The sequence below is a fragment of the Mycolicibacterium obuense genome (assembly GCF_055397605.1).
In genome coordinates this window covers 1759987-1817019 of sequence record NZ_AP043663.1, presented here as the reverse complement: position 1 = coordinate 1817019, position 57033 = coordinate 1759987, and the positions used below count along the sequence as shown (strand labels likewise).

Annotated in this window: 50 protein-coding genes and 1 tRNA gene (2 of these 51 cut by a window edge); 26 read left to right on the top strand and 25 right to left on the bottom strand. The window is 67.4% G+C overall.

All coding sequences use genetic code 11. From position 1 onward, the window contains the following. Window positions 1-29, bottom strand: the 5' end (the start) of a protein-coding gene (locus tag ACZ50N_RS08625) for an SDR family oxidoreductase (RefSeq protein ID WP_048425254.1). 835 nt of this gene lie to the left of the window's left edge; the window shows 29 of its 864 coding nt (coding positions 1-29); the start codon lies at window positions 27-29; the stop codon falls past the left edge of the window. Between the two features lie 41 nt (window positions 30-70). After that, window positions 71-706, bottom strand: coding sequence for a TetR/AcrR family transcriptional regulator (locus ACZ50N_RS08620; protein WP_110797969.1), 636 nt, complete (start codon window positions 704-706; stop codon window positions 71-73). Between the two features lie 127 nt (window positions 707-833). Between ACZ50N_RS08620 and ACZ50N_RS08615 the strand changes: the two genes are divergently transcribed. Continuing rightward, window positions 834-2315, top strand: a complete 1482-nt coding sequence (locus ACZ50N_RS08615) for a cytochrome P450 (RefSeq protein ID WP_464475167.1) — start codon at window positions 834-836, stop codon at window positions 2313-2315. Between the two features lie 9 nt (window positions 2316-2324). On the opposite strand, the gene ACZ50N_RS08610 is transcribed toward ACZ50N_RS08615, so the two are convergent. Continuing rightward, window positions 2325-2813 (bottom strand): 2-isopropylmalate synthase, encoded by a 489-nt coding sequence (locus ACZ50N_RS08610; RefSeq protein WP_464475166.1) that lies wholly within the window; start codon window positions 2811-2813, stop codon window positions 2325-2327. A gap of 442 nt (window positions 2814-3255) precedes the next feature. Between ACZ50N_RS08610 and ACZ50N_RS08605 the strand changes: the two genes are divergently transcribed. Further along, window positions 3256-4035, top strand: coding sequence for a sulfite exporter TauE/SafE family protein (locus ACZ50N_RS08605; RefSeq protein WP_464475165.1), 780 nt, complete (start codon window positions 3256-3258; stop codon window positions 4033-4035). A gap of 11 nt (window positions 4036-4046) precedes the next feature. Here the strand turns inward: ACZ50N_RS08605 and ACZ50N_RS08600 are convergent, their stop codons facing one another. Both ACZ50N_RS08600 and poxB read right to left on the bottom strand, forming a co-directional pair. Continuing rightward, the gene (locus ACZ50N_RS08600; protein WP_464475164.1) at window positions 4047-5099 is read right to left on the bottom strand and encodes a phosphotransferase family protein; all 1053 of its coding nucleotides are present in this window, start codon (window positions 5097-5099) and stop codon (window positions 4047-4049) included. Window positions 5100-5108: 9 nt separating this feature from the next. Beyond that, window positions 5109-6845, bottom strand: a complete 1737-nt coding sequence (gene poxB / locus ACZ50N_RS08595) for a ubiquinone-dependent pyruvate dehydrogenase (protein ID WP_464475163.1) — start codon at window positions 6843-6845, stop codon at window positions 5109-5111. Window positions 6846-6942: 97 nt separating this feature from the next. Between poxB and ACZ50N_RS08590 the strand changes: the two genes are divergently transcribed. The 4 genes from ACZ50N_RS08590 to ACZ50N_RS08575 all read left to right on the top strand — a co-directional run bounded on the left by ACZ50N_RS08590 (window position 6943) and on the right by ACZ50N_RS08575 (window position 12624). Next, a complete protein-coding gene (locus ACZ50N_RS08590) occupies window positions 6943-8487 on the top strand; it encodes a molybdopterin-dependent oxidoreductase (protein ID WP_464475162.1) in 1545 nt (514 codons plus the stop codon). Window positions 8488-8521: 34 nt separating this feature from the next. Beyond that, entirely contained in the window at window positions 8522-10054 is a 1533-nt protein-coding gene (locus ACZ50N_RS08585; RefSeq protein ID WP_464475161.1) for an ATP-dependent DNA ligase, read from the top strand. 126 nt (window positions 10055-10180) lie between these two features. Beyond that, on the top strand, window positions 10181-12487 hold the full coding sequence (locus ACZ50N_RS08580; protein WP_464475160.1) for a carbon starvation CstA family protein: 2307 nt from the start codon (window positions 10181-10183) through the stop codon (window positions 12485-12487). Then, window positions 12487-12624 (top strand): CstA-like transporter-associated (seleno)protein, encoded by a 138-nt coding sequence (locus ACZ50N_RS08575; RefSeq protein ID WP_413783410.1) that lies wholly within the window; start codon window positions 12487-12489, stop codon window positions 12622-12624. Before ACZ50N_RS08580 ends, ACZ50N_RS08575 begins: the two co-directional genes overlap by 1 nt. Window positions 12625-12628: 4 nt before the next feature. Here the strand turns inward: ACZ50N_RS08575 and ACZ50N_RS08570 are convergent, their stop codons facing one another. Further along, the gene (locus ACZ50N_RS08570) at window positions 12629-13675 is read right to left on the bottom strand and encodes a TIGR03857 family LLM class F420-dependent oxidoreductase (protein WP_464468483.1); all 1047 of its coding nucleotides are present in this window, start codon (window positions 13673-13675) and stop codon (window positions 12629-12631) included. A gap of 65 nt (window positions 13676-13740) precedes the next feature. On the opposite strand from ACZ50N_RS08570, the gene ACZ50N_RS08565 reads away from it, so the two are divergent. Beyond that, complete coding sequence (locus ACZ50N_RS08565; RefSeq protein ID WP_464475159.1) at window positions 13741-15393, top strand: medium-chain acyl-CoA ligase Mig; 1653 nt, start codon at window positions 13741-13743, stop codon at window positions 15391-15393. Between the two features lie 75 nt (window positions 15394-15468). Here the strand turns inward: ACZ50N_RS08565 and ACZ50N_RS08560 are convergent, their stop codons facing one another. From ACZ50N_RS08560 to ACZ50N_RS08550, 3 genes are all read right to left on the bottom strand, one after another. Continuing rightward, complete coding sequence (locus tag ACZ50N_RS08560; RefSeq protein ID WP_464475158.1) at window positions 15469-17760, bottom strand: hypothetical protein; 2292 nt, start codon at window positions 17758-17760, stop codon at window positions 15469-15471. A 210-nt stretch (window positions 17761-17970) separates the two neighbouring features. Next, on the bottom strand, window positions 17971-19086 hold the full coding sequence (locus tag ACZ50N_RS08555) for a sulfotransferase family protein (RefSeq protein WP_464475157.1): 1116 nt from the start codon (window positions 19084-19086) through the stop codon (window positions 17971-17973). Further along, complete coding sequence (locus ACZ50N_RS08550) at window positions 19086-20111, bottom strand: 3-oxoacyl-ACP synthase III family protein (RefSeq protein WP_464475156.1); 1026 nt, start codon at window positions 20109-20111, stop codon at window positions 19086-19088. The genes ACZ50N_RS08555 and ACZ50N_RS08550 overlap by 1 nt, the downstream gene beginning before the upstream one ends. Before the next feature lie 377 nt (window positions 20112-20488). On the opposite strand from ACZ50N_RS08550, the gene ACZ50N_RS08545 reads away from it, so the two are divergent. After that, the gene (locus ACZ50N_RS08545) at window positions 20489-20863 is read left to right on the top strand and encodes an NYN domain-containing protein (RefSeq protein WP_046363887.1); all 375 of its coding nucleotides are present in this window, start codon (window positions 20489-20491) and stop codon (window positions 20861-20863) included. 8 nt (window positions 20864-20871) lie between these two features. On the opposite strand, the gene ACZ50N_RS08540 is transcribed toward ACZ50N_RS08545, so the two are convergent. The 4 genes from ACZ50N_RS08540 to fabG are packed head-to-tail and all read right to left on the bottom strand — an operon-like array spanning window position 20872 to window position 24687. Beyond that, window positions 20872-21540, bottom strand: a complete 669-nt coding sequence (locus ACZ50N_RS08540) for a GntR family transcriptional regulator (protein WP_464475155.1) — start codon at window positions 21538-21540, stop codon at window positions 20872-20874. Between the two features lie 2 nt (window positions 21541-21542). Beyond that, a complete protein-coding gene (locus ACZ50N_RS08535) occupies window positions 21543-22736 on the bottom strand; it encodes an acyl-CoA dehydrogenase family protein (RefSeq protein ID WP_046363886.1) in 1194 nt (397 codons plus the stop codon). Further along, window positions 22733-23950 (bottom strand): acetyl-CoA C-acetyltransferase, encoded by a 1218-nt coding sequence (locus ACZ50N_RS08530; protein WP_464475154.1) that lies wholly within the window; start codon window positions 23948-23950, stop codon window positions 22733-22735. Before ACZ50N_RS08530 ends, ACZ50N_RS08535 begins: the two co-directional genes overlap by 4 nt. Then, a complete protein-coding gene (fabG, locus tag ACZ50N_RS08525; protein WP_464475153.1) occupies window positions 23947-24687 on the bottom strand; it encodes a 3-oxoacyl-ACP reductase FabG in 741 nt (246 codons plus the stop codon). The genes ACZ50N_RS08530 and fabG overlap by 4 nt, the downstream gene beginning before the upstream one ends. 81 nt (window positions 24688-24768) lie before the next feature. On the opposite strand from fabG, the gene ACZ50N_RS08520 reads away from it, so the two are divergent. Continuing rightward, entirely contained in the window at window positions 24769-25938 is a 1170-nt protein-coding gene (locus tag ACZ50N_RS08520; protein ID WP_464475152.1) for an acyl-CoA dehydrogenase family protein, read from the top strand. On the opposite strand, the gene ACZ50N_RS08515 is transcribed toward ACZ50N_RS08520, so the two are convergent. Then, on the bottom strand, window positions 25939-26391 hold the full coding sequence (locus ACZ50N_RS08515) for a MaoC family dehydratase (RefSeq protein WP_046363883.1): 453 nt from the start codon (window positions 26389-26391) through the stop codon (window positions 25939-25941). It abuts the gene before it with no gap. A gap of 904 nt (window positions 26392-27295) precedes the next feature. Between ACZ50N_RS08515 and ACZ50N_RS08510 the strand changes: the two genes are divergently transcribed. From ACZ50N_RS08510 to ACZ50N_RS08500, 3 genes are all read left to right on the top strand, one after another. Beyond that, window positions 27296-28054, top strand: a complete 759-nt coding sequence (locus ACZ50N_RS08510) for a hypothetical protein (RefSeq protein WP_046363882.1) — start codon at window positions 27296-27298, stop codon at window positions 28052-28054. Beyond that, complete coding sequence (locus ACZ50N_RS08505; RefSeq protein WP_464475151.1) at window positions 28051-30216, top strand: Rv1355c family protein; 2166 nt, start codon at window positions 28051-28053, stop codon at window positions 30214-30216. Before ACZ50N_RS08510 ends, ACZ50N_RS08505 begins: the two co-directional genes overlap by 4 nt. A 69-nt stretch (window positions 30217-30285) precedes the next feature. After that, a complete protein-coding gene (locus ACZ50N_RS08500; RefSeq protein ID WP_413783412.1) occupies window positions 30286-32067 on the top strand; it encodes a putative bifunctional diguanylate cyclase/phosphodiesterase in 1782 nt (593 codons plus the stop codon). Between the two features lie 6 nt (window positions 32068-32073). On the opposite strand, the gene ACZ50N_RS08495 is transcribed toward ACZ50N_RS08500, so the two are convergent. Continuing rightward, a complete protein-coding gene (locus ACZ50N_RS08495) occupies window positions 32074-32832 on the bottom strand; it encodes a hypothetical protein (protein ID WP_464475150.1) in 759 nt (252 codons plus the stop codon). A gap of 201 nt (window positions 32833-33033) precedes the next feature. Between ACZ50N_RS08495 and ACZ50N_RS08490 the strand changes: the two genes are divergently transcribed. Both ACZ50N_RS08490 and ACZ50N_RS08485 read left to right on the top strand, forming a co-directional pair. Beyond that, complete coding sequence (locus tag ACZ50N_RS08490; protein WP_464475149.1) at window positions 33034-34266, top strand: acyl-CoA dehydrogenase family protein; 1233 nt, start codon at window positions 33034-33036, stop codon at window positions 34264-34266. An 11-nt stretch (window positions 34267-34277) separates the two neighbouring features. Then, window positions 34278-35411 (top strand): acyl-CoA dehydrogenase family protein, encoded by a 1134-nt coding sequence (locus tag ACZ50N_RS08485; RefSeq protein ID WP_048425234.1) that lies wholly within the window; start codon window positions 34278-34280, stop codon window positions 35409-35411. Here the strand turns inward: ACZ50N_RS08485 and ACZ50N_RS08480 are convergent. Beyond that, window positions 35408-36289, bottom strand: a complete 882-nt coding sequence (locus ACZ50N_RS08480) for a universal stress protein (RefSeq protein ID WP_048425233.1) — start codon at window positions 36287-36289, stop codon at window positions 35408-35410. The genes ACZ50N_RS08485 and ACZ50N_RS08480 overlap by 4 nt on opposite strands. 129 nt (window positions 36290-36418) lie before the next feature. Continuing rightward, complete coding sequence (locus ACZ50N_RS08475) at window positions 36419-37183, bottom strand: endonuclease/exonuclease/phosphatase family protein (protein WP_048425232.1); 765 nt, start codon at window positions 37181-37183, stop codon at window positions 36419-36421. Window positions 37184-37229: 46 nt separating this feature from the next. On the opposite strand from ACZ50N_RS08475, the gene ACZ50N_RS08470 reads away from it, so the two are divergent. Beyond that, window positions 37230-37814 carry a hypothetical protein gene (locus tag ACZ50N_RS08470; RefSeq protein ID WP_073683916.1) on the top strand — a complete coding sequence of 195 codons (585 nt, stop codon included), beginning with the start codon at window positions 37230-37232 and terminating at the stop codon, window positions 37812-37814. 52 nt (window positions 37815-37866) lie between these two features. Next, window positions 37867-38658 (top strand): PE-PPE domain-containing protein, encoded by a 792-nt coding sequence (locus ACZ50N_RS08465; protein ID WP_464475148.1) that lies wholly within the window; start codon window positions 37867-37869, stop codon window positions 38656-38658. A 1-nt stretch (window position 38659) separates the two neighbouring features. On the opposite strand, the gene ACZ50N_RS08460 is transcribed toward ACZ50N_RS08465, so the two are convergent. Further along, the gene (locus ACZ50N_RS08460) at window positions 38660-39268 is read right to left on the bottom strand and encodes a TetR/AcrR family transcriptional regulator (RefSeq protein ID WP_464475147.1); all 609 of its coding nucleotides are present in this window, start codon (window positions 39266-39268) and stop codon (window positions 38660-38662) included. A 110-nt stretch (window positions 39269-39378) separates the two neighbouring features. Between ACZ50N_RS08460 and ACZ50N_RS08455 the strand changes: the two genes are divergently transcribed. Beyond that, the gene (locus ACZ50N_RS08455; RefSeq protein WP_464475146.1) at window positions 39379-40479 is read left to right on the top strand and encodes a DmpA family aminopeptidase; all 1101 of its coding nucleotides are present in this window, start codon (window positions 39379-39381) and stop codon (window positions 40477-40479) included. A 65-nt stretch (window positions 40480-40544) separates the two neighbouring features. After that, window positions 40545-41882 carry an APC family permease gene (locus ACZ50N_RS08450; protein ID WP_464475611.1) on the top strand — a complete coding sequence of 446 codons (1338 nt, stop codon included), beginning with the start codon at window positions 40545-40547 and terminating at the stop codon, window positions 41880-41882. Here the strand turns inward: ACZ50N_RS08450 and ACZ50N_RS08445 are convergent. Then, a complete protein-coding gene (locus ACZ50N_RS08445; protein ID WP_464468494.1) occupies window positions 41871-43469 on the bottom strand; it encodes a PucR family transcriptional regulator in 1599 nt (532 codons plus the stop codon). The genes ACZ50N_RS08450 and ACZ50N_RS08445 overlap by 12 nt on opposite strands. Before the next feature lie 81 nt (window positions 43470-43550). Between ACZ50N_RS08445 and ACZ50N_RS08440 the strand changes: the two genes are divergently transcribed. Continuing rightward, entirely contained in the window at window positions 43551-45041 is a 1491-nt protein-coding gene (locus tag ACZ50N_RS08440) for a CoA-acylating methylmalonate-semialdehyde dehydrogenase (RefSeq protein WP_464475145.1), read from the top strand. Between the two features lie 13 nt (window positions 45042-45054). Next, the gene (locus ACZ50N_RS08435; RefSeq protein ID WP_464475144.1) at window positions 45055-46434 is read left to right on the top strand and encodes an aspartate aminotransferase family protein; all 1380 of its coding nucleotides are present in this window, start codon (window positions 45055-45057) and stop codon (window positions 46432-46434) included. A 9-nt stretch (window positions 46435-46443) separates the two neighbouring features. Here ACZ50N_RS08435 and ACZ50N_RS08430 read toward each other — a convergent pair whose 3' ends face one another. Beyond that, entirely contained in the window at window positions 46444-47277 is an 834-nt protein-coding gene (locus tag ACZ50N_RS08430; RefSeq protein ID WP_046366693.1) for a helix-turn-helix transcriptional regulator, read from the bottom strand. A gap of 87 nt (window positions 47278-47364) precedes the next feature. Between ACZ50N_RS08430 and ACZ50N_RS08425 the strand changes: the two genes are divergently transcribed. Then, window positions 47365-48288, top strand: a complete 924-nt coding sequence (locus tag ACZ50N_RS08425) for an SDR family oxidoreductase (protein ID WP_464475143.1) — start codon at window positions 47365-47367, stop codon at window positions 48286-48288. A gap of 5 nt (window positions 48289-48293) precedes the next feature. Here ACZ50N_RS08425 and ACZ50N_RS08420 read toward each other — a convergent pair whose 3' ends face one another. Then, a complete protein-coding gene (locus ACZ50N_RS08420; protein WP_464475142.1) occupies window positions 48294-50195 on the bottom strand; it encodes a hypothetical protein in 1902 nt (633 codons plus the stop codon). A gap of 82 nt (window positions 50196-50277) precedes the next feature. Between ACZ50N_RS08420 and ACZ50N_RS08415 the strand changes: the two genes are divergently transcribed. The 3 genes from ACZ50N_RS08415 (at window position 50278) to ACZ50N_RS08405 (ending at window position 53016) form a co-directional block, all read left to right on the top strand. Further along, a complete protein-coding gene (locus tag ACZ50N_RS08415) occupies window positions 50278-51720 on the top strand; it encodes an HNH endonuclease signature motif containing protein (RefSeq protein WP_464475141.1) in 1443 nt (480 codons plus the stop codon). Between the two features lie 282 nt (window positions 51721-52002). After that, on the top strand, window positions 52003-52296 hold the full coding sequence (locus ACZ50N_RS08410; protein ID WP_236728548.1) for a hypothetical protein: 294 nt from the start codon (window positions 52003-52005) through the stop codon (window positions 52294-52296). A gap of 75 nt (window positions 52297-52371) precedes the next feature. After that, on the top strand, window positions 52372-53016 hold the full coding sequence (locus tag ACZ50N_RS08405; protein WP_073683906.1) for a hypothetical protein: 645 nt from the start codon (window positions 52372-52374) through the stop codon (window positions 53014-53016). A gap of 32 nt (window positions 53017-53048) precedes the next feature. On the opposite strand, the gene ACZ50N_RS08400 is transcribed toward ACZ50N_RS08405, so the two are convergent. The 4 genes from ACZ50N_RS08400 to pgm all read right to left on the bottom strand — a co-directional run bounded on the left by ACZ50N_RS08400 (window position 53049) and on the right by pgm (window position 56574). Beyond that, the gene (locus ACZ50N_RS08400; protein WP_046366324.1) at window positions 53049-53306 is read right to left on the bottom strand and encodes a DUF3297 family protein; all 258 of its coding nucleotides are present in this window, start codon (window positions 53304-53306) and stop codon (window positions 53049-53051) included. 239 nt (window positions 53307-53545) lie between these two features. Then, window positions 53546-53618: transfer RNA gene (locus ACZ50N_RS08395), tRNA-Ala, on the bottom strand. A 56-nt stretch (window positions 53619-53674) separates the two neighbouring features. After that, on the bottom strand, window positions 53675-54943 hold the full coding sequence (locus ACZ50N_RS08390; RefSeq protein ID WP_464475140.1) for an MFS transporter: 1269 nt from the start codon (window positions 54941-54943) through the stop codon (window positions 53675-53677). Beyond that, on the bottom strand, window positions 54940-56574 hold the full coding sequence (gene pgm, locus ACZ50N_RS08385; RefSeq protein ID WP_464475139.1) for a phosphoglucomutase (alpha-D-glucose-1,6-bisphosphate-dependent): 1635 nt from the start codon (window positions 56572-56574) through the stop codon (window positions 54940-54942). Before pgm ends, ACZ50N_RS08390 begins: the two co-directional genes overlap by 4 nt. 59 nt (window positions 56575-56633) lie before the next feature. Here pgm and crcB (ACZ50N_RS08380) point away from each other — a divergent pair, with 59 nt between their 5' ends. Together crcB (ACZ50N_RS08380) and crcB (ACZ50N_RS08375) are read left to right on the top strand one after the other, a co-directional pair. Then, window positions 56634-57029: a fluoride efflux transporter CrcB gene (crcB, locus tag ACZ50N_RS08380; RefSeq protein ID WP_464475138.1), complete on the top strand. Its 396-nt coding sequence runs from the start codon at window positions 56634-56636 to the stop codon at window positions 57027-57029. Continuing rightward, window positions 57026-57033, top strand: the start of a protein-coding gene (gene crcB / locus ACZ50N_RS08375; RefSeq protein ID WP_464475137.1) for a fluoride efflux transporter CrcB. Its footprint extends 358 nt past the window's final position; only the first 8 of its 366 coding nucleotides appear in the window; it begins with the start codon at window positions 57026-57028; its stop codon lies beyond the right edge, outside the window. The genes crcB (ACZ50N_RS08380) and crcB (ACZ50N_RS08375) overlap by 4 nt, the downstream gene beginning before the upstream one ends.

The window sequence follows — 57033 nt, the reverse complement described above, 5'->3', positions numbered from 1 at the left end:
TTCGCCGCGAACCCGTCGCCGAGACCCATGGCACGGACACTACCGGCCGCTCAACGGGTAGCTGCGCGCCTCACCGCTCCGGCAGCCCCGCGCCGCCCCACAACCCGGCAATCCACAGCCGTTCGGCGATCGCGACAGCGCGATTCGCGTCCGTACCGCGCCCGACGAATGCGCTGTCCTGAGCCAGCGTCATCGACGTCACCGCGGTGAGCGTGCGCACGAGAGCGGAAAGATCATCGGACACCGGTTGCGCGCCGGAGTCCTGCTCGACCAAACCGACGATCTTGTTGACGACGATGTCCTGCATGTCGTCCATGATCGCCCGGATCTGCGCATCGGTGCTGCGGGCGGCGTTGCACGCGCCCATGATCGGATCGTTGGATGCGAACACGGCGGCGGCGTAGCCGACCATCCGCCTGGCAAAAGCCGGCACCGATTCTCCCGGCTCCCGCGGAGCGAAGTCGTGGGTGAGCTGGTCGAGTTCGGCCATCGCCTCGGCCACGATGACCGCGAGGACGGCGTATTTGGAATCGAAGTAGAAGTAGAAGCCCGAGCGGGCGACGCCGGCGCGCTCACTGATCGTGCTGACCGACAGGTCGGCAAAGGATCGTTCCTGGAGCAGCTCGCGCACGGCGGAGATGATGGCCTCCCGCTGGCGGTCACCGCGTGTCCGGCGGGGATCGCTGCTGACGGGATCGGCGGTCATGGCAATAAACATTGGCATTGCAATGCGTAGGACACAAACTCCACGAAACTTGACAGCCGTCAAGAACGTCGGCCAGGATGAGCGTCAGTGACATCGCCCACAGTCGCCTTCACTCAGGAGTGTCAAGATGCCGACGATCAGCGCTAAGGATTACTGGGTCGACCAGGCCAAACGACGTCTGAAGCCGACCCCCGTGACCATCCCCGGAATGGGCGCGGTCGAGAAGCGCCTGAAGAACACGGAATGGGACCGGTTCGTGTTCGCCCAACCGCCGGCAGGCAGCGACCTGAAGCCCATCACCGGTGACTCCGGGCTGCCGATCCTGGGGCACTTGATCGAGACGTTCCGCGGCGGCCCGGATTACATCCTCGAGCAGTACCGCAAACACGGCCCCATCTTCTACTCGCAATCGCCTGCCCTGTCCGCGGTGATGGCGCTGGGCCCTGACGCCACCCAGGCCGTGTTCACCAACCGCAACAAGGACTTCTCCCAGCGCGCCTGGGACCCGATCATCGGGCCGTTCTTCGACGGCGGGCTGATGCTGCTCGATTTCGACGAGCACCTGTTCCACCGCCGCATCATGCAGGAGGCGTTCACCCGCACCCGGCTCTCCGGATACGTCCCTCACGTCGACTCGGTGGCCACCCGCGTGCTGGCGAACGACTGGGTGTCAGACGATCCGCGCTTCCTGTTCTATCCCGCGATCAAGGAACTGACGCTCGACATCGCCTCCGAGGTGTTCATGGGTCATCCCGCGGGCACGGACCGGGAACTGGTCACGACGATCAATCAGGCGTTCACCACCACCACACGGGCGGGCAATGCCATCGTGCGCAAGCCCGTGCCGCCGCTGTCCTGGTGGCGCGGCATCAAGGCGCGGGACACGCTGGAGCGGTACTTCAAGAGCCGGATCGCCGAGAAGCGCCGCTCGGAGAGCACCGACATGTTCAGCGTGCTGTGCCATTCGCGGGACGAAGACGGCGGCACCTTCACCGACGATCAGATCGTCAGCCACATGATCTTCCTGATGATGGCGGCCCACGACACGTCCACCTCGACGATGACCACGATGGCCTACCACCTGGCCGCCAATCCCGAATGGCAGGACCGGTTGCGCGAGGAGTCTCAGCGCATCGGCGACGGGCCGCTCGACATCGAGTCGCTGGAGAAGCTCGAGACCTACGACCTGGTGGTCAACGAATCGCTGCGGATGATGACGCCGCTGCCGTTCAACTTCCGCCAGACCGTCCGTGACACGGAACTGCTCGGCTTCTTCATCCCCGCCGACACCGCAGTGGTGACCTGGCCGTCGATCAACCATCGACTGCCTGAGCTGTGGACCGATCCGGAGAAGTTCGATCCCGAGCGATTCTCCGAGCCGCGCAACGAGCACAAGCGGCATCGTTACGCATTCGCACCGTTCGGCGGTGGCGCACACAAGTGCATCGGCATGGTGTTCGGGCAGCTGGAGATCAAGACCGTGATGCACCGCCTCCTCACCCGGTACCGCCTCGAGCTCCCGAAGGCCGGCTACACCCCCCGTTACGACTACGGCGGCATGCCCGTGCCGCTCGACGGCATGCCCATCGTCCTGCGCCCGCTGCGTTGACCCGAGCCGTCAGGCCAGGAGGCGGTTGGCGCACGCGACCACCGCACGCAGCGCCGACTGCACCGGGTCGGACGCCAGGCCGAGGGACCACTCCACCCGAGTGCCGTTGGCGCCCTGGATGAATGTCGCGATGTCCGCTCCCGACGTGCGCTGGTGGAATGCTGTCATCTCCACCGCGATGCCCCACTCGTAGAGCATCGCGGTGAGGGCGGCGACGGGACCGCAGGCCGAGACCTCCGCGGTCCGGATGCGATCCCCGAGCGCCAGAGTGGCCCGGTAGGTCTGTGCCTGCGGCCCCCACCGGGTCGACGGGCGGTCCGTCTGGGCGCACGCCCACTGGCCGAGTCGCAGCGGGCCGGTGGTCGGCGCGAACTCGGCGACGAATTCGTCGTACGTGCTGCTGTCTGCGCTCGCGCGCAACGGCGCCGGGACGCGACCGGTCACCCGGGCCGCGAAGGACGAGTGCGACGGTGTCGCGGTGGCGATAGAAGAGTTCATGGTGTGCCGGCCTTGGGCTCGAGGAGAGCGACCGACGAAAGAGCAACGACCCACAGCGGGGGGTCGGTCTGGATCAGACCCCGCTGCGGGTTGCTACTACGAGTCGCCCTGGCACGTCGGCGATAGTAGTCTCCAGGACTGCGGGACAGCAAGCAATTTCGCGCCGCGGTTTGCCGTGTCGGATGCCGCCGCAACGCCGGCGAAATGCGCACCGCGAAATTACAGACCGGCTATCCCCGATGCGGCTGATGTTTGCCGGTCGAATCGAAAAACCTCTGTCACAACGTATTAACACGTTTTCGACGTTGCAATCGCCGACACCGCTCCCGCCAACAGTAAACACACCGTTGCGCGACAGCTAAGTCGATTACCCGCGAAATTATCACGATGCCATTTGCTCACAGCGACGGCGCGATCGCCGGAGCGTCGCGGTTCGGGCACAATGGGCCCAGTGTCAGGCCCCATGTCGTGGTCGCAGATGTTCCTCCTCGTTGCGGCCGGAGTCCTCGGCGGGCTCACCGGGAGCATCGCCGGTTTGGCCTCGGTGGCCACATATCCGGCCCTTCTGGTCACGGGTCTGCCGCCGGTGGCTGCGAACGTCACCAACACGGTCGCCTTGGTGTTCAACGGCGTCGGGTCCATCTTGGGATCACGGCCCGAACTGTCCGGGCAGCGCCAACGGGTGGTGCGGCTGTTGCCTGTCGCGGTCCTGGGTGGCGTGGTGGGTGCGGTGCTGCTGCTGTCCACGCCGGCAGAGGGATTCGAGAAGGTGGTGCCGCTGCTGCTCGGTGTCGCCTCGCTGGCGATCCTGGCCCCCGTGCCACCTCCCCCGCAGCCGGGCGACGGAACGCGGCGCCTAGCCTCCCGCAGAATCGTCGAGGCTGTTGCCGTCGCCGGAATCTGCGTCTACGGAGGCTATTTCGGCGCAGCGGCGGGAGTCCTGCTCCTCGCGTTCCTGTTGCGTTCCAGCGCAGAGAGTTTGGCGCACGCCAATGCCACCAAGAACGTCGTCCTCGGTGCGGCCAACCTCAGCGCCGCGGTGATCTTCGCCTGCGTCGCACCCGTGCACTGGCCGGCGGTCGCCGCATTGGGACTCGGCTGCCTCGTCGGCTCCCGGCTGGGCCCGGTCGTCGTCCGTCATGCACCCCAGGGACCGATGCGAGCGATCATCGGCGCGGCCGGCCTCGCCCTCGCGGTGAAGCTCGGCATCGACGCGTACTGACCCCCGACTCGTCACAAAAACACGTTGTCGCCCTGCGTGACTCGGGTCCCCAGTCGGATCAGGTTCTCCGCGGAGGTGTGCAGACGCTCCCCGGCTTCGGCACTGGCCCGGCCGGCCAGATACCGCGACCACGTGCCCTCGATGACGATGCCCAGCTTGAAACACGCCATCGCGACATACCAGTCGAGGTTGTCGGTGGACCGGCCCCCGGCCTCGCGATAGGCGATCAGCAGTTCTTCGCGACTCGCCAGTCCGCCGAGGTCGGCCAGCGCCGCACCGGCCTGGATCGGGTTCGGCCCGTCCGGCCAGCACACCAGCAGCCATCCCAGATCGAGCAGCGGGTCACCGATGGTGCACATCTCCCAGTCGATGAACGCGGCCAATTCGGGCACGTCGCGGCGCAGCAACACGTTGTTGAGGTGGCAGTCGCCGTGCATCACACCGGGTTCCGCTTCCGGCGGGAGGTTGGCCGCCAGCCACTCGGCGAGCCCGGTCACCGAGGGAAAGGACTCCGGCGCATAGTTGTCGTGCCGATAGCTTTCGAGCAGCCGCATGAACTGCGGAACCTGCCGGGCGACAAAAGAACCCGGACGCTTGAGCTCGCCCAGCGCGCTCCCCTGCCACGGCACCTGCCCGAGCTGGGCCAGACTCGCGACATAGGACAGGCCGACGTCGTGACGCATGCGCGCATCGCGCACGTAGGCGTCGTCGACGTCGGTGCCGGGATTGAAGCCGTCGATGCATTCCATCAGGTAGAACACCACCCCGAGAACATCGAGATCGTCGCAGCCTGCGATCAATTCGGGGTGCGGGACCTTTGATCCGGCCAGTGTGCGAAGCACCGCGATCTCGCGCCGCATGGTGTCGTCACTTGTCGGCCGCGGATGCTCGGGCGGGCGGCGCAGCACCATCGGCCGTCCGTCGACGCTCAGCGCCACGACGATGTTCTGGGAACCGCCGGTCAGTGGCGCGACGTCGTCGACGGTGGACCCGAGCCCGATCGTACGAATCCAGGTCTGCAGCGCATCGATGTCGGACGCAGACAGTGTCACCTCGACTGGCATGGTGTCAGGTCAATCCAGGATGCGGCGCGCGACGTTGGTGGTGACGAGATCGAGCAATTCGTCGGACCGGCCGGCGAGAATGGTCCGGATCGCGTACAGCGAGAAGCCCTTCGCCTGTTCGGCGGTGATCGCAGGCGGGATCGACAGTTCCTGGCGTGCAGTGACCACGTCGACGACAGCAGGACCGTCCACCGCGAATGCGTCGGTGAGGGCCTGCTCCAGCTGCGCCGGGTGCTCGACGCGACGGCCCAGGATTCCCATGGATTCGGCGACCGCTGCGAAGTTCGGATTCGCCAGTTCGGTGCCGTAGTTGACGATGCCCGCGGCCTTCATCTCGAGTTCGACGAAGTTCAGCGACGAGTTGTTGAACACCACGAGCTTGACCGGCAACCGGTTCTGCACCAGCGTGATCAGATCGCCGAACAACATGGTCAGTCCTCCGTCGCCGGCCAAGGCCACCACCTGGCGACCGGGCTGCGCGGTCTGCGCGCCGATCGCCAACGGCAGCGCGCACGCCATCGTGCCGTGGTTGAACGATCCGATCAGCCGGCGGCTGCCGTTCATCTGCAGGTAGCGTGCGGCCCACACCACCGGCGATCCGACGTCCACGGTGAACACCGCGTCGGAGGCGGCAATCCGATTCACCTCGGCAGCAAGGTATTCCGGTAGGATCGGGGTGCGATCGCGGTCGTTGCCCGCCAGTTTGTCCAGCGTCGCGCGCGTCTTGCGATAGTGCCGCAGCGAGCGCTCCAGGTGCGCGGTGTCGCTCTTCGGCCGCAGCAGCGGCATCAGCGCGGACACCGTGTCCTTGACCGTGCCCACCAGGGGTAGGTCGACAGGAGTGCGGCGCCCGAGGTTCCGGCCGCGGATGTCGACCTGGATCACCCGAGCGTGGTCGGGATAGAACTGCTGGTAGGGAAAGTCGGTGCCCAGCATCAGCAGGGTGTCGCATTCCTTGATGGCCTTGTATCCCGACGCGAAGCCGAGCAGCCCCGTCATCCCCACGTCGAACGGGTTGTCGTACTCGATGAACTCCTTGCCGCGCAGCGCGTGGACGACAGGCGCTTTCAGCAGATCGGCCAGTGCCACCAGTTCGGCGTGCGCGCCCTCGACGCCGGCGCCCCCCAGGATCGTGACCGCCTGCGCCGCGTTGAGGAGCTCGGCCGCCTGGCGCAGTGATGCGTCGTCGGGCCGCACCACCGACGTCGTCGCGCGCACAGGCCGGGACTGCCACGCCGTCGGGTCGGCCTTCTGCAGGAAGATCTCCCCGGGCACGACGACGACCGCGACACCCGATTCCTCGACCGCAGTCCGCATCGCCATGTACAGGATGCGGGGCAGCATGTCGGGTGTGCTGACCAACTCGCAGTAGACACTGCAGTCCCCGAACAGCTCCTGCGGGTGCGTCTCCTGGAAGTACTCCGAGCCGATCTCCGTCCTCGGGATGTGCGCGGCGATCGCCAAAACCGGCACACGGCTGCGCTGGGCGTCGAAGAGACCGTTGATGAGGTGGAGGTTTCCGGGTCCGCAGCTGCCCGCGCACACCGCCAACCCGCCGGTGATCGCTGCGTCGGCGGCTGCGGCGAACGCCGCGGTCTCCTCGTGTCGTACGTGCTCCCAAGTGATTTCGCCGGACCGGCGTAGCGCGTCGGTGAATCCGTTCAGGCTGTCCCCGGGCAGGCCATAGACCCGCCGGACGCCGCTGGCGTGCAGAGCTTCGATGACGTGATCGGCGATGGTGGCCACACCAGGAACCCTAGTGCGACGTGCGGCCCCCGGCATCGGTGTCGACGACACCATTCGGTAAGGGTTGCTGACGCACGCCGCCGGTAGGTTGGGCGCCATGACCACTCAAGGCGACAAGGCTGCCCGCGGCGTCGCTGCCGCTGCGGTGGCGGTCGGGGTGGCGCAGCTCGTCGGCGCCGCGTTCGGCCCGCAGGCCGACGTCCGCACCGCCGTCGGCTCGTCGGTCATCGAGCGGACCCCCGGCCCGCTCAAGGAGTGGGCAATCCAGACGTTCGGCACCGCGGACAAGCTCTTCCTGACAGTCGCGGTGCTGGTCGTCGTCGCGGCACTGGCGATCATCGCGGGCATCGTGGAGACGCCGCGACGGCCGTGGGGCAGCGCGATGATCGTCGCGGCGGGCGCGCTCGGGTGTGCGGCGGTGCTGTCGCGACCGGGCGCCGGCGTCGTCGACGTCGTGCCCACGCTGGTGGGTGCCGCCTGCGGTGTCGCGGTGCTGCGGTTCCTGACCTCCCGCCGGTTCACCGGTGATGGTGATGGAGACGGTCCCGACGCCCAGGACGACACCCAGGACAGAACCGACCGCGGGAGGCGGCGCTCGCTGATCACGCTGGGGCTGCTCGTCGCGGGCGCGGCCAGCGGTGTGGCGGGCGTGGTGATCACCCGTCTGACGTCGTCGGTGTCCGGCGACCGCAACGCGTTCGCACTCCCCCGCATCACCAAGTCCGCGGCCCCGATCCCCGCCGACGTGCAGCCCCCCGAGGTGGCGCTGCCGTCGTTCGTCACCGCGAACGACGAGTTCTACCGGATCGACACCGCATTGACGGTGCCGCAGGTGAGCCGTGAGGCGTGGAAACTGCGAATCCACGGCATGGTCGACCGCGAGGTCACCGTCGACTTCGCCGATCTGGAACGCTTCGAGGTGGTCGAACGGGTGGTGACGCTGACCTGCGTGTCGAATCCCGTGGGCGGGGAACTGATCTCGAACGCGGTGTGGACCGGCTATCGCGTGGCCGACCTGCTCGCCGAGGCCGGTGTGCGCCCCGACGCCGACATGGTGTTGTCGACGTCGGTGGACGGGTGGACGGCTGGCACCCCGGTCGAGGCGCTGACTGCCGACGATGCACTGCTGGCGGTCGGCATGAACGGTCAGCCGCTGCCGATCGAGCACGGCTATCCGGCGCGCCTCGTCGTTCCGGGCCTCTACGGGTATGTGTCTGCGACGAAATGGGTGACCGACCTCGAACTCACCCGGTTCGACCGGGCTGAGGCGTACTGGACCAAATTGGGCTGGGCGGCGCGCGGACCGATCAAGACCGAGTCGCGCATCGACATCCCGAGGGCTGGCCAGGACGTCACGGCAGGGCCCAACCGGTTCGGCGGGGTGGCGTGGGCGCAGAAACGCGGTGTGCGCGCCGTGGAGGTCAAGATGGACGACGGCGAGTGGCAGCAGGCCACGCTCGGTGCCGCGTATTCCAACGACACCTGGCGGTTGTGGAGCTTCGACTGGCAGGCCACACCGGGCTTCCACACCATCACCGTGCGCGCCACCGACAACAGCGGCTACACCCAAACGCCGGACCGTGCCGACCCGGTGCCCGACGGCGCCACAGGATGGCATTCCATCACGTTCAACGTGAGGTGAGCCCGCTGTCGGACCCCCGTGTCAGGGTGTGTGCGTGCTCTTGACAGATGTCGCGCAGGCCTCCGCGGATGTCGCGGCCTCGTCGTCGCGGTTGGCCAAACGCGCGCGGATCAGCGAGCTGCTGAGCCGGGCCGATGACTCCGAGACGGTCTCCGTGGTGGTGTCGTGGTTGTCCGGTGAGCTCACCCAGCGGCAGATCGGTGTCGGATGGGCTGCGCTGCGCGCCCTACCCGGACCCGCCGCGGCGCCGGCGCTCACGGTCGGCGAGGTGGAGGCGACCTTCACAGAGATCGGGGTGACGGCGGGCAAGGGGTCACAGGCGCGTCGCGCGGAACTGCTCAACGGATTGTTCGCCGCGGCCACCGACGTCGAGCAGGCCTTTCTGCGCCGGCTGCTCGGCGGGGAACTGCGCCAGGGCGCGCTGATCGGGGTGATGGCAGACGCGGTCGCCGCCGCCTCCGGGGTGCCGGCTACAGCCGTCCGGCGGGCCGCGATGCTCAGCGGCGATCTGCCGTCGGTGGCGGCTGCGGCGCTCTCGGATGGTCAGGCGGCGCTCGAGCAGTTCACGCTGCGGGTCGGCACGCCGGTCGGCCCGATGCTGGCGCAGACCGCGACCGACGTGGCGGACGCGCTCTCGCGCCTCGGCGGCACCGCGGTCTTCGAGGCCAAGCTCGACGGCGCCCGCGTGCAGATCCACCGGAACGGTGATGAGGTGTCGATCTACACCCGCAGCCTCGACGACGTGACATCGCGGCTGCCCGAGGTGGTCGACGCGGTGCTGGCGCTGCCGGTGACCGACCTCATCGCCGACGCGGAGGCCATCGCGCTCAGACCCGACGGGCGCCCGCACCGATTTCAGGTCACCGCCTCGCGGTTCGGGCGTCGGGGCACCACCGGCCCGAGCGAGCAGCAGCTGTCGGTGTTCTACTTCGATCTGCTGCGCGCCGACGGAACCGATCTTCTGGACCGTCCGGCACACGAGCGCATCGCGGTCATGGGTGCCCTCGTGCCACCCGAACAGCGGGTCGATCGGCTGGTCACCTCCGATCCCGGCGAGGCACAACACTTCCTGGACACCACGCTGGCGGCAGGTCACGAGGGCGTGATGGCGAAGTCCGTCGAGGCCGCCTACGAAGCCGGACGCCGCGGTGCCGGCTGGCTGAAGATCAAACCGGTGCACACCCTCGATCTGGTGGTGCTGGCGGTCGAATGGGGATCCGGCCGGCGCACCGGCAAGCTGTCGAACATCCACCTCGGTGCCCGCGACGAGACGACGGGCGAGCTGAAGATGCTCGGCAAGACGTTCAAGGGGATGACCGACGAGATGCTGGCCTGGCAGACCGAGAGATTCCTGTCGCTGGCCGACGGATCGACGGACGGATACGTGGTCAGGCTGCGCCCGGAGCAGGTCGTCGAGATCGCGTTCGACGGAATCCAGACCTCGACCCGCTACCCCGCCGGGATGGCCCTGCGGTTCGCACGAGTCCTGCGCTACCGCGACGACAAGACAGCCGACGAGGCCGACACCGTCGCCGCCGTGCGGGCGTTCCACGAACGCGCCGACTGACCCGGAAGTCGACGTCGACGTCGACGAGAGTTAAACCGGGGTTCGGCCGCGAGCCGGGATCGTCCGGTGCGACCATCGACAGGTCCAGCATTGCGCCGCGCCGACGAGGGAGGGATTGGCAGGCTTATGGCCACACCGACCGCCGCACCATGGGACCGCATCGAAGAATCCGACGGGGACATCACCTACGTCCGCACCGACAAGGATCTACCCCCGGTCGCGATCATCGATCGCTCACCGATCACCACCAAGCACAAGATCATCTTCGCGGTGGTGGCAGTGCTCGGTGCGCTGGCGTGGGCGATGATCGCCTTCTTCCGTGGCGAAACGGTGAACGCGGTCTGGTTCGTCGTCGCGGCGGTCTGCACCTACGTCATCGGCTACCGGTTCTATGCGCGCCTGATCGAGATGAAGCTGGTACAGCCGCGCGACGAGATCGCTTCGCCTGCTGAGGTTTTCGAAAACGGCACCGACTACCTGCCCACCGACCGGCGGGTGCTCTACGGTCATCACTTCGCCGCGATCGCGGGGGCGGGCCCGCTCGTCGGGCCCGTGCTGGCCACGCAGATGGGTTATCTGCCCGGCGCGATCTGGATCATCATCGGCGCCGTCGTCGCCGGCTGCGTGCAGGACTACCTGGTGCTCTCGATATCGGTGCGCCGCCGCGGCCGGTCCCTGGGCCAGATGGCCCGCGATGAACTCGGCGTGGTCGGCGGCATCGCCGCGATCGTGGGCGTGCTGGTGATCATGGTGATTCTGCTGGCCGTGCTGGCACTCGTGGTGGTGGGCGCACTGGCCGAGAGCCCGTGGGGCGTGTTCTCGATCGCCATGACGATCCCGATCGCGATATTCATGGGTCTGTATCTGCGCTTCCTGCGCCCCGGCCGGGTCTCTGAGGTGTCGCTGATCGGCGTGGCGCTGCTGCTGTTGGCTGTCGTATCGGGCGGCTGGGTGGCCGAAACGTCCTGGGGCGTCGAGTGGTTCACGCTGTCGAAGGTGGCCCTGTCGTGGTGCATCATCATCTACGGGTTGGCCGCGTCGGTTCTGCCGGTCTGGCTGCTGCTCGCGCCTCGCGACTACCTGTCGACGTTCATGAAGGTCGGCACCATCGCGCTGCTGGCCGTCGGCATCCTGCTCGCCCGGCCGGTGATGGAGGCCCCGGCGATCTCGTCGTTCGCCGCCAGCGGCTCGGGCCCGGTGTTCGCCGGCTCGCTGTTCCCGTTCCTGTTCATCACGATCGCCTGCGGCGCACTGTCGGGTTTCCATTCGCTGATCTCCTCGGGCACCACGCCCAAGCTGTTGGAGAAGGAAAGCCAGATGCGGCTGATCGGCTACGGCGGCATGTTGACCGAGTCGTTCGTCGCGATCATGGCGCTGATCACCGCCGCGATCCTCAACCAGCACCTGTACTTCGCGATGAACGCCCCGTCGGCATCCACGGGCACCACCGCGCAGAGCGCCGCCGACTACGTCAATGGGCTCGGCCTCTCTGGCGCCCCGATCAGCGCCCAGGAGATCTCCGATGCGGCGCGCAGCGTCGGCGAGGAGACGATCGTGTCCCGCACCGGCGGCGCACCGACGCTGGCGTTCGGGATGTCCGAGGTGCTGCACCAGGTCTTCGGTGGAACGGGGCTCAAAGCGTTCTGGTACCACTTCGCGATCATGTTCGAGGCCCTGTTCATCCTGACCACCGTTGATGCCGGCACCCGGGTGGCGCGCTTCATGCTCTCCGACGGACTGGGCAATCTCGGTGGGCCACTGAAGAAGTTCCGCAACCCGAGTTGGCGGGTGGGCGCCTGGCTGTGCAGCGTGATCGTCGTCGCCGCCTGGGGCAGCATCCTGCTGATGGGCGTCACCGATCCCCTCGGTGGCATCAACACGCTGTTCCCACTGTTCGGCATCGCCAACCAGCTGCTGGCCGCGATCGCGCTGACGGTCGTGACCGTGGTCGTCATCAAGCGCGGATTGCTGAAATGGGCCTGGATTCCCGGTGTTCCGCTGCTGTGGGACCTCATCGTGACCATGACGGCGTCCTGGCAGAAGATCTTCTCCGGCGATCCGAAGGTGGGCTACTGGACCCAGCACTTCTCGTATCGCAACGCCAAAGAGGCCGGCGAGACGTCGTTCGGTGCCGCCAAGAACGCCGACCAGTTGGACGCCGTCATCCGCAACACCTTCATCCAGGGCACGCTGTCGATCATCTTCGCGGCGTTGGTGATCATCGTGTTCGTCGCCGGGGCGGTCGTCGCGCTGCGCGCGATCCGCGGACACGGTGCGCCGCTGACCGAGGACGAGCCGGTACCGTCGCGGATGTTCGCACCCTCGGGCATGTTCCCCACCGCCGCCGAGAAGGAGGTGCAGAAGCAATGGGACGCCTTACCGAAGGAACACGCCGGGCACTCCACCAGATCAGCTGGTACTGGCAGTCATTGATGGGTGACAACCACTACGAACGCTATGTGGAGCACCGTGCCCGGCAGCACGCCGGCGAAGCGGTGATGTCGGAACGCGAGTACTGGCGGCACCGGCACGCCGCGGCCGACGCCAACCCCGGCGCGCGCTGCTGCTGAACCGTCAGGACTCCGCGGTGCGATAGGCCGCGACGATCGGCGCCAATTCATCGGGTGTCGCCCCGTGCATGATCACCGCGTCGGCACCGTGGTCGAACTCTGCCCGCACCCGGGCCGCACACTGTGGCGCCGAACCCGTCGCCGCCGCCTCGAGCCATTCGTCGGGAATGAGCGTGGCGATGTGCTCGATCTGCCCCGCGGTCGCTTTGTGGTCGATTCCGCCGGCCACCGACTGCACCACGGCATCATCCCGAAAGCGTTGCAGCACGGCCGGATCCCATCCGTTGGTGCGGACCAGCAGATCGCCGTAACCCTGAAGGTAGGTGGCCAGCCGAGCCACCGTCTTCTTCAGCCGCAGCTCCTCGGGGAGATGGTCGCCGACGGTGGCCAGACACGACCAGACCCGCACCGCGTCGGGGTCCCGCCCGGCCTGCTCGGCAGCGCCTTTGACGATCCGGACCGCTCGCTGCAGTGTCTCCGGGGTGAAGTAGGTGTGCAGGATGACGTCGTCGAACTGGCGGCCGCCCAATGCCAGCGTCTGCGGGCCGAACGCGACGATCGCCAGCCGGATGTCCTCGTCGAAGTCACCGTCGAGGTAGAGCACCGGGTACTGACCGATGGGCCCGTCGTGCCCGACGATGGCCCCGCCGCGCCACAGCGTGCGCATCACCTGCGCGAAATCCTCCATCTGGGCCGTGGTCACCGCCGGTACCCCGAAACCCTGGTAGATGGCGGCGATTCCGCGGCCGATGCCGAGGGTGAACCTGCCTCCCGAGAGTCGGTGCATCGTCGTCGCCCACGAACCGGTGATCAACGGATGGCGGGTGTTGTGGTTGGTTGCCGCCGTCGCGATCTGCATGCGTTCGGTCACCGCCAGCGCAGCGCCCGTCAACGACGCGGCCTCCTTGACGTTCCACCGCTCGGAGATGAACGCGGTGCCGAACCCGAGCGCCTCCCCCTGCCGGGCTTCGTCGAGCAGGCCGGCCGGGCCATCGCCGCCGGCACCGGCCAACAGGTAGTAGCCCAGCTCGTCGAGCACGCGCTCACTCATGGCAAGACCATACAACTTTCCGACATGTGTTCACTCGGTTGACAGCGCGGTCTAGAGTCCACACCATGTCAGAGCCGACGCACTTCACCGTCCCCGGCGCCATCGACGCGATCGCCGCGGCGATCGGCGACCGCGAGTTCATCGTGGCCGGCGATCGGCGGTTCACCTACGCGCAGATCGTCGAACGATCGAATCGACTGGCGCGCTACCTCCACGATCAGGGCCTGGGGTGCCACACCGAGAGATCAGCGCTGCCCGGCCACGACGTCGGTCAGGATCTGCTGGGCATCTACGCGCACAACGGGGCTGAATACGTCGAGGGCATGCTGGGCGCCTGGCGCGCCCGGGTCGCGCCGTTCAACGTCAACTACCGCTACGTCAAGAGTGAGCTGCAGTATCTGCTGGCCGACGCGGGCGCCACGGCGATGCTCTATCACGCCGCGTTCGCGCCGCGCCTGGCCGAGGTTCTCCCCGACCTGCCGTCGGTGCGGGTGCTGATTCAGATCGCCGATGACTCCGGTCACGAATTGCTGCCCGGCGCTGTGGATTACGAGTCAATCGTGGCCGACGGGCCGGCCGATCCGCCACCGGTCGAACCCTCACCCGACGACCTCTACGTGCTCTACACCGGCGGCACCACCGGCATGCCCAAAGGTGTGCTGTGGCGATCGCACGACATCTTCATGGCATCGTTCGGCGGGCGCAGCCTCTACACCGGCGAGGTGGCCACCAGCTACGCCGATCTGGCCTCGCGATGCGCCGAGTCGCCCGGCACGAAGCTGCTCGTGTTGCCGCCCTTGATGCACGGCGCCGCCCAATGGGCCGTCATGACCTCGATGACGATGGGCCAGACCGTGGTGTTCTCGGCGGTCACCGACCACCTCGACGTCGACGACGTGGTGCGCACGATCGAACGCGAGAAGGTGCTGACCGTGACCGTGGTCGGCGACGCAATGGCACGCCCGCTGGCCGACGCGTTCGAACGCACGGACGCCGATCTCTCCTCGTTGGCCGTCGTGGCCAGCGGTGGCGCCCGGCTGACTCCGACCGCCAAGCAGCGACTGATCGACACCAAGCCGAACCTGATGGTGGTCGACAGCGTGGGCTCGTCGGAGACCGGAGCGCAGATGACTCACATGTCGGCACCGGGTGCGGTGTCGACGGGCACCTTCACGGCCGGCCCCGACACGTACGTCGTCGCAGAGGATCTCGGCACGATCCTGCAGCCGGGCCACGACGGCATCGGGTGGCTCGCGCAGCGCGGCTACGTCCCCCTCGGCTACAAGGGCGACGCGACGAAGACGGCAGCCACCTTCCCGGTCATCGATGGCATCCGCTACTCCGTTCCGGGTGACCGTGCCCGTCACCTCGCCGACGGCGTGATCGAACTGCTGGGCCGGGATTCGGTGACCATCAACTCCGGCGGGGAGAAGATCTTCGCCGAGGAGGTGGAGACCGCCGTCGCGTCGCACCCTGCCGTCGCCGACGTCGTGGTCGCGAGCAGACCCAGCGACCGGTGGGGGCAGGAAGTGGTCGCCGTCGTCGCGCTCGCAGACGGTGTCGAGGCCACAGCCCAGGAGCTGATCGACCATGCGAGCACCGTGCTCGCCCGCTACAAGCTGCCCAAGGCCGTGGTGTTCCGGCCGGTCATCGAGCGGAGCCCGGCCGGCAAGGCTGACTACCGCTGGGCCCGCGAGCAGGCAACCGCCGAAAGCTGAACTGACGCAACGGTTCCCACACAAAGCAGCGGTGCGCCGCCTGAAGTCAGGCGACGCACCGCTGTTGTGACGAGATCAGGCGACCTGGCAGGCCGACGCGTCGAGCACGCACAGATCCTGGTTGGCGCCGAGCAGGCCGCCGGACTGCGCACCTGCGAAGCTCAGCAGGTTGCTCTGCGCGCTGTCCTTGCCGTAGGGCGTGTAGAAGTCGTAGTCCGCCAACCCCTTCGACGCGTTGTAGATGTTGGGCAGCGGGATCGTCCCGAACAGGGTGCGCAGTTCGTAGCGCGTCTTGTCGCCGTTCGGATCCGGCATCGAGTAGTACCCCTCGCCGAACGGGGAGTTGCCCATGTACTTCATGTTGAAGATCGAGCCGACCGGCGGCACCTCGCCCTTGTTCGTGCCGACCCCGTTGACCGAGCTGTTCACGTCGGTCACCAGGATCGCCTTCGAGTAGCCGCGGGAGATGTCCCACTGCGTGCTCACATCGGCGTCGACGCTACCGATCTTGACTCCCTTGGAGTCGTACACGTCGAACTGCTGGTAGCCCTGGACGATGACCTCGCGCGGCGGCAGGCCGTTGACCCCGGTGTAGGTGATGTCCGACGTGGGCTTGAAGGTGTAGTCACCAACCGTGTACGAGCTGCGGGTCGGCTCCTCCGAGGCGTTGAAGCTCAGCGGCAGCTCGTCGACGACCTGGCCCTTGCGAGTCTGCGAGATCAGCAGCGTCTTGGTGATGTCCTTGCCCGGCTGAGGCTTTGAGTAGTACAGCGCGTAGGAGAACTCGTCTTTCCAGTAGATGATGTTGTACACGGTCCCGACCGGCGGGATGTCGCCGGCGTTGACGCCGGAAGCCCCGTCCGTGGAGGTGACGATGATCGCCTCACTGGTGGTGCCCCAGAAGTCCGACGTCACGGTCGCGACGCCGTCGAACGTGCCGACCAGCTTATTCGTGCCTTCTTCGTAGACGCCGAACTTCTGCGTGCCCTGGATCGCGTTGAACAGCGGTTCGTAACCGACGAACCCGGTGAAGTTCAACGTGTCATTTGTGACCGGCTTGATGTAGTACCCGTCCTGGGTGTGGATCGGCCGGTTGATTCCCTCGTAGTCGGTGAGGAAATCGGCTCCGCTGTAATTGATCCGGAACGGATCGGGGTTCATCCGGAACGACCCGAAGCGGGTGATGTACTTATAGGTCACCACGTCCTTGCCGTCTTGGGCGAGCGCCGAGTACTGCGTGCCGCCGCGGCCGTTGGTGACGACAGCGAAGATCGAACCGACCGGCGGGATGTCGCCGTTCTTGACACCGATGTTCGTGCCGTCGGCCTTGTTCGTGACGTCGAGGACGACGATCTGCAGCGACCGGTTGCCCGAACCGATGTCGTTGTTGATCGCGACCAGACCGTGAATGGTCCCGACCGTGTTCCCGTCAGCGTCCACGAGGTCGAAGTCCTGCTTGCCCTGCAGAACGCCAGGGAACGCCGGCACCATCGTGTACTTGCCGTAGAACGACGTGATCGTGGGCTCCCCCACCGGGACGACCTTGAGGCCGTTCCACACCATCGTCGGATCGTCCTGCTGCGCCTGCGACTCGAGTTCGCGGCGCGACACCGCAGCGGCCAACCAGGCGAACGGCGAATTGGCGTTGGGCGCGGCGGGCGCATTGCCGGTGAACGCGTCGAGGAACTTCTTGAAGAGTGTCACGAGCGGGCCCTGCGAGACCGTCGTCGTGGACGCCTCTTCGGTGTCCGTCACAACAGCGTTCGATGCGACAGTGGCGGTCTTGGCCGTCGAGACGTTGATCAGCGTCTTGGGGGTCGTCGCCGCCTCGGGGGCGTCCACGGTGATGGCCGACAACAGACCCTTCAGGCCCTTGGTTTCCTTGGTGGTCTTCGTCGGCGCGACGTCGTCGGGTGCAGTGACCGTGGAGCTCTCGGTGTCGTCACCGGACGACGCACCGGCATCGGCCGGCTTCCAGGACCAACGCTTCTTGGGCGGCGTCTTGACGGAGTCGTCGTCACCGGGGGCCTCGGCTGCGTCGTCCGAGGGCACGGTCGGGGTGTCGGACGAGTCGGTCTCGGTGCCGGGCTTGGGCTTCGGTCCCTTGAACAGATCGGCCCAGACGTTCTTGCGGTCCTTCTTGCCGAATCCCTTGCCGGCGTCGCTGTCGTCGGTGTCCTTGGTGTCCTTGGTGTCCTTGGCGTCCTTGGACTCTTTCGACTCCTTGGACGTCTCTTTGGTGGTGTCCTTGCTCGTCTCGCTACCGGCGGCCCCGCCGCCCGCCGTCGCGCCGGACGTGTCGGAGGCGGATCCGCCCGATGTCGATCCCGTGGAATCCGCGTAGGCGACCCCCTGGCCTCCCGCCACAACCGCAGCACCCACACCAAGGGCGACCGCCAGGCCCCCGATTCGACCGACGTAACAACCAGCGTTCATTACTCTCCCCAGGGACTACCAGCGACTTGTGACCGAAACTATACAATCGCGGACCGCTTCCACAGCCCGTTTCCAGCGTTAGCCAGAAAACTTTCTCTATTTTGCTGAACGACGGGTGACCGCCGCCTGATCCTCCGCCGCTCAGCCGACCTTCCGAGGCAGGTCGAAGGTGTCGTACACGTAGGACAGGTCGTTCTGGATGCGCTCGGCACTCAGCCCGAACCGGTCCGGTGCATGCTGATGTTTGCTCTTGTACGAGCGTTGCTTTTCCGCCTGCGCGCGCACCTCGGCCAGGAATGACGCCGTGGGTTCGATCTCGGCGAACTCACAGATGCGCTCGATCGTCGGCTCCAGGTTCTGGATCAGATCGGGATAGCGCACCACACAGAGGTTCTTCTCGGGGATCTCGCCGGAGGTGTAGGCGTCGTGGAAGACCTTCAGCATGGCGCACGACGCCTGGTAGAGGTTCTCCACCCAACGCTGCTGGTCTTCGGGCGCGGTCCGGTTGAATGCGTCGTAACCGTTCTCCAGCACACTCGCGATGAGTGACATCCCGGAGGGGATGACCTCGACCGGGTCACGGACGATGTAGATGAGCTTGGCGTCCGGATAACGCTCGAGAAGCTCGTCGAGGCGAAACGTCAGCATGCTCGTCTTGGCGAGGATTCGCTGATCATTCTTGTAGTAGAGGTTCCTTCGCCAGAGCTCCTCGTAGTAACGGAAGAAGCGCTCCCTCTCCTGAGGTGCCGCGCCGTCGATCCCGAAGCTGCGCCGGGACAGATCACTGCCCCAGGTGTCCTGCCACGCCAGGAAATAGGCCCAGGCGAACGGGCCGTCGAGGGTGTGGAAAAACCATGCCGGATCGTCGGTCTCGATGCCGCGGAGGCTGGTGTCGTGCACATCTGACGGGTGATACCGCGCCGGCGAGAGCCGGTCCAGCTTGGGCACGATCCGACCCAGCAGCTTGCGCGCGGTGATCGCGGGAAACAGCATCTCCCACAGCTCGAACGCCGACAGGCCACCGTTGCTCAGCAGGAAGCGGTGCAGGAAGGTGGTGCCGCTGCGCGGATTGCCGATGATGAAGATCGGCCGGTCGAGCGGCTCGTCCTTGTAGCGGGGAAACACCAGGCGGTCCAAGCCCATGGTGGCCGCGGAGATCCCGCCTCGCACCTGGAGGATGAAAAAGGTCCCGAGTGGCCGCAGCCACAACCCGAACGTCTTGTTGATGACTCGGTAGACGCGCAGGTACCGGTCCATCAGCCCTCCCACACGGCCGCAGCACCCACAATGGTGAATCCTGCTGCGGCGCTTGCCATCACGATCTTGTCGCCCGGCTCGACGGTGCCGTGCTCGAGGCGGTACTCCAGAGCAAGGGCCCACGCCGTGCTCGCGGTGTTGCCGAACAACGAATGAGTGTGCACACAGGCCTGCGGCCGCGCGCCGAGCTCGGTGAACACACGTTCGAGCACCGCCTCGCTCGGCTGATGCAACGCGTAGTGGTCGATCTCCTCCGAGGACCAGCCGAGCTCACCGAGCATCTCGCGAATCGCGGGCGGCACGTGGACCGACAAGGCGAAGAGTTCCTTCGACTTCGAGGTGAAGTGGCCGTCGATCGGGGTCTTGCACAAGTCGTAGTGCTCACACAGGGTCTTGTGGAAGATGCCTTCCAGCCGTGCACTTCCACCGGGCAGAGGTTCCCGTGACACCACCATTGCCGCAGCGGCATTGCCGAGCGTCAACCCGGCTGCGAACACTGCGACGTCCTGCAACGACCCCATGTCGTAGGCGATGCGGTCACGAGTCAGCTCACCCGCGCAGACGAGCGCCGTCTTCATCTCCGGGTGCAATGCGAAATATCCGGCGACGGTGTGCATCGCTTCGATCAGACCGGCACATGCGCAGGTGACGTCGACGGCGTGCAGAGGTCGGGCACCGAGCAGGCCCGCGACCTCGGCAGCCGTCGCGGGCTCGAAGTTGCCGCGCGCGATGCCTCCGTACACCACGAGATCGAGATCGGTGGCCGAGACGCCGGTGCCTTCCAGACATGCCTGTGCGGCCTGTGTTGCAAACTCCGCCGGCATCAGGGTGGTGCTCTGATCCAGGTAGCGCGTCTTGGTGTTGCAGCGATCGAAGACGTAACGAATGGTTTGCTCGACTCCGATCCACTCCTCCGCGGGACCTGAGAATTCCTTGCGAACCAGGGCAAGGACCTCGTCATTGTCCATGGCCGTGTCCGGCAGCACAGTGGCAGGCCGCGAGAAGTAAAGAGTTGGAAGCGTCATGAGCCGATCTCCCTGTTCAGTGGTGGCGCGATCGTAGCGTGAGCAGGTCTTAACCTATGAGCCCTGGGGCGGCTCCGCAATTGCAGCACACGAAACATAGCGCCTCGCTCCTGCGCTTTGGAAGCTACCCCGCCAGTCGACACCTGTCTGGGTATTGGGCAAGTCTGTGAATTTGGCACGACCTTCTACCAGGCCGCTCCTAGCTCGTCCCCCGACGCGGCCCTAGATATTGACAGTCTCGTAAGATTTCTTTCTGCGCGGAGGTTAGCTGATGATCTGCTGTGGGCGGGGCGAATCGTCATCGGAGTTTTCCTGCCCATCATCTTCCCAACATCGGCCAGCAACATCGATGAGCGTGTATCGATAGCCTGATCCCCGTGCGCTGGATCGTCGACGGCATGAACGTGATAGGCGCTCGGCCAGACGGCTGGTGGCGCGACCGGCACGCAGCGATGGTGACACTGGTGCACACGCTCGAGACCTGGGCGAGCGCTGAGGGTGTCGACGTGACCGTGGTGTTCGAGCAGCCCCCGTGTCCGCCGATCGAGTCGACGGTGGTCACTGTCGCCCATGCGCCTGCTGCCGCACCCAACTCCGCCGACGACGAGATCGTCGCCGTGATCCGAGCCGATGAGCATCCCGACGACCTCGTCGTCGTCACCTCCGATCGGGCCTTGATCGAGCGCGCCCGCTCCGCCGGGGCCACCGTGGTGTCCCCCGGACGGCTGCGTGCACAGCTGGACGTCCGGTGATCGGCGCGTCAGCCGAGCACGCCGAGGCGGGTCAGGTGCTCGATCAGGGGTGACGCCCCGGCGGTGAGGTGCTCGGCCATCGCGGCGCGGGCCTGCGCCTGATCGTGGGCGGCCAGCGCCGCCAGCACCCGCCGGTGGTGCTGGTTCGAGTTCTCCGGCCACCCCTCGACCGCGGGAAACACGGCCTCGGGTGCATACCGGGTGATCTGCGACATCAGCTGCGCCAGTTTCGGAGAGTTCGCGGCGACGTTGATCGCCCGGTGGAAGTCGTGATTCAGGCGGACCGCGCGTTGGCCGTCGCCTGCGGCATACGCAGCCTCCAGATCGGCCTGCACCGCAGCCAGGTCAGCCAGCGCGGCATCGGTGATCACGGCGGCCGCGCGAGCCGCCAGTTCCCCGCCGATGAAAGCCTGTACCTCGGCGACATCGGTGATGTCGCGGCCGGTGACCGGTCGGATGACGAAACCGCGACGCGGCTGCTGGTCGAGCAGACCTTCGGCCTTCAGCTCGAACAGCGCCTCACGCACCGGGGTCACGCTGATGCCGAGCTCGGCGGCCAGTTGATCGAGACGGACATAGCTTCCCGCGGCGTACGTCCCGTCGAAGATCCTGCGTCGCACCACCGCCGCCACGTCATCGGCGAGTTGCGGCCTGCTCGCGAAATCAGGTGCGCTCACCATCACACCCGATAGTCCGCGAGCAGCCGCTTGCTGATGATGTTCTTCTGGATCTCGCTGGTGCCCTCGCCGATCAGCAGGAACGGCGCATCGCGCATCAGCCGTTCGATCTCGTATTCGGTGGAATACCCGTAGCCGCCGTGGATCCGGAAGCTCTGCTGGGTGACCTCGGCGCACATCTCGCTGGTGAAGTACTTCGCCATGCCGGCCGCGACATCGTTGCGGTCACCGGAATCCTTGAGGCGCGCCGCGTTGACCATCATCAGATGGGCCGCCTCGACCTTGGTGGCCATCTCGGCCAGCGCAAAGGCAATCGCCTGATGCTCGGCGATCGGCTTTCCGAACGTGCTGCGCTGCTGCGCGTAACGCACCGCGAGCTCGAACGCGCGGATGCCGACGCCGCAGGCCCGGGCGGAGACGTTGACTCGCCCGATCTCGACGCCGTCCATCATCTGGAAGAACCCCTGACCGGGTGCCTCACCGAGGATGTCGGTCGCCTGGGCGCGATAGCCGTCGAAGATCAGTTCGGTGGTGTCGATGCCCTTGTAGCCGAGCTTGTCGAGCTTGCCGGGAATGGTGAGGCCCGGCACGACTTCGCCGAACCCCGCGGGCTTCTCGATCAAGAAGGCGGTCAGGTTGCGATGTGGGCGCTCCGCCCCCTCGTCCGTACGCACCAGCGCTGCGACCAGCGTCGAGCTGCCTCCGTTGGTCAGCCACATCTTCTGGCCGTCGATCGTGTAGGTGCCGTCGCCGTTGTCGACAGCCCTGGTCCGGATCGCCGCCACATCGGAACCCAGTTCGGGCTCTGACATCGAGAACGCACCGCGGGTGTCACCGGTGGCCATGCGCGGCAGCAGGTTCCGCTTCTGCGACTCGGTGCCGTGCTGGCGGATCATGTAGGCGACGATGAAGTGGGTGTTGATCACCCCGGATACGCTCATCCACCCCCGAGCAAGCTCTTCGACGCACAGCGCGTAGGTCAGCAGTGACTCGCCGAGGCCGCCGTACTCCTCGGGGATCATCAACCCGAACAGCCCCATGTCCCGCATGCCGTCGACGATGGCCTGTGGATAGGTGTCGGAATGCTCGAGTTCCTGGGCTGCCGGGATCACCTCTTTGTCCACGAATCTCCGCACCGTGGCGACGATCTCGGTCTGGAACTCGGTGAGCCCCAGCGTCTGCGCCAGTCTGGTCATCGCGTTGCCCTTTCGAAGACGGCCGCCAGGCCTTGCCCACCGCCGATACACATGGTGACCAGCCCGTACCGGCCGCCGCGCCGCGTCAGCTCGCGAGCCAGCGTCGCCAGCATGCGACCCCCGGTGGCCCCGACCGGGTGTCCGAGGGAAATCCCCGATCCGTGGACATTGGTGCGATCGAAATCGCCTGCCGTGAAACCCCATTCGCGTGTGCATGCCAGCGCCTGCGCGGCGAATGCCTCGTTCAGTTCGATGAGGTCGATGTCGGCCAGTGTCAGGCCAGCCTTAGCGAGCGCGATACCGGTCGCCGGCACCGGGCCGATACCCATCACCTCCGGACCGACACCTGCGACCGCCCACGACACCAACGTGACCAGCGGGGTGAGGCCCAGTTCGTCGGCTCTTTCCGCGGTGGTGACCAGACACATCGAGGCCGCGTCGTTCTGTCCGCTCGAGTTGCCCGCTGTCACAGTTGCTTCCGGATCGGAGGCGGCCAGGATCGGCCGGAGCGTCGCCAATTTCTCCAGCGACGTGTCGGCCCGCGGGTGCTCGTCTGTGTCGATGACGTCCTCGCCGCTCCTGGTGTGAACGGCCACCGGAATGATCGTCTCGGCGAGCAGACCGTCGCTCTGGGCATTGACGGCGCGCTGGTGTGAACGCACTGCAAGCTGGTCCTGCTCGTGGCGCCCGATTCCGTACTGGCGCCGGAGATTCTCGGCGGTCTCGAGCATCCCGCCGGGCACGGGATGATGCTTGCCGCCCGCTGTCGTCCTGCCCCGCGCGAGCGCGTCGTGCACTGCGATGCCGCCCCGAGCCCCGCCCCACCGCATGTCGGTGGAGTGGAACACCGCGTTGCTCATCGACTCTGCCCCGCCGGCGACCACGACGTCGCTGTCACCCGCGGCGACCTGACGGCATGCCTGGATCACGGCTTGCAGACCGCTGCCGCAGCGCCGGTCGACCTGCATACCGGGCACGGTCACCGGTAGGCCGGCGTCGAGGGCGATGACGCGACCGATGGCGGGCGCCTCCATGGACGGGTAGCAATGCCCCACGATGACGTCCTCGACCGTCTCGGGGCGGATGCCGGTGCGGGTGAGCAGGCCCTGCAGTGCCGCGACCCCGAGGTCGACGGCTGTCAGCGACGCGAACATGCCGCCGTAACGCCCGATCGGCGTCCGGACCGGTTCGCAGATGACGGCCGCACGGGTCATAGGTGCCGCCCGCCGGTGACCTCGAGGACGGTCCCGGTCATGTACGAGGACAGGTCGCTGGCCAAGAAGAGCGCCACGTTCGCCACCTCGTCCGGCTCGCCGGCGCGGCCCATCGGAACCTCGGCCACTTTCGAGTCCCAGATGTGTTGCGGCATGGCCTCTGTCATCGCCGACCGGATCAGACCGGGTTGGATGGCGTTCACCCGCACGCCGAGGTACGCGAGTTCTTTGGACGCAGCCTTCGTCATCCCGACGATGCCGGCCTTGGCGGCCGAGTAGTTGGTCTGCCCGATCATGCCGACCTTGCCGGAGATCGACGACATGTTCACGATCGCGCCGCGCTTGTTCTCCCGCATCACCGCCGAGGCAGCCCGAAGGCCGTTCCACGTGCCTTTCAGGTGTACCGCGATAACCTGGTCGAACTGCTCCTCGGTCATCTTGCGCATCGTGGCGTCACGGGTGATGCCCGCGTTGTTGACCATCACGTCCAGACCACCGAACTGCTCGACGGCTGTCGCCACCAGAGCCTCGACCTGCTCGGCACTGGTCACGTCGCAGCGCACGGCCCGGGCCACATCGGCGCCGCCGAGTGTGTCGCCCGCCGACTGCGTGGCCTCGAGATTGACGTCCCCTAGCACCACCCGGGCTCCCTCGTCGACGAACCGTTGAGCGATGGCCAGACCCAGCCCCTGCGCCCCGCCCGTGACCACAGCGATCCGTCCGGTCAGTAATCCCATGCCTCATCCTCACGTCGTCGGGGTTCGGACCGATATCGTATTTCATATACGATTTCGGCTACACAAACCCTGAGGAGAGCGATGAGCAGCGCCGACGTGAGTGACGAGGACTTCCGCGAGATCCTCGCGCAGACCCGCCACTTCGTCAGGACCGTCGTCGTGCCCCGAGAGCAGGACATCCTGACCGACGATCGGGTCCCGGACGACCTGCGCGAGCAGGTGAAGAAGATGGGCCTGTTCGGGTACGCGATCCCCCAGGACTGGGGCGGCCTCGGCCTGAACCTGGCACAAGACGTCGAACTGGCCATGGAACTCGGGTACACGTCGCTGGCCGTGCGATCCATGTTCGGAACCAACAACGGCATCGCGGGACAGGTGCTCGTCGGCTACGGCACCGACGAGCAGAAGTCCACCTGGTTGGCGCCCATTGCCTCCGGCGACGTCGTCGCGTCGTTCGCGTTGACCGAACCAGGCGCCGGTTCCAACCCGGCGGGCTTGCGCACCAAGGCAACTCGCGACGGCGACGGATGGATCATCAACGGAGCCAAGCAATACATCACGAATGCGCCGACCGCGGATCTGTTCATCACGTTCGCGCGCACCCGCCCCGCCGACGCACAGGGCGCCGGCATAGCAGTGTTCCTGGTCCCCGCCGACAGCTCAGGGGTCACGGTCGGGGCGAAGGACAAGAAGATGGGCCAGGAGGGCGCCTGGACCGCCGACGTGACCTTCTCCGACGTGCGGGTCGGCGACAGTGCGCTCGTCGGGGGCAGCGAGGACATCGGGTATCGCGCGGCGCTGTCGTCCCTGGCCCGCGGCAGGGTGCACATCGCGGCACTCGCGGTCGGCACCGCGCAGCGCGCGCTCGACGAATCGGTCGCCTACGCCGCGACGGCGACACAGGGCGGCACACCGATCGGTGAATTCCAGCTCGTGCAGGCGATGCTCGCCGATCAGTACGCCGGGGTGATGGCCGGCCGGGCCATGGTGCGTGACGCCGCCCAACAGTGGCTGTCCGGAGAAGATCGCAGGCTGGCGCCGTCGGCGGTGAAGTTGTTCTGCACCGAGATGGTGGGCCGGGTCGCCGATCTCGCCGTCCAGATCCACGGCGGCGCCGGATACATGCGCGACGTACCAGTGGAGAGGATCTACCGCGACGTGCGGTTGCTCCGGCTCTACGAAGGCACCAGCGAGATCCAGCGCCTGATCATCGGCGGCGGACTGGTCAAGGCTGCCGCCGGCAGCCGCTGATCAGCCGACGAAGCGCACGATCGACTCGGCGATCGCCGCAGGCTTCTCGGAACCCTCGATCTCGACGGTGACCGCGAGCGTGGCCTGCACCGCGTTGTCGAGCCGAGTGACCGTCGAGATCAGCGCGCGCGCCCGCAGCCGCGCACCTACGCGGACCGGCGTGATGAACCGGACTTTGTTGTAGCCGTAGTTGATTGCCATCGCCACGTTGTCGACGGTGTAGAGGCGGTGTGTGAAGTAAGGCAACAGCGACAGGGTGAGCAGCCCATGCGCGATCGTCCCGCCGAAGGGACCACCGGCCGCCCGCTCGGGATCGACGTGGATCCACTGGTGGTCGTCGGTGGCATCGGCGAACAGATTCACACGGTCCTGAGTGATCTCCAGCCACTCCGTGGGTCCGAGCTGCGACCCCTCCGCTGCGACGAACTCGCCGAGATCCTTGAACTTCTTCACTGCGTCTCCTTCGACCCATGGCCGCCGATTCCAGCCTCACGGTGCCACCACAGTGTCACACCCGAGGTCACACCCGATGTCACACCCGAGGTCACACCAACGCAATAGCCAAGGCCACAGCCGACACCGAACCGGACGCCTATGAGACCGGCTCCGATTGACGCTCGGAATAGTGTCATGACGTGCCGAAAGTGGGCACAGAAACATCGAATGAAATCAGCATTTCTTTATTTCGCTATCCGGATTGTTGTTGTGAAATCCGTGAATACTCGCTGTACGCTCACTGGATTTCTGTCGCACATGTCAATAAAATTGCGGCGACTAGAGTCGGTTGCCGCAATTTACGGATTTGGCAAACGTCCCTCGGGGCGGGAATCTCCGCCGGCGCGGCACGTCGCGATATCCCCGTCTGCGTTGTCCGGACCCGGACGCAGGTTTTGCGCAACGCTCGGGCTCTGAACATGCGCACGATGGCGACCCGCGTTGCCGCGCTGGGCGGCGGGCCTGGGAAACAGGCTCGTTACTGGACGGTAACCGCGCTGACGGCGGCGTCAGCGCGAAGTTCCCCGGCATCGTTCTGCCCCTGGTCCCGCAGAAAGAGCAAACGAGGTGCTCGCGGGGACCGAAGTCCGTTGCGATCGGAACCAGTCGCCACGATTGTTCGCCGTGGCAACGTCGCGACCCCCTGACCTGGGCCGATCCGGGTTAGGGCGATTGCCACCAACCGACTCGGCGCGATCGTTACCCAATCGTGACCTTTCCGCAAATGGGATTACACGGGTGAGTTCTTCCGGCTAGCTGGAATTTCGCTGTGTGTGCGCGAGATACTCGACAATGAACGTGTTTTTTCGCGTTCTGCGCGGTACCCGCCCCCACCATTGCGCCGCCCGACGAATGGATCGAAATGACCCGACCGGACTTTGCCTTTGCTGATGTCGATGGCGACCGACTGGATGCCAGTCCGCGCTACTGGGACCCCGCCACGGAGTGCACCGTGGTCTATGCACGGCCTTCGACGGAACCCGAGTTGTGGTCCGACTTCATCGCAGGGGCAGCGCACAGCTATCAACAACACGGCATCGGTGCGGCCATCGACACGGACGCCCTACACCGTGGGGACGACACCGCCCTATTCGCCGCGTGCGTCAATCAGCAGGGTCGAGTTGTCGGTGGACTGCGTGCAAAGGGACCCTATGGGGCGATAGCCGAATGCCACGCGATCGAGGAATGGGACGGGCAGGACGGGGAGGATCTGGTGCGGAAAATGGTTGCTGATCGTCTACCCTTCGGCGTGGCCGAAATGAAGACCGCATGGGTCGCCGACGACCCCGAGTTGAGCCGCCGACTGACCACGGCCATCGCCCGCACACCTCTGCATGCGATGGATCTGCTGGGCATCCAGTTCGTCGTCGCGACGGCCGCGTCCTACGTGCTCAAGCGGTGGCTGACGTCGGGCGGGGTGCTGGCCGCCAAGATCCCGCCGACTCCCTACCCCGACATTCGCTACCAGACCAGGATCGCCTGGTGGGATCGCCTCACCTTCGCCAATCATGCTCAACCGCGGCAACTCTCGGCGTATCTGGCCGACAAGCGCGCCATGACGCCGCGGCCCGACTTCGCCGGAGACGCCGTGCTCGCCGCGGCGCCGCGACTGCTGGGATGAGCCACCCCGCCGGTCCGGTCCACTGTGCATCGGTGCTCGATCCGAACGCGCCCACGGACGCCGAGCGGTGGTCAGCCCTGCGTGACGATCCGCGCGTCGACGTGGTCGACACGATCGCTGCGCAGCGGGCGGAGCTGGCCGCGGTGCGCCCGCCCGTCCCCGCCGATGTCACCGACGAGCCCGACCGGTGGGTGTACTACCCCTGGCGTCGCGTACTGGCACGTGCCCTCGGCCCCCGCGGCTACCGCCGGCTGCGACTGGATCGCAACCGCAACCTGCTCTCCGCCGACGAATTGGAGACGCTGGGCCGGCTCCGAGTCGGCGTGGTGGGGCTCAGTGTCGGACATGCCATCGCACACACCCTCGCCACTCAGGGACTCTGCGGCGAACTGCGACTCGCCGACTTCGACGCCATCGACGTGTCGAATCTGAACCGGGTCCCCGCCACCCTTCTCGACGTGGGCGTGAACAAAGCGGTGGTGTGTGCGCGGCGCATCGCCGAACTGGACCCCTACCTGCCCGTGCTCGTGACGCAGGACGGCCTGACACCCGACACCGTCGACGGATTCCTCGACGGCCTCGATGTCCTCGTCGAAGAGTGCGATTCCCTGGACGCCAAAGTGCTCGTCCGCGCTGCGGCACGGGCGCGCGGCATCCCGGTCCTGATGGCGACCAGCAGCGGCGGTCTGCTGGATGTCGAACGCTTCGACACCGACCGCGACCGACCGCTCCTGCACGGTCTGCTCGGCGACCTCGCGGAGATGGACGCCGACGCACTGGCCGGTCTGAGTGCCAAGGAGAAGGTCCCGCGGGTTCTGCGGATCATCGATGCCTCCGGTCTGCCCGCGCGGATGGCGGCCTCCCTCCTCGAGGTCGGCACGACGCTGACGACCTGGCCGCAGCTGGCCTCCGAGGTGGCCGTCGGCGCCGCATGGGTGGCCGAGGCGGTCCGCCGGATCGGGTTGGGCGAACCGCTGGCCTCCGGCCGGGTCAAGGTCGACGTGCCCGCACTCCTCGACCAGGTTTGTGAACCGGGCCGCAGCGGCGCCCCCACCAGGTCGGACGAGCGAGCGTACGGCCAGGCGCCGGCCGTGCCGGCGGGTGAGGTCATCGACGTGGTTGCTGCGGCAGCGCAGCGGGCACCGTCGGGCGGCAACACCCAGCCGTGGATCGTCGAGAAGCCGGGTGCACCACCACAGCACCGCCTCGACATTCATCTCGACCCCGACCTCACCTCGGCCATGGACGTCGGGTTCCGAGGCAGCGCGGTGGCCGTGGGCGCGGCCACCTTCAACGCGCGGGTGGCCGCCGCAGCACGGGGAGTCGGCGCGCGCGTCGACTTCCGACTCGGCGACGAACGTTTCCCGCTGAGCGCGGCGGTCACGCTGGGCGACTCCGAACCCGACCTCGCGCTGGCCGAGCTCTATCCAGCGATGATGCGGCGCGAGACGAACCGTCGTCACGGCGAGCGGATCGAGCTGGGCGACGACGTCGTCGCCGAGCTGAACGCGGCGGCAGATCGAGAGGGCGCGCGGTTGTGTCTGCTGACCGACCCGCCCGACCTGCAACGGGCCGCCGCGATCCTGGCCACGGCCGATCGGATCCGCTACCTGACTCCGCACCTGCACGCGCAGATGATCGACGAGCTGCGATGGCCCGGCGATCCGTCGCCGGATACCGGGATCGAGGTGCGCAGCCTCGAACTCGATGACGCCGATGTGGTCCTGCTCGACATCCTGCGCCGCGGTGACGTGATGACGCATCTGGCGACGTGGGACGCCGGCACCGTGCTGGGCGATGACAGCCGCACGAAGATCTCCGCGGCCGCCGGTGTGGCGATCGTCACCGTGGCCGGGGGCGCGCTCACCGATTACGCCCGTGCCGGTGCGGCGGTGGAGTCCGTGTGGATATGCGCCCAGCAGCATGGATTGGCGGTACAGCCGGTGTCCCCGGCATTTCTGTACGCGGTCGACGACGCCGACTTCGCCGCGCTCTCGCCGCGCTTCGCCAAAGCGTTGGCTGACCTGCAATACACTTTCCGGACGTTGGTATCCGCGAATCCCGCTGAGTCACTGGCGTTGGTGCTGAGATTGTCCCGGGCGCCGAGACCGTCGGTCGTCAGCCGGCGTCGCGGCCGGGAAGACAACTCGTCACCGAACTGACGCGGATACGGAGAGGGTCGCTTGCCCGAGAGCCTGGACCTGGTGGTGACATCGGTCGCGACGCAACTCATGGGTGCCACGTCAGCGACGGCCAAGGACGTCTGCCAGAACGTGCTGGCCGACCTGGTGGCGTACTTCGGCGTCGACGTCAGCTTCCTGCGGCGCAACGATCACACGATCCGGGCGTCGGTGCTGGTGGCCGAGTGGCCGGTGCGCCCGGGAATTCCGGACCCGGATCCGCTTGCCGTCGTGTACTTCACCGATGCCGATCCTGTGTTCGCCATGGCCGAGCACCAGAAGGAGCCCGTGGTCTTCCGCCCGGAGCCGGCCACCGATGACTACCAGCGCACGATCAACGAGGGCCGGCAGGTGGCGGCGACGTCGATGGCGTGCGTGCCACTGCTCTCAGGCGAGGTGACCTCCGGTGTCCTGGGTTTCGTCAAGTTCGGGGACCGCAACTGGACCGACGCCGAACTCAACGCGCTCAAAGCCATCGCCTCCCTGCTGGCGCAAGTCCAGGCGCGGGTCGATGCCGAGGAACAGCTGCGCTACCTCGCCGACCACGACGATCTGACCGGGCTGTACAACCGGCGCGCTCTGCTCAACCATCTGGACGTACGTCTCGCCGACGGCCAACCCGGACCGGTGTCGGCACTGTTCTTCGATCTCGACCGGCTCAAGGCGATCAACGACTATCTGGGCCACACCGCCGGTGACTGGTTCATCAGGGTGCTCGCCGAGCGCCTGCGCAGAAGCGCGGACGGGCCCACGGTGATCGCGCGGCTGGGCGGCGATGAATTCGTGGTGGTGCCCGCCACCCCCATGGACGCCGAGGCCGCGGAGGCGCTCGCGGTGCGTCTGCAGGCGGCGCTGCGGGAGCGCGTGGCCATCGACGGGGAGATGTTGACGCGGACGGTGAGCATCGGGGTGGCCCTCGGGATGCCAGGCCACGACAGCACGTCCGATCTGTTGCGCAGGGCCGACCAGGCAGTGCTGACCGCCAAGAATTCCGGCGGCAACCAGGTTGCGGTGTTCACCGACGACATGTCGCTGGAGAACGAGTTCCGCAACGACATCGAGCTCCATCTGCAGACGGTGGTCGAAAGCGGTGCGCTGCTGCTGCACTATCTGCCCGAGGTGGACATGCGCACCGGCGACATCGTCGCCATGGAAGCGTTGGTGCGCTGGCAGCATCCCACGCGAGGCCTGCTGACCCCCGATTCCTTCATCGGGGTGGCCGAGTCGATCAACATGGCGGGCGAGCTGGGCCGGTGGGTGCTCCGCACGGCGTGCGCCGAGTTCGCCGCCTGGCGGTCCCGGGGTCACGGCAAAGAGTCGGTGGTGCGCATCAACGTCTCGCCCGTCCAGCTGGTCACCGAGGGCTTCGTGGAGTCCGTCAAGGGCGCGATGGCCGACAACGGACTGCCGCCGGGGTCGGTGTGCCTGGAGATCACCGAGACAGTGGTGGTCCAGGACATCGAGACCACCCGCATCACGTTGGACGGCCTCAAGGAGGCCGGGGTTCTGGTCGCCATCGACGACTTCGGCACCGGATACAGCGCGCTGTCGCAGCTGAAATCCCTGCCGGTGGACACGCTCAAGATCGACCGCAGCTTCGTGCGTGAATTAGGGTCTGACCCGGGCGATTTGGCGATCGTGCGGGCCATCATCGCGTTGGCAGAGGCGTTCGGTCTCGAGTTGGTGGCCGAGGGCGTGGAGACGCGGGCTGCGGCGCTGACGCTGCTGCGCCACGGGTGCCATCGCGCTCAGGGATTCCTGCTGTCGCGGCCCATCGCCGCGGGACCGATGGAGTCTCTGCTCGCCAAGGGACGCATCGACGTCGACTTCTGAGCCGGTTCAGTCGTCGGTGAGCAGTTCCACCCGGCCGAAACGACTGGCCGACCGTCCGACCAGTGCCACTCTCCCCACGTCGCCGCTGTGCCCTTCGACACCGGGCGGCCCACACACCAGCACGCCGTGCCGGACGCGGACGGCCAGCGGACCGTCGGCGGTGTCGAAGACCACCCCGATGACCGTCGAGTCCTCGAACACGAGCCGGTCGACCGCGTCGACAGGTTCCGTCTGGAGATGATGCTCCGCCGCTTGCGCGGTCAACCACGCGTCCAGGCCCCCCGGCTCGGCGATCGCGCCGGCCGGTACATCGGCGGTGATCGCCTCGACGAGATCACCGTCGGCGGACTGCACATGCGACGACGGCCAGCCCGTGACGCGCGTGTAGAGGTAGCCGAACGGCGAGGCGATGCACTCCCCCGTCCAGCGCCGGAGCCGACCACCGTCGAACGGCGGTACGGTGCGGCGCTTCCGGCCACCAGAAGCGCTCTCGACAGCTGCGGGCCGGACGGCGCGCACGGGCAGCTCACGGGGCTGTTCCGGCAGCTTCTTGACGTCGATGTCGTCGACGAGTGCGGAGGTGTACGCCGCCGTGGCAGCGTCCCCGCGCAGCGTTTCGAACCAGGTCCGTGAATGCCGTCGCTGCGCGGCGATCATCACCTCACCGCCTGCGGCGGACGCAGCCAGAGCGCACAGCAGCCCGGCCGGGCCGACGTCGGTACACACCACGTCGACTTCGTCCTGCCACACCACATCGGGATACACGGATATCTGCCTTCGATTTGCCGAGACCGCCGGCGAGTGCACACGGCCCTGCCAGTTGAGTCACCGTACGCCAGTGAGAAGTTGCTGAAAAGAGCCGTCACCGCACGCGGCACCACGATCAACGTACCACCGGGCCGACGGGGGTCGACCATGCCGACGCCGGCTGGCCCGGACTTAACTAACTAGGTTTACTCTCTTGCCATGAACGTGACCTGGTCGCCCGCCGATCTCGCCTTCCGTGACGAAGTGCGTTCCTTCCTGGAGGAGCACCTCACGCCGGAGCTGCGCCGCGCCGGCCGGTTGATGACCAGCGTGTACGCCGACCATGACGCCAGCATGGAGTGGCAACGGATCCTGAACGAGAAGGGCTGGGCCGCCCCCGCCTGGCCGGTGGCCCACGGCGGCTGCGACTGGACGCTGACCCAGCACTACATCTTCAGCAGGGAGTCGACACTGGCAGGCGCGCCTTCGCTGTCACCGATGGGCATCCGCATGGTCGCCCACGCGATCATCGAGTTCGGCACGCGGGCGCAGAAGGACTTCTTCCTGCCCGGGATCCTCACCGGCGATATCTTCTTCTGTCAGGGCTACTCGGAACCGGAAGCCGGTTCGGATCTCGCCGCGCTGTCGATGGCCGCCCGGGACGACGGCGACCACCTGGTGTGCACGGGCAGCAAGATCTGGACCACCCATGCCCGCGAGGCCAACTGGATGTTCGCGTTGGTGCGGACCACCCGGTCGGACAAGAAACAGCGTGGCATCACGTTCGTGTTGATCGACATGACCTCGCCTGGTATCGAGATCCGCCCGCTCGTCATGACGTCCGGCGAGGAGGTGCAGAACCAGGTGTTCTTCGACGAGGTGCGGGTGCCCAAGGCCAACGTCATCGGCGAGATCGACGACGGCTGGACGGTGGCCAAGTACCTGCTGGAGTTCGAGCGCGGCGGAGGCGCCGCGGCTCCCGGCCTGCAGGTGATGGCCGAGGACATCGCCGCGGTGGCCGCCGAGCAACCCGGACCGGCCGGCGGGCGGCTCCTCGATCACCCCGCGTTCGCCCGCAAACTCGCAGAGGTCCGGATTCGCACCGAGGTCCTCGAGATCCTGGAACACCAGGTGCTCGCCGTGGTGGCCGCGGGCGGTAACCCCGGCGCCAAGTCCTCGATGCTCAAGGTGCTCGGCACCGAGTTGAGCCAGCACATCACCGAATTGGCCATGGAGGCCGCCGGTCCGCGCGGCCGTGCCTACCAACCGCACGCCACCTGCCCCGGTGGCCCGATCGCCCACTTCGAGCCGCCCGCGGACGGCCATGTCAGCGGCGAGCCGTGGCAGGCGGTGGCGCCCCTGAGGTACCTCAACGACCGCGCCGGCTCGATCTACGCCGGCAGCAATGAGATTCAACGCAACATCCTGGCCAAAGCGGCACTGGGACTGTAGGAGGCGACGACATGGACTTCACATTCGACGACGAACAGGACCTGTTGCGGACCGGGCTGACGCGCTTTCTCGCGACCCGCTATGACCTCGAGAAGAGCAGGGCCGCAGCACAATCGGGCGCCGGTTGGCAGCCGGAGATCTGGCGGGCGTTCGCCGAGGAGCTGGGCATCCTGGGTGCGGCACTTCCCGAGGAGTTCGGCGGGATCGGCGGCGGCCCCGTGGAGATGATGCTGATCTGCGAGGCCCTCGGCCACGCGCTGGTGATCGAACCCTATGTCGACAGCGCTGTGGTGGCCTCCGGCTTGCTGCGCCGGGCCGGCGGAGACGTCGCCACCACATTGCTCGACGAGATCGTCTCGGGGACAACGGTGGTGACGGTGGCCGCCGCCGAGCCGACCTCGGGTGAGCACTGGCGGCAGGTGTCGACGGTGGCCGAGCGCGAGGGTGACGGCTGGGTGCTGACGGGAACGAAGATCGTCTCGATGAGCACTCCCCTGGCCGGCCACGTCCTCGTCACCGCCCGTACGTCAGGAGCGCAGGACGACAGCGAGGGCATCTCGCTGTTCGCCATCGACATCGCCTCGTCTCCCGCCGGACTGCAGATGCACCATTACCGCACCATCGATGACAGGCTCGCCTCCGACATCACGCTGGCGCGGGTACCGGCCGCGGCGCTGCTGGGCGAGGAGGGCCGCGCGTGGCCGTCGATCGCCCGGGCCCGCGACGAGGGAGCGGCCGCGGTCTGCGCCGAGGCAGTCGGTGCGATGCGGAAGGTCCTTGCCGACACGGTCGACTATGCCAAGCAGCGCAAGCAATTCGGCCAGCCGATCGGCACGTTCCAGGTGCTGCAGCACCGCATGGTGGACATGTACATGGAGGTCGAACAGGCCGCGGCCGCGGTCTACCTGGCGATCCTGCATCTCGACGACGACGACGTCACCCGGGCGAAGGCGGTGTCAGCGGCCAAGGCGACCGTGGGGCGAGCCGCTCGCTTCGTCGGCCAGCAGGCGGTCCAATTGCACGGCGGTATGGGCATGACCGAGGAATTGGCGATCGGCCACTACTTCAAGCGGCTGACCGCGCTGCAGTTCGAGTTCGGCTCCACCGACTTCCACATCGACCGGTATGCGGCCCTGACCACCTAGCGGCGGGCGACGATCACCGGTGTGCGGGCGGACTGAACGACCTGGGTGCTGACCGAACCGAGCAGCATGCCCGCGAACCCGCCGCGACCGTGGCTGCCGACGACCACCAGCTGCGCCGTTGCGGCCTCGTCGAGAAGCCGACGGGCCGGCTGGTCCCGGCAGACCACCCTGCGCACGGTCACGTCGGGGTAGCGCTCCTGCCAGCCGGCGAGCCGCTCGGCAAGCAGCATGTCCTCTTCGGGCTGCACCTCGGTCCACGGTTCGTCGGGCAGTTCGTATCCCGCGTCGCTCCACGTGTGCACCGCGACGAGGCCGACACCGCGCCGTGACGCCTCGTCGAAGGCGATCTCGGTGGCGTATTCGCTGGCCGGGGAGCCGTCGATGCCCACCACCACCGGCGCCTGATCCGGGTGCGCGATCAGCGGGTCTTCGTCGCGGATCACGGCCACCGGACATCTGGCGTGGTGCACCAGACCAGTGCTGACCGATCCCAGAAGCCGCCGCTCCCACGTGCCCAACCCCCGGCTGCCGATGACGATCATGTCGGCGTCGGCGCTGAGCTCGGCCAGCGCGGCCACGGGTTGGCCGGAGAGCACCTTCTCCCCGAGTCCGCCGAGCTCGTCTCCGGCGGCGGCTCGCGCGACGGCCGACGCCTCGTCCAGGATCGCGCGGGCCGCGTCCTGCTCGTCCTGCAGGAACGCGGGCGGGAGGGGAACCTGAACCCACGACTGAACGATCGCCGAGGGCAGCACGTGCGCCAACGTCACCGTGGCCCGGCGGCGCGCCGCGTTCCGCGCAGCCCAGTCGACGGCCACCTTCGACGCCGCCGAACCGTCCACGCAGACGACGATGCCCAGCGACGCGGGTGGATGGGTCATGACAGGTGGCCTCCTCATCGGGCGGCTCCGGTTCCAGGTGTGCCGCTCTCCCGACCGACGCTACCGGCCGCGATCCCGCAGGTCAGTGGTCTGCAGGCATCCCAGATCGGGACCAAAGTCCTTCACGACTCACGCGCGGTGCAGATCGACGACGAGCGGGCGATGATCGGAGATCGCGACCGGTGGCGTCCGGCAGGCCCGCACCTGCAGACCCGGATCGTCGGTGAGTACATGGTCGAGTTGCTGGGTCGGCACATCGGAGGGGTACGTGGCCGCCGAGGCGAGTGCGCGCAGACCCGTGTGACGCCGCACCGCGGCAGGCGGCATGTTCAGATCGCCCGTCACGATGCGCGGGTGCGGCATCTCGTCGACGTCGCGCAGCAGCCGACGCAGCTGCAGCCGATTCCAGCCGGGGACGAAGGACAGATGCGTGTTGACCACGGTGATACCGCCGAGTGGCGTGTCGAAATGTCCGACCACCGCGGCTCGGGGCTCTTCGTGGATGACCTGCACGCGGCCCGGCGCACGCAGGTAGAGCGGGAAGCGCACCGGAATCCGGGGCAGTCGCACCACCTGCCATGTGGTCGCGGGATACCGCGAGAGCAGCGCGACGCCGTAGGCCGCGGTGCCGGGCTGCTCCTCCCCTGTCGCCGCCATCCACGTCGCACCGGGGGTCCCCGAGATGGCGGCGACGAACCGGTGACTGCGGGCCCCCATGGCTTCGGCCGCCAGTGCTGTGAGGTCGGCCATGCCGGACCGCTCCTGAACGGAGTCCACTTCCTGCAAAGCGAGGATGTCGGCGTCCAGGCCCGCAATGCAATCGGCGAAGCGGTCCAGATCGACATCACCCCCCACGGTCCGTCCGTGGAGGATGTTGAAGGTCACCAACTTCATGGGTAGTCCACTACCCACCCTGCAGTCGAAACCCACGGCGGTGCGAATGTCCCCTGAAGATCTGCGCGAGGCGCTGCGCCGCGCGGCGTCGGCGCTCAAGGCCGACGGCCCGCCGTTCGCGCTGGCGGGAAGCTTTGCGCTGTGGGCCCACGGCGCACCCGAACCGTCCCACGACGTGGACTTCGTGGTGGCCGAGTCCGACGTCGAGGCCGCGGCGGCGACCCTCGCCAAGGCGGGCTTCGACATCCGGCGTCCGCCGGAGGACTGGTTGTTCAAGGCGGCGCTGAGCGTGGACGGACCCGCAGTCGTCGACGTGCTGCACCAGATCAACCGGGTGCCCGTCGGTCCCGACATGATCGCCGACGCCCCGAGCCTCGACGTCCTCGCGCTCTCGATCCCGGTGCTGACGCCCGCACAGGTGATGCTGCAGAAGCTGCGCTCACTGCACGAACACCACTGCGACTACGCGAAACTCTTCCCCGTGGTGAGGGCGGTTCGCGAACAGCTCGATTGGACACAGTTGCGGACAGAGACCGCCGACAACCCGTTCGCGACGACCTTTCTGGACCTGTGCGCCCGGCTGGGGATCGACGCGCATCACACGCCGGACTCACAGCTGACCTGCAGCTGAGAACCCCTGTGCCAGAGCTACACTCGCGCAGGCTCGGAGGAGGTGGATCACCATGAGACTTCGCGTGCTGATCGTGATCGTCCTCGCGCTGTCGTGCGCCGGATGCCTCGGCCATCGCATCGCGGCGCGTCGGGACGCGTCCGCTCCTCCCTCGACCGGTCTGACCGCAGCGACCGCCACCCGGCTGGGAATCCCGTCCAGCGGTACCGTTCTCGCGCTGCCCGGAGCGGATCTGCACTTCCGCGACAACATGGCTGAAGAATTCCGTGGGGCATTCAGCACCGGTCCGTACACGATGAAGGTCGTCGACTACCCCCGCAATCTGGCGTTGGATTCGATCCCCACCGGCGTGGCCAACATCGACGCGGCGATCCGCGCCACCCCGGGCATCATCATCGTGCTCGCCTACAGCCAAGGGGCTCAGGTGGCTTCGGAATGGATGCGCCAGCACGCACAGGATCCGACGGCGCCGGGGCCCGACCGCCTGACCTTCGTCCTGTTCGGCAACCCGCTACGCGCCTCCGGCGGGTCCAAGGTGGGCGATCCGACCCTGCGCACCACCGGCCTCGCCACTCCGACCGACACCCCCTGGCACATCGTGGATGTGGCGCGTCGCTACGACGGCTACGCCGACTCGCCGACCGACAAGAACAATGCCGAAGCCGTGCGCAACGCCGACCTGGGAAAGCTGTTCATCCATCCGCATTACGAAGGCGTGGACCTCAACGACCCCTCGCTCACGGTCTGGCAGCGTGGGAACACCACGTTCGTGCTGACGAACGAGAAGCCGTTGCTACCGAACGCGGTGGACGCGCAGATCGAGTCGGCCTACCGGCGCGACTGAGCTAACCCGCGGGAAGAGTTGTCCCCGTTGCCGATTCGGCATACTGCCGCATGAGGCGCAGTGCCGTCGCACGATCCATCTCCGGATCGCGCGCCACGATGCGGTAGCCGAGGTAGTCCTCCATCGCCATCAGCGTCATCGCGATGTCGACCGCCGGCACGGTGAGGGTGAACACTCCCGCATCTGCCCCGGCGGCCAACAGATCTCGGTACAGACCGACCTGCCGGTGATAGATCCCCTGCACGTCGTGGCGCTGGTCGAGTTCGAATCCCGCCGCGAGCACCGCCCGCCAGATCGCCCGCCACTCGGCGTCCTCCGCCCCGGTCGGCAGGCCCGCCGCGATCGTCATCGCCAACTGCTGTGTCAGATCGTCGGTCTGCTCCCCGAGCCGACGACGCTGCTCAAAGAAACGAACGTCCGAGCGCAGGGCCAGCTGGGAGAGCAGTTCGGTCATGTCCTTGAAGTAGTACCGCACGGCGTTCGTGGTCAGACCGAGTTCGGCCGCCACATCGGCGAGCTTGAGGGTGGCCAGATCGTGGCGCTCGATCAGCGTGATCGCCGCGTCCATGATGTCGGCGCGCCGCTGCGCCTGGGTGTTCGGCCGTCCCATCTGCTTCACCCTCTCTCCGGTGTCGTGAGATTGATTCTGCCTTTCCTGTTGCGTGATGCCCGACACGGGCGCATAGTTCTTTTCCAATTCGGAAAACAACGGAGCGTGTCATGAGGGCAAGAGACCTCGGCGTCGTCATCGGCGACCACCCCACCGGCGCCCACAACGCCATCACCGACGTGCCGGGCGTGCGGGTCGGGCACGTCACCCTCGATGACGAGGGTCCTCCCGCGGTACACACCGGTGTCACCGTCGTCGTCCCGCACGACGACATCTGGACCGAGCCGATGTTCGCCGGGGCCCACCGCCTCAACGGCAGCGGTGAGATGACGGGCCTCGAATGGATCCGCGAATCCGGCGAGCTGACCACCGCCATCGGGCTGACCAACACCCACAGCGTCGGCGTCGTGCGTGACGAGCTGGTCGCCGCGCAGGTGCGTGCCCGCGGAGACGGCGTCTACTGGTCACTGCCCGTGGTCGGCGAAACCTACGACGGGCTGCTCAACGACATCAACGGCTTCCACGTCCGGCCCGAACACGCCCGCGCCGCGCTGGAGAGCGCGTCGGCGCTGCCTCCCGCTGAGGGCAACGTCGGCGGCGGCACCGGAATGATCTGCCACGGCTTCAAAGGCGGCATCGGCACGTCCTCGCGCGTCACCGACACCGCGACCGGACGCTACACCGTCGGCGTCCTCGTGCAGGCCAACCACGGTCGGCGAGAACGCCTGCGCATCAACGGCGTCCACGTCGGCGAGATGATCGGCCCGACAACGGTGCCGCTGCCGGATCTGCCGCCGGGCTATGAACCCGGATCGGGATCGATCATCGTGATCGTCGCGACCGACGCACCCCTGCTCCCCCACCAGTGCACCCGCCTGGCGCAGCGTGCAGCTCTGGCCGTGGGCCGGCTCGGCGGGACGGGCGAGCAGTACAGCGGAGACCTGATGCTGGCCTTCTCCACGGGTAACCGGGGCATCCCTGCGTATGCGTGGGACGAGGACGCCGGCACCGCCCGCCCGGAGATCGGTGTTCGCATGCTCGCGCCCCAGCTGATGACGCGGCTGTTCGATCTGACGATCGAGGCCACCGAGGAGGCCATCGTCAACGCGATGGTCGCCGCCACCACGATGACCGGCCGCCACGGCTTCACCGCTCACGCGATCGATCACGACCTGCTCCGTACCGCACTGTTCCCCGAGGAGACCCCGTGACCACCTCCACCCCAGCCGAAACCCGGCGCCTCACAGGACAACTGGGCCCGGTCGGCATCGTCTTCATGGTCGTCGCCGCCGCGGCTCCGCTGACGGTGATCGGTGGCAACATGCCGCTGGCGATGGGCCTGGGTAACGGCGCCGGAGCGCCGGTCGGGTTCGTGATCGCCGCGGCTGTGTTGCTGGTCTTCAGCATCGGGTTCGTCATGATGACACCCCACGTTCCCGAAGCGGGCGCGTTCTTCTCCTACGTCACGGTCGGCCTCGGCGAACGGATGGGCAAGGGCATCGCGGTGGTCGCCCTGATCGCCTACACCGCGATCCAGATCGGCATCTACGGCTACATCGGTTGGGCCATCGCCGACACCGTCGCACACTATGACGGGCCCGAAATCCCCTGGCCTGTCTACTCGTTCGCGATCCTGGCCATCGTCGCCGTCCTCGGCTACCAGCACATCGAGCTCAGCGCGAAGGTCCTCGGCGTCGCACTGGCCCTCGAGATCGGCATCGTGGTGATCCTCGACGTCGTGATGGTCGCCAAGCCCGGACCGGCCGGTATCACGTTCACCTCCTTCGCCCCGGCGACGTTCACCCAGGGCACCATCGGCATCGCGATCCTGTTCGCGCTCACCGGGTTCATCGGCTTCGAGGCCACCGCGGTGTTCCGGGACGAGGCGCGCGATCCCGAGCGGACGATCCCGCGCGCCACGTACGCCGCCGTCGTCATCATCGGCGCGTTCTACGCGATCACCGTGTGGGCGTTCGTGGTGGCGCTCGGGCCCGATCAGGTGGCCGGCGTGGCACAGGAGACCCTCGACGGCGAAGGCAACATGCTGCTGGACACCACCGGCGACATGCTGGGCACCGTGGGCCGCGACATCGTCAACGTGCTGCTGCTGAGCAGCCTCTTCGCATGTGTGCTGTCCTTCCACAACGTGATCGCCCGGTACCAGTTCGTGCTGGCCGGAAAGGGGCTGCTCCCCGCGCGACTGGCCACCGTGCACGACGACCATGCGTCGCCGTCGTTCTCGTCGCTCGTCCAGACCGCGACGGCGGCGATCATCGTCGGTGTTCTCGCGCTGCTCGGTATCGACCCTCTGGTCGGCGTCTTCGGTTCGATGGCAGGCGTCGCGACCGTCGGGATGGTGCTGCTGATGCTGACCACGTCGATCGCGGTGCTGGTGTTCTTCCTGCGCAACCGCGACCGCGGCGGACTCTGGGCCACCCGGATCGCGCCCGTGCTCGCCGTGCTCGGCCTGCTGGCGAGCCTGTGGCTGGTGCTGTCGAACTTCACGCTGGTGACCGGGGGCAGCGTCACCCTCAGCACGGTGCTGGCCGCGATCCCGTTCGTCGGCCTGGCGGTCGGCTTCCTGGCATGGCGGCCGTCGCGATCACTGGTGTGATGCGGCGGCCCCGTCGACGATCATCAGCGCGACATGCAGTGACGTCATCGATTCCCCGTCGTCGAGGTCGACCCCCAGCGCATCACGGATGACGGACAGCCGCTTGTAGAGCGCTGGTCTGCTCATGTGCAGTCGCCCCGCCAGCGCCGCCTTGTTACCCGCCAATCGCAGGTATTCGCGCAGCACGGTCAGGTCGGGCGGCGAACCTGCAGGCTCGTCGGAGAGCAGCGTCTTCAGTTCGGTCTCGGCGAACTGTTGCACACGACGATCGTCCCGCAGCAGCGACAGCAGGCCGCGCAGCCGGACGTCGGCGGCCCGGAAGTACGGACGGTCCCGATCTCCCTGCGCCAGCGCCACTTCGGCGATGTGCGCCGCCTCGGCCAGTCCGGACACGGCGTCGGCGATCTGTTCGACCGGCGGGCCCAGCGCGAGCACCGAGACCGGCGCACCGTCGACTCGTCGCACCTGCTCCCGCAGGCGGGCTCCCAGAGTCGCCAGCGCCGTGTCGATGTTCCGAGAGTCTCTGAGCGCCAATATCATCGCGACTTCGGAGTCGCCGCGCAGGGAGAACAGTCCGGTGTGGCCGGCAGCGTTGACGGTGTGGGCGACGGCGTCGAGGAATGCGATGCCGCGCCGGTGGCCGGCAACGGGATCCGATGACGGCGACGGCCGTTCGGCGCGCACCGTCGCCGGGAGGTACTGAGCGGCACGCCGCAGACCCAACGCCTGGGCCCGCGCGGACAGTTCGCGCTCATCGGTGAGACGACCACGCAGGACGTCGTCGATCAGGCCGCTCTGCGCCTGGTGCTGCAGCCCCGTCCGGTCCTGCTCGATCATCCGGTGCATGGCCAGCGCGGCCGCCGCCCGCTCGAGCACCATCTTGGCGCGGTGCTCGTCGGCGGGTGCTTGGGGCACCACCAGCCGGCCCCACTGCTGGGCGCGTGGCCCCACCCCGGTGACCGCCCACGGCTCGGCGTGATCTGTGCGTCCGGGGCTGCGGCGCGAGCGGCGCTCCCAGTTGTCGAGCAGGTCGGCAGGAATCCCCGCCGACATCGCGATGGCCTGGTGCGAAAGGTCCTCAAGCACAACGGGTTCAGCGAGAATGTGAGCAGCCGCGTCGACGATCCCACTGAGCGAAGCGCGTTTCATCGACAACTCGGTGAAGGTTTCGTGCACGCGGCGATCGAAGGCCACCTCGTCGTACTGTTCTGCCACGATGCGGCGGTGCACCGCTTCGGTGATTTCGACGAATCGGACCGTGCGATGCAGGACGACGAGGGCCAGTGTGAGCTCCTCGGCGATGGCACCGACACCGGCCGGCAGAGCGGATACCTGGGTGCCCACCTCCACGATGACGCCGAGCGCACCGGCGTCAGCGAGGCCGCGCAGGTACTTTCGCGGATGGCGGGCGAGCGCCTTACCGGTGGTCAGCACCAGCTCACCGCCCTGGAGCAGACTGGACAGGTCGGCGAGGTCGCTGCCGTGCACCCACCGGATGGTTTCCGTCCACCGCCGATCGCTGAGCACCTCGGGGTCGCCCTGCTGCACCGCGGGCAGCGCGATCACCTCTCCCACAGTCAATGGCATTGACACAGTGTATTCCTGCGGGGCGATTCGTTGACAGTGTGTATCGACACCGGCGGGTTCGCGCGCGAGAGACTTCCGGGTATGGCTGCGCAGATTTCGCATTGGGTCAACGGTGAGGTGTTCGAGGGTTCGTCCGGTGCGTCCGCGCCGGTGACGAATCCGGCGACGGGTGAGGTGACGGGTCAGGTCGCGTTGGCCTCGGTGGAGGATGCCCGGGCGGTGATCGACGCCGCGGCTGCGGCGTTCCCCGCCTGGCGCGACACCAGCCTGGCCAAGCGCACCCAGGTGCTGTTCCGGTTCCGCGAACTGCTCAACGACCGCAAGGGCGAACTGGCCGAGATCATCACCAGCGAACACGGCAAAGTCGTCTCCGATGCTCTCGGTGAAGTCGCCCGCGGCCAGGAAGTCGTCGAGTTCGCCTGCGGCATCCCCCACCTACTCAAAGGCGGGTTCACCGAGAACGCCTCGACCAACATCGACGTGCACTCCATCCGCCAGGCCCTGGGCCCGGTCGGCATCATCTCCCCGTTCAATTTCCCCGCGATGGTGCCGATGTGGTTCTTCCCCGTCGCCATCGCCTGCGGCAACACCGTCGTGCTCAAGCCCTCCGAGAAGGATCCGTCAGCGGCGCTGTGGCTGGCCGCGCTGTGGGCCGAAGCCGGCCTGCCCGCCGGAGTATTCAACGTTCTGCAGGGCGACAAGACCGCCGTCGACGAACTGCTCACCAACCCGAAGATCAAGAGCGTCAGCTTTGTCGGCTCCACCCCGATCGCCCAGTACGTCTACGCCACCGGCACCGCCGCAGGCAAGCGCGTCCAAGCCCTCGGCGGGGCGAAGAACCACGCCGTCATCCTGCCCGACGCCGACCTCGACCTGGCCGCCGACGCCATGGTCAACGCCGGCTTCGGCTCCGCCGGCGAACGCTGCATGGCCATCTCCGCATGCGTGGCGGTCGGCCCGATCGCCGACGATCTGGTCGCCAAAATCGCCGAACGCACCACGCCGTTGAAGATCGGTGACGGCACCAAGAATTCCGACATGGGCCCCCTAGTAACCAAGGCCCACCGCGACAAAGTTGCCTCCTACATCGACGCCGGCGAGAATGCCGGCGCCAAGGTCGTCGTCGACGGCCGCACCGTGGACCCCGACGGCGGACAAGACGGGTTCTGGCTGGGCCCGACCCTACTCGACAACGTCACCCCCGACATGAGCGTCTACACCGACGAAATCTTCGGACCCGTCCTGTCGGTCGTGCGCGTCGAGACCTACGACGAAGCGCTGCAGCTGATCAACAGCAACCCCTACGGCAACGGCACCGCGATCTTCACCAACGACGGCGGCGCCGCCCGCCGCTTCCAGAACGAAGTCGAGGTCGGCATGGTCGGCATCAACGTCCCCATCCCGGTCCCGATGGCCTACTACAGCTTCGGCGGCTGGAAAGCCTCCCTCTTCGGCGACAGCCACGCCCACGGCATGGACGGCGTCCACTTCTTCACCCGACAAAAAGCCATCACCACCCGCTGGCTCGACCCCAGCCACGGCGGCATCAACCTCGGCTTCCCCACCAACTGAGCGAGAGAACAGCATGACGTCAACAATGAGCGCCCTGCCCACCGGCGAAGATCTCGACACCGCGATCGCGCGCGGGCAGCGTGCCTATGACCTGGACCGCCAGCACGTCTTCCACTCGTGGTCGGCGCAGGCGCAGATCACGCCGATGACCGTGCTCGCGGCGCAGGGCTCGTACGTGTGGGACGGCGAGGGCAACCGGCTGCTCGACTTCTCCTCACAGCTGGTGAACACCAACATCGGCCATCAGCACCCGAAAGTCGTTGCGGCCATTGCCGAGCAGGCGGCCAAGCTGTGCACGATCGCGCCTCAGCACGTCAATGATGCGCGTTCCGAGGCTGCCCGGCTGGTCGCCGAGCGCACTCCGGGCGACTTGAACCGGATCTTCTTCACCAACGGCGGCGCCGACGCCGTCGAGCACGCGGTCCGCATGGCCCGTCTGCACACCGGTCGCTACAAGGTGCTCTCGCGCTACCGCTCCTACCACGGTGGCACCGAGACCGCGATCAACCTGACCGGCGACCCGCGCCGCTGGCCCAACGACCACGGCAACGCCGGAATCGTCCATTTCACTGGGCCGTTCCTGTACCGCTCGGCGTTCCACGCCGAGACCGAGGAGCAGGAGACGCAGCGTGCGCTCGAGCACCTCGACCGTCTGGTGCAGATGGAGGGGCCGTCCACGATCGCCGCGATCATCCTGGAGTCGGTGCCGGGCACCGCGGGCATCATGGTGCCGCCGCCGGGATACCTGGCCGGCGTCCGCGAGATCTGCGATCGCCACGGCATCGTGTTCATCGCCGACGAGGTGATGGCCGGCTTCGGTCGGACCGGACGCTGGTTCGCAATCGACAACTTCGACGTCGTCCCCGATCTGATCACGTTCGCCAAAGGCGTGACGTCGGGCTATGTTCCGCTCGGCGGCGTGGCGATCAACGATGCGATCTACTCGACCTTCGCCGACCGCGCATACCCCGGCGGACTGACCTACTCCGGGCATCCGCTCGCGACTGCCTGCGCCGTTGCGACCATCACCGCGATGGAGGACGAGGGCATGGTCGGCAACGCGGCCCGCATCGGCGCCGACGTGCTCGGGCCGGGCCTGCGGGAGCTGGCCGCCCGGCACCGCAGTGTCGGCGAGGTCCGCGGCCTCGGGGTGTTCTGGGCGATCGAGTTGGTGGCAGACCAGCAGACGCGCGAACCGCTGGCCCCCTACGGCGGTTCCAGCCCGGCGATGAACGCCGTGATCGCGGCGTGCAAGTCCAGCGGGTTGCTGCCGTTCGCGAATTTCAACCGCATCCACGCGGTGCCGCCGTGCAACGTGACCGACGACGAGGTCGCCGAGGGGTTGCGCATCCTCGACGCCGCGCTGGACGTCGCCGACGAACACGCCCGCTGAGCTGGCGCCTCACACCGACGGGGCGAGCACGCCGAGCAGTTGCAGCTTCTCGTGACTCTCGGTGCCGGGCTCGGCGGTGTAGACCAGAAGCGCGTGTGACTGAACCGGATCGAGCAGCACCTGGCAGTTCAGCTCGAGCCGGCCGAGCTCGGCGTGCTGGTACCGCTTTACCTCGCGCGGTCGGATACCGACCACGTGTTCGCGCCAGAGCGCGCGGAATTCGTCGCTGCGCACCGAGAGCAGGTCGGCGAGCTGCGCGGCCCGGGAACCGGGCCCGCGCAGGCCCAGCACTTCCCGCAGGCCGGAAACGTACATGCGCGAATAGAATTCGTGATCCTCGGGTGGGTGAAGGGCCCGTGCGGCCGGATCGGTGAACCAGCGGTAGCCGATGCTGCGCGCGGGACCGGTGTGACGGGTCAGGTCGCCGACCAGAGCGACGCCGAGCCTGGTTTGGCGCAGGGTCTCCCCCAACTCGGTGACGATCTCGGCGGGCGTATCGGTCAGCCGATCGAGGATGCGCAACATACCCGGGCTGATGTGCTCGCCGCCGGCCTCACGCGCCGGCGGCTCATGGCCGGCCAACCGGAACAGGTGGTCGCGCTCGTCCCGCGACAGATGAAGTCCCTGAGCTATCGACGCGATCATCTGTTCCGACGGCTGCGGCCCCCGCCCCTGCTCCAATCGGGAGTAGTAGTCGGTCGACATGTGACACAGGGCAGCGACTTCTTCCCGGCGCAGACCTGTGGTTCGACGACGTTGCCCGCGCGGCATTCCCACATCCTCGGGTTGCAGCACGCCCCGGCGGCGGACCAGGAAGTCGGCCAGCGCCGAGCGATCGATCATGGGCGACATTCTCCCCGCCGTGGTGGTGCCGTAGCCACGGATCGTTGATCCGTGGCTACGCCCGTCGCGCTCGGGCAGCCTCGGTGCATGACATTCGACGTGACGGTCCCCGACCTTTCCGGCAAGCGTGCGGTGATCACGGGCGGGAGCGACGGTATCGGGCTTCGCATCGCGAGCCGGCTGGCCGCGGCGGGCGCCGACGTGGTTCTGCCGGTGCGTAACCCGGACAAGGGTGAGGCTGCGAAGGCCGCGATCCGACAGGAGAATCCGCACGCCGCGGTGACGTTGGCGACGCTCGATCTGTCGTCGCTGGCGTCGGTGCGACGGCTCGGTGAGGAACTCCGCGCCGCAGGAGCGCCGATTCACTTCCTGGTCAACAACGCCGGCGTGATGACCCCACCGGCCCGGCAGACCACCTCCGATGGCTTCGAACTGCAATTCGGCACCAATCATCTCGGGCACTACGCGCTCACGGCCCACCTGATGCCGCTGTTGCGTGCCGGGCGCGCCCGAGTCACCTCGCAGACGAGCATCGCCGCGCGCGGCGGCACGATCAACTGGGACGACCTCAACTGGGAGCGGTCCTACGACGGCATGGCCGCCTACCGGCAGTCCAAGATCGCCGTCGGACTGTTCGGACTCGAGTTGGCCCGTCGTAGCGCTGCCGCCGGTTGGGGCATCACCAGCACCATCTCTCATCCCGGGGTTGCTCCGACCAGCTTGCTCGCCTCGCGTCCGGAGCTCGGCCGGACGCAGGACACGACGCAGGTGCGAGTGATCCGCTGGCTCTCCGCGCACGGGCTGCTCGTTGGGACAGTGGATTCGGCAGCACTGCCGGCGTTGACGGCCGCCACGGCCGCAGCCGACGGCGCGTTCTACGGACCACGCTGGCCAGGCAGCGCCGGCGGGCCGCCTGGTGAGCAGTCCCTGTGGAAACCGTTGCGCGACAACACTGCCGCGGAGCGTCTGTGGTCGATCTCCCAGGAGCTCACCGGAGTGATTCTCGCCTGACGGCGTCAGACGGTCGTGTGCGCGAACGACACGTCGACGCGATCAGGTACCCACGTTCTGGCACGGAACACCGGGACGTTGCCCAGTGGAGTGCTGATCCAAGACCGCTTGATGTCCACCTTGCCGTCGGGCATCACGAATTGGACGCTACCGAAGCCGCTGTCGCCGAGGGACACGATGTTGAAGACAGATCCCACCGGAGGGGTCTCGCCCCTGCCTGTCCCGGCGTCACCGTCGACGACGTTGGTGACGAGCACTGCCTCGCTGTGGATTCCGTACAGATCGCTCTGGGTTGCGACGTCGGCGTCGAAGCTGCCGACGCGGTTGCCTCCGGCGTCGTACACGTCGAATCGCTGATACCCCTGGTACTGCACTTCCCGCGGCGGAAGCCCGTTCACGCCTACCGGCGCCAGCGCAGAGACCGGGACCAGCGTCAGGCTGCGGGTCACCCGCAGTGGTTGCGTCGACTGCGGCAGCGAGGCGTCGATGAAGGTCTTGGTGCTGGTCTGCACCGTGCCCGGGCCGACCTGCTCGACGATGACCACATCCCCTGTCGGCGACGGAAGAGATTGGTAGAGAACGTAGTTGTCGTCACCGCCGGCGTAGACGACGTTGTAGACCGAACCGACCGGCGGAATCTGTCCGGCACCCGTGCCCACGTTGACGCCGTCGTTGGCGGTGACCAGGATCGCCTGTGTGTACGTGCCCAGGATGTCGGAGGTCGTGGTGAAGACACCCTCGAAACTCCCAACCTGGGCGCCCGTCGAGTCGTAGATCCCGAACACCTGCCGGCCCTGGATACTGGTGAACAACGGCTGTATTCCGCTTGTAGCAGTGATGGTTTCGCCGTCGGGATCGGCGGGCGCGATGCTGTAGCCGTTGGTCAGCTTCACCGGCCTGTTGTCGAAGGTGTGGTCGGCGACGCCGGCGGCGCCGTCGAATGTCAGGGGCAGCGGGATGCTGCCGAACGGAGTCACGATCGTGAAGGAGATGACATCGCCGGACGCCGTCGGCATCGACGAGTACGCCCAACCCACGGGCCCGACCTTGAAGGTGGCGATCAGCGAACCGACCGGAGGAACCTGACCGGGTCCGGTTCCGACGTTGCCTCCCCCGTTGTCGGTGACGAGCAGCGAGGTGTAGTTGTAGCCGAGCCCCCGGCCGATCAGGGCGTCGAACTCGCCGACCGACGCTTTGGTGCGCGGGTCGACGATGTCGAATTTCTGTTGGCCCTGAACGAGACTCGGAGCTCCGGGAAGGTAGGTCCACCGGCCATAGAACGAGCCGATCTCCTCCGGCGAGTCGGGAACCAGGCTGTAACCGTTCAGCTTCAGTCGCGGCGGCGCGGCCGTGGGACTCGGCATGCCGATGTTGAGAACCGACACCACTGCGGCGAAGCCGACTTCCAGCACGGACGTGAGGGCCAGGCTGACCACCCCGGGTGGCACATCCTGGGCAGCACGCATCTCCGAGCGTTTCAGCAGAGGACTCGGCGCGACCGTGACAGTCGAACGCTCGGTTTTGGCATCGGGAGGCGCTGTGTCGCTGGGTTTTTCGCGCACAGCGCGGCGCGATTCGCGTACCGCGGCGAGTTTCCGCATGCGCGGCGCGGCGCCAGTCGGGTCCTCGGTGGTGGGATCGTCGTCGGGCGTCTGACGCGCCGCTCGGCGCGTCGCCACCAGGTCGCGGTGCCGCGGCTTGGGCGTCTCGGCGCCGTCTTTGACGCGATCCCGCAGCGGTCGCGCGGCGACCTTTCGGGACGTCTCCGTGGGCGCCGCGTGCACCGAGTCCGACGCTGACGAGTCCGGCGCTGCGGACGCCAGTGGACACACCGTTACCGCCGCGGCGCCCACCCCGAAGAAGACCGCCAGCGCGCCGACCCGCCCGATAACCCGCGAAGCATTCATCGCGTCGAAAGTAGCCGGTCAGCGGCTCGTGCGCGCAGTTTCCGTGCCCCTGTTCCGCCAGCGAAAAGTTGTCGGTGGTCGAATGTATGTTCGAATCATGTTGGAGGTGCAGCGGGTGGTCGCGGGGCTACGCGCCGCTGTCGATGCTGTGCTGGCCTGCAGCCTCGATCGGTCCACCGCTGCCGAGGTGGTGGAGCTGCTCGACGAGCTCGAAAACGCGGGCTGCCGGCTACCCGCGGCCCAGCATCGAGCGTTGGCCCGTTTGCAGGTGGAGACGTCTGCGCTGCAGATGGGCGCCAAGAACTGGAAAGACGTGCTGGCGATCCGCTACCGGATCAGCGGCCCGGAGGCGAATCGGCGGTTGAGTGGGGCGGCGCTGTTGGCGCCGCGGCAGTCGATGACCGGAGAACCCCTACCCCCGGTGCTGCCCGCGACCGCAGCCGCCCAAGCCGAGGGGCGGATCACCCCCGAACATGTCGACGTCATTCGCAAGGCGGTCGACGACCTCCCGAGCTTTGTCGACGCCGCGACCGCTGAGCAGTTCGAAGCTGAGGTGGTGCGCATCGCCACTGGCGCCGGTCCGAAAGCCACCCGCGACGCCGCGGAGTTGGAGTTGTTCCTGCTCGATCAGGACGGGCCCGAACCCGACGACGCCGAACGCACCCGCAAACGGGGTCTGACCAAGAGCCCGCAACGTCGCGACGGCATGACGCAGTGGCGGGCCAACCTGACCCCGGAAGCGGCGGCGGTGTGGGAGGCGATCTTCGCCAAATACGCCGCCCCGGGCATGTGCAACCCCGACGATCCCGAACCCTGCACCTCCGGCACCCCCACGCAGGCCCAGATCGACAACGATCACCGCAGCCTCGCCCAACGCCAGCACGACGCGCTGGTGGCGGTCGGACGAATCGCCCTGATGAGCGGCGAACTCGGCCAGCTCAACGGATTACCCGTGACGGTGATCGTGCGCACCACCCTCCAAGACCTCGAATCCCGCGCCGGCATCGGGACGACGGGCGGCGGCACCCGGCTGCCCATCAAAGACGTGATCCGCATGGGCGCGCACGCCAGCCACTACCTGGCGGTGTTCGACCGAGCCACCGGCTCCGCCCTGGACCTGTTCCGGGCTCGCCGCACCGCCTCCGCCGCGCAGCGGGTCATGCTGATCGCCCGTGACGGGGGCTGCACCAAACCCGGCTGCCCCGTCGGGGCGTATGGCTGCCAGGTCCACCACGTCACCCAAGATTGGGCCCAGGGCGGGCTGACCAACATCGACGACCTCGGCCTGGCCTGCCCACCGGATAACCGCGCCGTCGCACCCGGCGGCTGGACCACATCGATGAGCCCCCGCCACGACGTCGAATGGACCCCACCACCGAACCTCGACACCGGCCAAACCCGGATCAACACCCACCACACCCCCGAACGACTCCTCCGCCCCGAAGAAGCAGAGGAACCCACCAAGGAGACAGCGGGCCCGTCAGAACCCGGCGGACCCGCACCCCCCGACAACGAAGCCGCCTGAGGGCGGGTGGTGACGACGCGATCTGTGGCGCGAGGCGACACAGGTCGACCAGGGGATGCCGCACGGCTTCTTCGATTTTCGGCGACGCCGAATGAGTGGGGCACCGTGTTTCCCGTTGGCGTGCAGTCACTTCTGCGGCGACCGTCCCAGCATGGCCGTCAGTCCCCCCGTGGGTGGTGACTTCCTTCCCTTTCAGTAGCCACGCCGCGGATCGACACTGATACCGCGGATCGCACATGTCGGAGAGCCGTCATCCCGACGGTCCCGAGTGAAGGGCAGGTCATGATGAAACGCGAAGTGTGCAAGTTCTTTTCCGGATCGTTCGCCGCGCTGGCGTACGCGCACGCCGCCTACGCGGTGGCGACGTCTCGGGGCATGATCGACGAACCCGTCTTCCTCGGGAGGCGATGGGGTGTCGGCTACATGTGGACCGAAGCCGTCGTCTATTCCGCAGTCAGTGTGGCGCTGGGATACGCCGGCTGGGGTAACCGAACCATGCGGCGACAGGATGAGTCACCGGCATCCCCGGCCGCCGAGCAGCCGTCGACAGCAGAACCTCAGCTCGTCACCAGATGACGGAGCCGTCTCGTTCGGGTGGCGAAGTGGTGTCACGGAGTTTCTGACTGGTCGCTGTGCTGACATCATCTGCGAGTGGCGCCCTACACCGTGAAGACGACGGACAGCAGACTGGCAGTTCGCCTTGCGGCAATGGCGTCGCTGGGTGCGGCAATCGTTCATGTCGCAGTCGTCCCGACACACTGGCAGCAGTGGGCTCCTTCCGGCGTGTTCTTCTTGTCCCTGGCGCTCTTTCAGCTGGTGTGGGCACGCAGTGCTCTCGTGCACACAACCATCCCAGTGCTGACCGCCGGCGTGCTGGTCAACGCCGGCGCGCTCGTCCTATGGGCGATTTCCCGCACCGCGGGTGCGCCGTTCGGCCCCGACGCCGGACACGTCGAGCTGATCGCGGGCGCCGACGTCTGCGCGATGCTGCTCCAGATGTACGTGGTGATGGGCGCCGGCTGGGTCTGGTACCGCGGTCTGCGAGGGGCGCCCGTGCCCGCGTTCGCCAGTGCGGCGATCTTCGTCGGCGCCGTGGGTGTCGTCGCCATGGCATCGACCGTGGGAGTGGCTTCCGGTCTACAGCACGGCGACCATCACACGGGGGGCCATGGTCAGGCCGACGACCATCACGCCGAGGTCCCCGAAGCGGCAACTACCCCGCCGGCGCTACGCCCCGCTCCTACCCCCGCGGCCGAACCCCTGACCAGTCACGAGATCCACGATCACGCGCACTGACGACACGGAAGGCGTCTCACGACGCGAGGCGCCTACTGCGCTTCGCGGAAATACGGTTCGACCGTCCCGCTGAGTTTCACGACCATCGGATTGCCGCGACGGTCCCTGGCCGTGGGCACCTCCACACGCACCCACCCCTCGTCCACGTCGTACTCGTGGACGTTGGTCCTCTCGACGCCGTTGAAGCGGATGCCGACGTCGCGGGTGAGCACCTCCTCGTCATAGAACGGGCTGCGCGGATCGATGGAGAGGTGATTCGGCGGGACGTCTGGGGTCTGATCGTCGGGCATGGCCCATGAACCTACCGCCGGCCATCAGTGGTCGGTGGGCGGGGCGGTCAGCGCGGAGGAGGGGTAGCGGCTTGCTGGCACCCGAGTCACCAAGAGTCATCAGCCGATGGATAGCGAGGGCCTGACGAGCGATCCGCACTATCGCGTCCACTGCGGCGCCGCCAGTGGCCGATTCGATCATCTAGAGACAAAGGAAACGGGCCCGACCATTGGTCGGGCCCGGAAATCCGCTCGAGAAGTGGAGCTAAGGGGATTCGAACCCCTGACCCCCACACTGCCAGTGTGGTGCGCTACCAACTGCGCCATAGCCCCTGATTGTTGTGCTCATCGAAGCTACACCACGACCAGGTGTCGCTCAAAATCGCAGGTCACGGGCATTCCCCGCCGGCTTCCGGGCCCAGTGGGCGCACCTCGGTCCGCTCGCGCGGCACCCGGGGCCAGGTTTCCGGGGCGAACACCCAGCCGATGCATGCCACCCCGAGGATGACGCCGCTGACCAGGAACGCGAGCCCATATGACGTGTACTGCGCGATCAGCCCCACCAGCAGCGAACCGCCGATCGATCCGAAGTCGGCCATCATCTGGAACGTCGCGATCGCCGTCCCGCCCCGCGACTTGCTCCCGACCACGTCGGCGACGGCGGCCTGCTGCGGCGAGACGAATATCCCGGTGGCCGCCCCGGCGACGTAGGCCGCGACCAGGAACACCGGTAGCGATGTGGTGAACCCCACCAACGCCGTCGACACCGACGCCAGGCTGAGCCCGAAGATCAGCAGCTTGCGCCGCCCCAGCCGATCCGACAGATACCCGCTCGGGATGACCACCGAGATGTTGCCCACCGCGAACGCCGTCAATGCCACCCCGGCCGCGCCCGGTCCGCGGCCGAGTACTTCCACGACGAACAGCGGCACCAGCGCGATCCGCAGGCCGAACGATGCCCAGCCCGTAGCGAAGTTCGACAGCAACGCCGCCCGGTAGGCGCGGTGCCGGAACACCGTCCGGAACGGCACGGGCTCCTCCACGTCCTCGTCGGATCGGGTGATCACCGTGGAATTGCGCAGGCTGACGAACACCACCGTCGCCGCCACCAGCAGCGCCGCCCCGTAGATCAGAAACGGCGCCGACAATCCCAGTCCGGCAGTCAGACTGCCCAGGATCGGCCCACCCACCGAACCCACCATGAAGCCCGACGAGAACAGTCCGGCGACCCGACCGCGCGCGTCCGGCGGCGAGATGCGGATCATCAGCCCCAGCGAAGACACCGTGAACATCGCCGATCCCACGCCGCCGAGTGCCCGGAAAACCAAGAGCTGCCAATAAGTTCCGGCGAACGCACAGGCCGCCGTGGACACCGCGACGATCAGCAGTCCGCTGATGTAGACACGCCGCTCCCCCAGCCGTTGCACCAACATCCCGGCCGGCGGCGCGCCCACCAGCCGCATCACCGCGAACGCCGTGATGACGAACGTCGCCGCGCTGATGCTCACGCCGAAGTGCCGGGCGTACTGCGGCAGCACCGGAGCGACGACGCCGTACCCCAGCGCCACCACCACGTTGGCGACGACGAGCACCCAGACTTCGCGCGGCAGCCGCGCCTTGGTCGCGTCCCGACAGTCGCCGTCGGCGACGGAACTCACGAAATGACCGCCGACACCACTTCTCGCGCCGCCTCCTGCACCTCGGCGAGATGCTCGGGGCCGCGGAATGATTCGGCGTAAATCTTGTACACGTCCTCGGTGCCCGACGGTCGCGCCGCGAACCATGCGTTCTCGGTCGTCACCTTCAGCCCGCCCAGCGGTGCCCCGTTGCCGGGCGCACTCGTCAGCTTCGCCGTGATCGGCTCACCCGCCAACTCGGTGGCACTGACCTGTTCGGGCGACAGCTTGCCCAACCGCGCCTTCTGCTCCCGGTTGGCGGGGGCGTCGATGCGTGCATACGTTGGGGCGCCGTACTTCTCGGACAGTTCGCGATAGCGCTGCGACGGTGTCGACCCGGTGACCGCGAGCATCTCCGAGGCCAGCAACGCCAGGATGATGCCGTCCTTGTCGGTGGTCCACACCGAACCGTCCTTGCGCAGGAACGACGCTCCCGCGCTCTCCTCGCCGCCGAAACCGATCGTCCCGCCGACGAGCCCGTCGACGAACCACTTGAACCCGACCGGCACCTCGACCAGCGTGCGGCCCAACCCGGCGACCACGCGGTCGATGATCGACGAACTCACCGCGGTCTTGCCGACCGCCGTGCCTGCCGCCCACTCCGACCGGTGCGTGAACAGGTAGTCGATCGCCACTGCCAGGTAGTGGTTCGGGTTGAGCAGCCCGCCGTCGGGCGTGACGATGCCGTGCCGGTCGGAGTCCGCGTCGTTACCGGTGGCGATCTGATACGCGTCACGGTTGGCGATCAGCGAGGCCATGGCATTCGGCGAGCTGCAATCCATCCGGATCTTGCCGTCGGTGTCGAGCGTCATGAACCGCCACGTCGCGTCGACCAGCGGGTTGACCACGGTGAGAGCGAGGTTGTGCCGCTCGGCGATCGCACCCCAGTAGTCGACGCTGGCCCCGCCCAGCGGGTCGGCGCCGATGCGGATGCCCTCGGCGGAGATGACGTGCAGGTCGACGACGTTGGGCAGGTCGGCCACGTAGGCCTCGAGATAGTCGTGGCGCTGCACGGTGGTCAGCGCCCGCGCCAACGGTATGCGCTTGACCCCCGTCAACCCGTCGCGCAGCAGCTCGTTGGCGCGCGCGGCGATCACCTTCGTCGCGTCGGTGTCGGCCGGCCCGCCGTTGGGCGGGTTGTATTTGAAACCACCGTCGCGCGGCGGATTGTGCGACGGCGTCACGACGATGCCGTCGGCCGGCGAGGTGTCGCGGCCCCGGTTGTAGGACAGGATCGCATGGCTCACCGCCGGCGTCGGGGTGTAGCGGTCAGCCGAATCGATCATCGTCACAACGTCATTGGCGGCCAGCACTTCCAGCGCAGACACCCAGGCGGGCTCCGACAGCGCATGGGTGTCACGCCCGATGAACAACGGGCCGGTGGTGCCCTGGGCCGCGCGGTACTCGACGATGGCCTGCGTCGTCGCCAGGATGTGCGCTTCGTTGAAGGCCGCGTCCAGGCTGGAGCCGCGGTGCCCCGACGTGCCGAAGGCGACCTGCTGGTCGACGTCGTCGGGATCGGGCACGACGGAGTAGTAGGCCGTCACCACCGCAGCGATGTCGATGAGGTCCTCAGGTTGCGCCGGCTGGCCGGCACGTGGGTTCGCAGCCATGGAATCGATTCTGCTACGCCGCCCGGCCCCGCAACACCGGGGACTGCATACTGTGCGCCATGGCCACAGACCGGCGTGAGTTGGCGGCGGTGTTCGCCGGCGGCGCCGTCGGCACGCTGGCCCGTGCCTGCCTCGAGGAGCTCGCCGCGGGCGATCCCGCGCGCTGGCCGTGGCCGACCTTCACCGTCAACATCGTGGGCGCGTTCCTGCTCGGCCTGTTCGTCACCCGGCTGCTGGAACGTCTGCCCGTGTCGAGCTACCGCCGCCCGTTCCTGGGCACCGGCGTGTGCGGAGGTCTCACGACCTTCTCCACGATGCAGGTGGAGACGATCACGATGCTCGAGCACGGCCACTACGGTCTGGCCCTGTCCTACACCGCGGCCAGCGTGGCCGCCGGCCTGGTGGCGGTCTACCTCGCGACGGCGCTGGTACGCCGGGTTCGGACCCGGCGATGACGGT

Excerpts from the sequence above, each read along its gene's own strand:
- ACZ50N_RS08620 (WP_110797969.1), bottom strand. The coding sequence starts at position 706 with ATGACCGCCGATCCCGTCAGCAGCGATCCCCGCCGGACACGCGGTGAC.
- ACZ50N_RS08615 (WP_464475167.1), top strand. The coding sequence starts at position 834 with ATGCCGACGATCAGCGCTAAGGATTACTGGGTCGACCAGGCCAAACGA.
- ACZ50N_RS08610 (WP_464475166.1), bottom strand. The coding sequence starts at position 2,813 with ATGAACTCTTCTATCGCCACCGCGACACCGTCGCACTCGTCCTTCGCG.
- ACZ50N_RS08605 (WP_464475165.1), top strand. The coding sequence starts at position 3,256 with ATGGGCCCAGTGTCAGGCCCCATGTCGTGGTCGCAGATGTTCCTCCTC.
- ACZ50N_RS08600 (WP_464475164.1), bottom strand. The coding sequence starts at position 5,099 with ATGCCAGTCGAGGTGACACTGTCTGCGTCCGACATCGATGCGCTGCAG.
- ACZ50N_RS08590 (WP_464475162.1), top strand. The coding sequence starts at position 6,943 with ATGACCACTCAAGGCGACAAGGCTGCCCGCGGCGTCGCTGCCGCTGCG.
- ACZ50N_RS08580 (WP_464475160.1), top strand. The coding sequence starts at position 10,181 with ATGGCCACACCGACCGCCGCACCATGGGACCGCATCGAAGAATCCGAC.
- ACZ50N_RS08575 (WP_413783410.1), top strand. The coding sequence starts at position 12,487 with ATGGGTGACAACCACTACGAACGCTATGTGGAGCACCGTGCCCGGCAG.
- ACZ50N_RS08570 (WP_464468483.1), bottom strand. The coding sequence starts at position 13,675 with ATGAGTGAGCGCGTGCTCGACGAGCTGGGCTACTACCTGTTGGCCGGT.
- ACZ50N_RS08565 (WP_464475159.1), top strand. The coding sequence starts at position 13,741 with ATGTCAGAGCCGACGCACTTCACCGTCCCCGGCGCCATCGACGCGATC.
- ACZ50N_RS08555 (WP_464475157.1), bottom strand. The coding sequence starts at position 19,086 with ATGGACCGGTACCTGCGCGTCTACCGAGTCATCAACAAGACGTTCGGG.
- ACZ50N_RS08550 (WP_464475156.1), bottom strand. The coding sequence starts at position 20,111 with ATGACGCTTCCAACTCTTTACTTCTCGCGGCCTGCCACTGTGCTGCCG.
- ACZ50N_RS08535 (WP_046363886.1), bottom strand. The coding sequence starts at position 22,736 with ATGACCAGACTGGCGCAGACGCTGGGGCTCACCGAGTTCCAGACCGAG.
- ACZ50N_RS08530 (WP_464475154.1), bottom strand. The coding sequence starts at position 23,950 with ATGACCCGTGCGGCCGTCATCTGCGAACCGGTCCGGACGCCGATCGGG.
- fabG (WP_464475153.1), bottom strand. The coding sequence starts at position 24,687 with ATGGGATTACTGACCGGACGGATCGCTGTGGTCACGGGCGGGGCGCAG.
- ACZ50N_RS08520 (WP_464475152.1), top strand. The coding sequence starts at position 24,769 with ATGAGCAGCGCCGACGTGAGTGACGAGGACTTCCGCGAGATCCTCGCG.
- ACZ50N_RS08510 (WP_046363882.1), top strand. The coding sequence starts at position 27,296 with ATGACCCGACCGGACTTTGCCTTTGCTGATGTCGATGGCGACCGACTG.
- ACZ50N_RS08505 (WP_464475151.1), top strand. The coding sequence starts at position 28,051 with ATGAGCCACCCCGCCGGTCCGGTCCACTGTGCATCGGTGCTCGATCCG.
- ACZ50N_RS08500 (WP_413783412.1), top strand. The coding sequence starts at position 30,286 with ATGGGTGCCACGTCAGCGACGGCCAAGGACGTCTGCCAGAACGTGCTG.
- ACZ50N_RS08490 (WP_464475149.1), top strand. The coding sequence starts at position 33,034 with ATGAACGTGACCTGGTCGCCCGCCGATCTCGCCTTCCGTGACGAAGTG.
- ACZ50N_RS08485 (WP_048425234.1), top strand. The coding sequence starts at position 34,278 with ATGGACTTCACATTCGACGACGAACAGGACCTGTTGCGGACCGGGCTG.
- ACZ50N_RS08480 (WP_048425233.1), bottom strand. The coding sequence starts at position 36,289 with ATGACCCATCCACCCGCGTCGCTGGGCATCGTCGTCTGCGTGGACGGT.
- ACZ50N_RS08475 (WP_048425232.1), bottom strand. The coding sequence starts at position 37,183 with ATGAAGTTGGTGACCTTCAACATCCTCCACGGACGGACCGTGGGGGGT.
- ACZ50N_RS08470 (WP_073683916.1), top strand. The coding sequence starts at position 37,230 with ATGTCCCCTGAAGATCTGCGCGAGGCGCTGCGCCGCGCGGCGTCGGCG.
- ACZ50N_RS08465 (WP_464475148.1), top strand. The coding sequence starts at position 37,867 with ATGAGACTTCGCGTGCTGATCGTGATCGTCCTCGCGCTGTCGTGCGCC.
- ACZ50N_RS08460 (WP_464475147.1), bottom strand. The coding sequence starts at position 39,268 with ATGGGACGGCCGAACACCCAGGCGCAGCGGCGCGCCGACATCATGGAC.
- ACZ50N_RS08455 (WP_464475146.1), top strand. The coding sequence starts at position 39,379 with ATGAGGGCAAGAGACCTCGGCGTCGTCATCGGCGACCACCCCACCGGC.
- ACZ50N_RS08450 (WP_464475611.1), top strand. The coding sequence starts at position 40,545 with ATGGTCGTCGCCGCCGCGGCTCCGCTGACGGTGATCGGTGGCAACATG.
- ACZ50N_RS08445 (WP_464468494.1), bottom strand. The coding sequence starts at position 43,469 with ATGCCATTGACTGTGGGAGAGGTGATCGCGCTGCCCGCGGTGCAGCAG.
- ACZ50N_RS08440 (WP_464475145.1), top strand. The coding sequence starts at position 43,551 with ATGGCTGCGCAGATTTCGCATTGGGTCAACGGTGAGGTGTTCGAGGGT.
- ACZ50N_RS08435 (WP_464475144.1), top strand. The coding sequence starts at position 45,055 with ATGACGTCAACAATGAGCGCCCTGCCCACCGGCGAAGATCTCGACACC.
- ACZ50N_RS08430 (WP_046366693.1), bottom strand. The coding sequence starts at position 47,277 with ATGATCGATCGCTCGGCGCTGGCCGACTTCCTGGTCCGCCGCCGGGGC.
- ACZ50N_RS08425 (WP_464475143.1), top strand. The coding sequence starts at position 47,365 with ATGACATTCGACGTGACGGTCCCCGACCTTTCCGGCAAGCGTGCGGTG.
- ACZ50N_RS08420 (WP_464475142.1), bottom strand. The coding sequence starts at position 50,195 with ATGAATGCTTCGCGGGTTATCGGGCGGGTCGGCGCGCTGGCGGTCTTC.
- ACZ50N_RS08415 (WP_464475141.1), top strand. The coding sequence starts at position 50,278 with ATGTATGTTCGAATCATGTTGGAGGTGCAGCGGGTGGTCGCGGGGCTA.
- ACZ50N_RS08410 (WP_236728548.1), top strand. The coding sequence starts at position 52,003 with ATGATGAAACGCGAAGTGTGCAAGTTCTTTTCCGGATCGTTCGCCGCG.
- ACZ50N_RS08400 (WP_046366324.1), bottom strand. The coding sequence starts at position 53,306 with ATGCCCGACGATCAGACCCCAGACGTCCCGCCGAATCACCTCTCCATC.
- pgm (WP_464475139.1), bottom strand. The coding sequence starts at position 56,574 with ATGGCTGCGAACCCACGTGCCGGCCAGCCGGCGCAACCTGAGGACCTC.
- crcB (WP_464475138.1), top strand. The coding sequence starts at position 56,634 with ATGGCCACAGACCGGCGTGAGTTGGCGGCGGTGTTCGCCGGCGGCGCC.